This window comes from Nonomuraea mangrovi (assembly GCF_042681425.1).
Lineage (GTDB): Bacteria > Actinomycetota > Actinomycetes > Streptosporangiales > Streptosporangiaceae > Nonomuraea > Nonomuraea mangrovi.
In genome coordinates this window covers 1-56,803 of record NZ_JBHUFV010000077.1, presented here as the reverse complement: position 1 = coordinate 56,803, position 56,803 = coordinate 1, and the positions used below count along the sequence as shown (strand labels likewise).

Annotated in this window: 49 protein-coding genes and 2 pseudogenes (1 of these 51 cut by a window edge); 19 read left to right on the top strand and 32 right to left on the bottom strand. The window is 70.6% G+C overall.

The window, feature by feature from the left end; all coding sequences use genetic code 11:
• The 10 genes from yjfF to ACFSKW_RS46180 all read right to left on the bottom strand — a co-directional run.
• A protein-coding gene (gene yjfF, locus ACFSKW_RS46225; RefSeq protein WP_379580973.1) for a galactofuranose ABC transporter, permease protein YjfF crosses the window boundary here: on the bottom strand, positions 1-438 show its 5' portion. Its footprint begins 546 nt before the window's first position; the window shows 438 of its 984 coding nt (coding positions 1-438); the start codon lies at positions 436-438; its stop codon lies beyond the left edge, outside the window.
• Positions 435-1,448, bottom strand: coding sequence for an ABC transporter permease (locus tag ACFSKW_RS46220; RefSeq protein WP_379580972.1), 1,014 nt, complete (start codon positions 1,446-1,448; stop codon positions 435-437). The genes yjfF and ACFSKW_RS46220 overlap by 4 nt, the downstream gene beginning before the upstream one ends.
• On the bottom strand, positions 1,445-3,001 hold the full coding sequence (locus tag ACFSKW_RS46215) for a sugar ABC transporter ATP-binding protein (RefSeq protein WP_379580971.1): 1,557 nt from the start codon (positions 2,999-3,001) through the stop codon (positions 1,445-1,447). Before ACFSKW_RS46215 ends, ACFSKW_RS46220 begins: the two co-directional genes overlap by 4 nt.
• Positions 3,002-3,151: 150 nt before the next feature.
• Positions 3,152-4,117, bottom strand: coding sequence for an ABC transporter substrate-binding protein (locus ACFSKW_RS46210; RefSeq protein ID WP_379580970.1), 966 nt, complete (start codon positions 4,115-4,117; stop codon positions 3,152-3,154).
• A gap of 76 nt (positions 4,118-4,193) precedes the next feature.
• A complete protein-coding gene (locus ACFSKW_RS46205; protein WP_379580982.1) occupies positions 4,194-5,171 on the bottom strand; it encodes a LacI family DNA-binding transcriptional regulator in 978 nt (325 codons plus the stop codon).
• Between the two features lie 419 nt (positions 5,172-5,590).
• Positions 5,591-7,093 carry an arabinosylfuranosidase ArfA gene (arfA, locus tag ACFSKW_RS46200; RefSeq protein WP_379580969.1) on the bottom strand — a complete coding sequence of 501 codons (1,503 nt, stop codon included), beginning with the start codon at positions 7,091-7,093 and terminating at the stop codon, positions 5,591-5,593.
• 207 nt (positions 7,094-7,300) lie between these two features.
• On the bottom strand, positions 7,301-8,392 hold the full coding sequence (locus tag ACFSKW_RS46195; RefSeq protein WP_379580968.1) for a M20 family metallopeptidase: 1,092 nt from the start codon (positions 8,390-8,392) through the stop codon (positions 7,301-7,303).
• Positions 8,393-8,418: 26 nt separating this feature from the next.
• Positions 8,419-10,101 (bottom strand): ABC transporter family substrate-binding protein, encoded by a 1,683-nt coding sequence (locus tag ACFSKW_RS46190; RefSeq protein ID WP_379580967.1) that lies wholly within the window; start codon positions 10,099-10,101, stop codon positions 8,419-8,421.
• Positions 10,102-10,176: 75 nt separating this feature from the next.
• Complete coding sequence (locus tag ACFSKW_RS46185; protein WP_379580966.1) at positions 10,177-11,949, bottom strand: serine hydrolase; 1,773 nt, start codon at positions 11,947-11,949, stop codon at positions 10,177-10,179.
• 17 nt (positions 11,950-11,966) lie between these two features.
• On the bottom strand, positions 11,967-13,571 hold the full coding sequence (locus ACFSKW_RS46180; RefSeq protein WP_379580965.1) for an N-acyl-D-amino-acid deacylase family protein: 1,605 nt from the start codon (positions 13,569-13,571) through the stop codon (positions 11,967-11,969).
• 221 nt (positions 13,572-13,792) lie between these two features.
• Between ACFSKW_RS46180 and ACFSKW_RS46175 the strand changes: the two genes are divergently transcribed.
• The 3 genes and pseudogenes from ACFSKW_RS46175 to ACFSKW_RS46165 all read left to right on the top strand — a co-directional run bounded on the left by ACFSKW_RS46175 (position 13,793) and on the right by ACFSKW_RS46165 (position 17,739).
• Entirely contained in the window at positions 13,793-14,773 is a 981-nt protein-coding gene (locus tag ACFSKW_RS46175) for an ABC transporter permease (RefSeq protein ID WP_379580964.1), read from the top strand.
• The gene (locus ACFSKW_RS46170; RefSeq protein ID WP_379580963.1) at positions 14,766-15,680 is read left to right on the top strand and encodes an ABC transporter permease; all 915 of its coding nucleotides are present in this window, start codon (positions 14,766-14,768) and stop codon (positions 15,678-15,680) included. The genes ACFSKW_RS46175 and ACFSKW_RS46170 overlap by 8 nt, the downstream gene beginning before the upstream one ends.
• Positions 15,677-17,739, top strand: a pseudogene (locus tag ACFSKW_RS46165) (ABC transporter ATP-binding protein). The gene ACFSKW_RS46170 and the pseudogene ACFSKW_RS46165 overlap by 4 nt, the downstream one beginning before the upstream one ends.
• Positions 17,740-17,861: 122 nt before the next feature.
• On the opposite strand, the gene rplK reads toward ACFSKW_RS46165, so the two are convergent.
• The gene (rplK, locus tag ACFSKW_RS46160) at positions 17,862-18,290 is read right to left on the bottom strand and encodes a 50S ribosomal protein L11 (protein ID WP_379580962.1); all 429 of its coding nucleotides are present in this window, start codon (positions 18,288-18,290) and stop codon (positions 17,862-17,864) included.
• Between the two features lie 45 nt (positions 18,291-18,335).
• On the opposite strand from rplK, the gene ACFSKW_RS46155 reads away from it, so the two are divergent.
• Positions 18,336-19,277: a MerR family transcriptional regulator gene (locus ACFSKW_RS46155; RefSeq protein ID WP_379580961.1), complete on the top strand. Its 942-nt coding sequence runs from the start codon at positions 18,336-18,338 to the stop codon at positions 19,275-19,277.
• Between the two features lie 2 nt (positions 19,278-19,279).
• Here the strand turns inward: ACFSKW_RS46155 and ACFSKW_RS46150 are convergent, their stop codons facing one another.
• From ACFSKW_RS46150 to ACFSKW_RS46140, 3 genes are read right to left on the bottom strand one after another with little or no spacing between them, the layout of a single operon-like run.
• Positions 19,280-20,266: a nucleotidyl transferase AbiEii/AbiGii toxin family protein gene (locus ACFSKW_RS46150; protein WP_379580960.1), complete on the bottom strand. Its 987-nt coding sequence runs from the start codon at positions 20,264-20,266 to the stop codon at positions 19,280-19,282.
• On the bottom strand, positions 20,263-20,871 hold the full coding sequence (locus ACFSKW_RS46145; protein ID WP_379580959.1) for a hypothetical protein: 609 nt from the start codon (positions 20,869-20,871) through the stop codon (positions 20,263-20,265). Before ACFSKW_RS46145 ends, ACFSKW_RS46150 begins: the two co-directional genes overlap by 4 nt.
• Positions 20,868-22,415 carry a HEAT repeat domain-containing protein gene (locus tag ACFSKW_RS46140; RefSeq protein WP_379580981.1) on the bottom strand — a complete coding sequence of 516 codons (1,548 nt, stop codon included), beginning with the start codon at positions 22,413-22,415 and terminating at the stop codon, positions 20,868-20,870. Before ACFSKW_RS46140 ends, ACFSKW_RS46145 begins: the two co-directional genes overlap by 4 nt.
• Before the next feature lie 164 nt (positions 22,416-22,579).
• Here ACFSKW_RS46140 and ACFSKW_RS46135 point away from each other — a divergent pair, with 164 nt between their 5' ends.
• On the top strand, positions 22,580-23,476 hold the full coding sequence (locus ACFSKW_RS46135) for an aminoglycoside phosphotransferase family protein (RefSeq protein ID WP_379580980.1): 897 nt from the start codon (positions 22,580-22,582) through the stop codon (positions 23,474-23,476).
• A gap of 14 nt (positions 23,477-23,490) precedes the next feature.
• Here the strand turns inward: ACFSKW_RS46135 and ACFSKW_RS46130 are convergent, their stop codons facing one another.
• Positions 23,491-26,025 carry a helix-turn-helix transcriptional regulator gene (locus tag ACFSKW_RS46130; RefSeq protein WP_379580958.1) on the bottom strand — a complete coding sequence of 845 codons (2,535 nt, stop codon included), beginning with the start codon at positions 26,023-26,025 and terminating at the stop codon, positions 23,491-23,493.
• An 88-nt stretch (positions 26,026-26,113) separates the two neighbouring features.
• Between ACFSKW_RS46130 and ACFSKW_RS46125 the strand changes: the two genes are divergently transcribed.
• The 4 genes from ACFSKW_RS46125 (at position 26,114) to ACFSKW_RS46110 (ending at position 30,398) form a co-directional block, all read left to right on the top strand.
• On the top strand, positions 26,114-27,304 hold the full coding sequence (locus ACFSKW_RS46125) for an NAD(P)/FAD-dependent oxidoreductase (RefSeq protein ID WP_379580957.1): 1,191 nt from the start codon (positions 26,114-26,116) through the stop codon (positions 27,302-27,304).
• Between the two features lie 97 nt (positions 27,305-27,401).
• Complete coding sequence (locus ACFSKW_RS46120) at positions 27,402-27,794, top strand: hypothetical protein (RefSeq protein WP_379580956.1); 393 nt, start codon at positions 27,402-27,404, stop codon at positions 27,792-27,794.
• Position 27,795: 1 nt separating this feature from the next.
• Positions 27,796-30,210, top strand: coding sequence for a DUF4132 domain-containing protein (locus tag ACFSKW_RS46115; RefSeq protein WP_379580955.1), 2,415 nt, complete (start codon positions 27,796-27,798; stop codon positions 30,208-30,210).
• A 14-nt stretch (positions 30,211-30,224) separates the two neighbouring features.
• Entirely contained in the window at positions 30,225-30,398 is a 174-nt protein-coding gene (locus ACFSKW_RS46110; protein ID WP_379580954.1) for a hypothetical protein, read from the top strand.
• Positions 30,399-30,517: 119 nt separating this feature from the next.
• On the opposite strand, the gene ACFSKW_RS46105 is transcribed toward ACFSKW_RS46110, so the two are convergent.
• Entirely contained in the window at positions 30,518-30,733 is a 216-nt protein-coding gene (locus ACFSKW_RS46105) for a hypothetical protein (protein WP_379580953.1), read from the bottom strand.
• Positions 30,734-30,782: 49 nt separating this feature from the next.
• On the opposite strand from ACFSKW_RS46105, the gene ACFSKW_RS46100 reads away from it, so the two are divergent.
• A complete protein-coding gene (locus tag ACFSKW_RS46100) occupies positions 30,783-31,247 on the top strand; it encodes a luciferase domain-containing protein (RefSeq protein ID WP_379580952.1) in 465 nt (154 codons plus the stop codon).
• A gap of 52 nt (positions 31,248-31,299) precedes the next feature.
• Here the strand turns inward: ACFSKW_RS46100 and ACFSKW_RS46095 are convergent, their stop codons facing one another.
• The gene (locus tag ACFSKW_RS46095; RefSeq protein WP_379580951.1) at positions 31,300-31,473 is read right to left on the bottom strand and encodes a hypothetical protein; all 174 of its coding nucleotides are present in this window, start codon (positions 31,471-31,473) and stop codon (positions 31,300-31,302) included.
• Positions 31,474-31,661: 188 nt separating this feature from the next.
• On the opposite strand from ACFSKW_RS46095, the gene ACFSKW_RS46090 reads away from it, so the two are divergent.
• From ACFSKW_RS46090 to ACFSKW_RS46080, 3 genes are all read left to right on the top strand, one after another.
• Complete coding sequence (locus ACFSKW_RS46090; RefSeq protein ID WP_379580950.1) at positions 31,662-31,874, top strand: hypothetical protein; 213 nt, start codon at positions 31,662-31,664, stop codon at positions 31,872-31,874.
• Between the two features lie 731 nt (positions 31,875-32,605).
• Positions 32,606-32,947: a hypothetical protein gene (locus tag ACFSKW_RS46085; protein ID WP_379580949.1), complete on the top strand. Its 342-nt coding sequence runs from the start codon at positions 32,606-32,608 to the stop codon at positions 32,945-32,947.
• A 336-nt stretch (positions 32,948-33,283) separates the two neighbouring features.
• Complete coding sequence (locus ACFSKW_RS46080; RefSeq protein ID WP_379580948.1) at positions 33,284-34,150, top strand: alpha/beta fold hydrolase; 867 nt, start codon at positions 33,284-33,286, stop codon at positions 34,148-34,150.
• A 695-nt stretch (positions 34,151-34,845) separates the two neighbouring features.
• Here ACFSKW_RS46080 and ACFSKW_RS46075 read toward each other — a convergent pair.
• From ACFSKW_RS46075 to ACFSKW_RS46030, 10 genes and pseudogenes are all read right to left on the bottom strand, one after another.
• Entirely contained in the window at positions 34,846-35,349 is a 504-nt protein-coding gene (locus ACFSKW_RS46075) for a KOW domain-containing RNA-binding protein (RefSeq protein ID WP_379580947.1), read from the bottom strand.
• Between the two features lie 328 nt (positions 35,350-35,677).
• Positions 35,678-36,568, bottom strand: a complete 891-nt coding sequence (locus ACFSKW_RS46070; RefSeq protein WP_379580946.1) for a hypothetical protein — start codon at positions 36,566-36,568, stop codon at positions 35,678-35,680.
• A 2-nt stretch (positions 36,569-36,570) separates the two neighbouring features.
• Entirely contained in the window at positions 36,571-37,170 is a 600-nt protein-coding gene (locus tag ACFSKW_RS46065; RefSeq protein WP_379580945.1) for a hypothetical protein, read from the bottom strand.
• Between the two features lie 390 nt (positions 37,171-37,560).
• Entirely contained in the window at positions 37,561-38,010 is a 450-nt protein-coding gene (locus tag ACFSKW_RS46060; protein WP_379580944.1) for a Dps family protein, read from the bottom strand.
• Between the two features lie 50 nt (positions 38,011-38,060).
• Positions 38,061-38,852: an MBL fold metallo-hydrolase gene (locus ACFSKW_RS46055; protein ID WP_379580943.1), complete on the bottom strand. Its 792-nt coding sequence runs from the start codon at positions 38,850-38,852 to the stop codon at positions 38,061-38,063.
• Between the two features lie 5 nt (positions 38,853-38,857).
• Complete coding sequence (locus ACFSKW_RS46050; protein ID WP_379580942.1) at positions 38,858-39,109, bottom strand: hexameric tyrosine-coordinated heme protein; 252 nt, start codon at positions 39,107-39,109, stop codon at positions 38,858-38,860.
• Between the two features lie 169 nt (positions 39,110-39,278).
• Positions 39,279-40,073 carry an alpha/beta hydrolase gene (locus ACFSKW_RS46045; RefSeq protein WP_379580941.1) on the bottom strand — a complete coding sequence of 265 codons (795 nt, stop codon included), beginning with the start codon at positions 40,071-40,073 and terminating at the stop codon, positions 39,279-39,281.
• 13 nt (positions 40,074-40,086) lie between these two features.
• On the bottom strand, positions 40,087-40,917 hold the full coding sequence (locus ACFSKW_RS46040; RefSeq protein ID WP_379580940.1) for an alpha/beta fold hydrolase: 831 nt from the start codon (positions 40,915-40,917) through the stop codon (positions 40,087-40,089).
• 12 nt (positions 40,918-40,929) lie between these two features.
• Positions 40,930-41,193, bottom strand: coding sequence for an alpha/beta fold hydrolase (locus ACFSKW_RS46035; protein ID WP_379580939.1), 264 nt, complete (start codon positions 41,191-41,193; stop codon positions 40,930-40,932).
• Positions 41,126-41,683: pseudogene (locus ACFSKW_RS46030) on the bottom strand (alpha/beta fold hydrolase); the annotation flags it as partial. The gene ACFSKW_RS46035 and the pseudogene ACFSKW_RS46030, both read right to left, overlap by 68 nt.
• Before the next feature lie 193 nt (positions 41,684-41,876).
• Here ACFSKW_RS46030 and ACFSKW_RS46025 point away from each other — a divergent pair.
• A complete protein-coding gene (locus tag ACFSKW_RS46025) occupies positions 41,877-44,159 on the top strand; it encodes an ATP-binding protein (protein ID WP_379580938.1) in 2,283 nt (760 codons plus the stop codon).
• Between the two features lie 209 nt (positions 44,160-44,368).
• Here the strand turns inward: ACFSKW_RS46025 and ACFSKW_RS46020 are convergent, their stop codons facing one another.
• Positions 44,369-45,118: an alpha/beta fold hydrolase gene (locus ACFSKW_RS46020; protein ID WP_379580937.1), complete on the bottom strand. Its 750-nt coding sequence runs from the start codon at positions 45,116-45,118 to the stop codon at positions 44,369-44,371.
• A gap of 95 nt (positions 45,119-45,213) precedes the next feature.
• Between ACFSKW_RS46020 and ACFSKW_RS46015 the strand changes: the two genes are divergently transcribed.
• Together ACFSKW_RS46015 and ACFSKW_RS46010 are read left to right on the top strand one after the other, a co-directional pair.
• Entirely contained in the window at positions 45,214-47,841 is a 2,628-nt protein-coding gene (locus tag ACFSKW_RS46015) for a helix-turn-helix transcriptional regulator (RefSeq protein WP_379580936.1), read from the top strand.
• 325 nt (positions 47,842-48,166) lie between these two features.
• The gene (locus ACFSKW_RS46010; RefSeq protein ID WP_379580935.1) at positions 48,167-49,180 is read left to right on the top strand and encodes a nuclear transport factor 2 family protein; all 1,014 of its coding nucleotides are present in this window, start codon (positions 48,167-48,169) and stop codon (positions 49,178-49,180) included.
• Here ACFSKW_RS46010 and ACFSKW_RS46005 read toward each other — a convergent pair.
• On the bottom strand, positions 49,173-51,863 hold the full coding sequence (locus ACFSKW_RS46005; RefSeq protein WP_379580934.1) for a helix-turn-helix transcriptional regulator: 2,691 nt from the start codon (positions 51,861-51,863) through the stop codon (positions 49,173-49,175). The two genes, ACFSKW_RS46010 and ACFSKW_RS46005, sit on opposite strands and share 8 nt — an antisense overlap.
• A gap of 174 nt (positions 51,864-52,037) precedes the next feature.
• Here ACFSKW_RS46005 and ACFSKW_RS46000 point away from each other — a divergent pair, with 174 nt between their 5' ends.
• A complete protein-coding gene (locus tag ACFSKW_RS46000; RefSeq protein ID WP_379580933.1) occupies positions 52,038-52,313 on the top strand; it encodes a hypothetical protein in 276 nt (91 codons plus the stop codon).
• Between the two features lie 227 nt (positions 52,314-52,540).
• On the opposite strand, the gene ACFSKW_RS45995 is transcribed toward ACFSKW_RS46000, so the two are convergent.
• Positions 52,541-54,316, bottom strand: coding sequence for a flavin monoamine oxidase family protein (locus ACFSKW_RS45995; protein ID WP_379580932.1), 1,776 nt, complete (start codon positions 54,314-54,316; stop codon positions 52,541-52,543).
• Positions 54,317-54,422: 106 nt separating this feature from the next.
• On the bottom strand, positions 54,423-54,692 hold the full coding sequence (locus tag ACFSKW_RS45990; RefSeq protein WP_379580931.1) for a hypothetical protein: 270 nt from the start codon (positions 54,690-54,692) through the stop codon (positions 54,423-54,425).
• 137 nt (positions 54,693-54,829) lie between these two features.
• Here ACFSKW_RS45990 and ACFSKW_RS45985 point away from each other — a divergent pair, with 137 nt between their 5' ends.
• A complete protein-coding gene (locus ACFSKW_RS45985) occupies positions 54,830-55,915 on the top strand; it encodes an RICIN domain-containing protein (RefSeq protein ID WP_379580930.1) in 1,086 nt (361 codons plus the stop codon).
• A gap of 34 nt (positions 55,916-55,949) precedes the next feature.
• Here the strand turns inward: ACFSKW_RS45985 and ACFSKW_RS45980 are convergent, their stop codons facing one another.
• Positions 55,950-56,108, bottom strand: coding sequence for a hypothetical protein (locus ACFSKW_RS45980; protein ID WP_379580929.1), 159 nt, complete (start codon positions 56,106-56,108; stop codon positions 55,950-55,952).
• Between the two features lie 293 nt (positions 56,109-56,401).
• Between ACFSKW_RS45980 and ACFSKW_RS45975 the strand changes: the two genes are divergently transcribed.
• Positions 56,402-56,803, top strand: a 402-nt coding sequence (locus ACFSKW_RS45975) for a sulfurtransferase (protein WP_379580928.1), incomplete at its 3' end; no start/stop codon positions are given.

Below are 56,803 nucleotides of genomic sequence, written 5' to 3'. Positions count from 1 at the left end.
GGTGCCGATCGTGTAGCACAGGCCGCGGGCCAGGAACATCCCGGCGAGCGTGACGATGAACGGCTGGATGTCGAAGGCGTGGACGATGTACCCCATCACCGCCCCGAGCGTGGAGCCGATCAGCAGCACCAGGGGGATCACCAGATACGGCGGCCAGCCGGGCCCCGCCATCAGGCTCGCGGAGATCATCGTGGACAGCGCCACGACCGAGCCGACCGACAGGTCGATGCCGCCTGTGAGGATCACGAACGTCATGCCGACCGCCACCACCAGCAGGAAGGCGTTGTCGACGAAGACGTTCATGAGGACCTGCCCGCTGGCGAACCCGTCGTAGCGGATGCCTCCTGCGACGAACATCGCCACGAACAGGCAGCCGGTGACGAGCACGGGGACGTACTTGGCGGGCATGGAGCGAGCCGCGCTCACGAGCGTGGTCATACGATCACCTCTGCCTTCTCCTCGGCCCGCGGGGCCGGCGCGGTCGTGCGCGGCCGTCGGGTGAAGGCCTTCTGGCGGAACGCCGGAGACTGGATGAGGCACACCACGGTCACCACGAGCGCCTTGAACAGCAGCGTGGTCTCCGGCGGCACGCCGACGGAGTAGATGGTCGTGGTGAGCGTCTGGATGACGAGTGCGCCGAGCACGGTCCCGCCGAGCGAGAAGCGTCCGCCCGACAGCGACGTCCCGCCGATCACCACGGCGAGGATGGCGTCCAGCTCGATCCAGAGCCCGGCGTTGTTGCCGTCGGCGCTGGAGACGTTCGAGCTGATCATGAGCCCGGCGATGCCCGCGCAGAGGGCCGCGAAGGCGTAGACCACCACGATGATCCCGCGTGCCCTGATGCCGGCGAGCCTGCTGGCCTCGGCGTTGCCGCCGACGGACTCGATGAGCATGCCGAGGGCCAGCCGCCGCGTGAGGAAGGCGGTCACCGCCAGGACCGCCAGCACCAGCAGGATCCCGAAGGGCACGGTCAGCCAGTAGCCGCCGCCGATGAGCTTGTAGGAGGGGTTGTTGATCGTGATGATCTGCCCGTCGGTGATCAGCTGGGCCAGACCGCGGCCTGCCACCATGAGGATCAGGGTCGCGATGATCGGCTGGATACCGACGCCCGCCACCAGGAATCCGTTCCACGCGCCGAGCGCGACCGCCAGGGCCAGCGCCGACGCGACCGCGCCGAACACGCTCGCGTCCTGGCTGATCTGCAGGCAGGCAAGCGCTCCGGAGATCGCCACCACCGAGCCGACGGACAGGTCGATGCCGCCGGTCGCGATGACCAGCGTCATCCCGAGCGAGACCAGGATCAGCGGGGCGCCGAACCGCAGGATGTCGATCAGGCTGCCGTAGAGGTGGCCGTCGCGCAGCTGGATCGACAGGAAGCTCGGCGTGAAGAGCACGTTGACGATCAGCAACACGGCCAGGACGAGCAGCGGCCAGAGCAGGCGCCTCATCCCGCTCCTCCGTTCCGGTGGCCCGGCCCGCCGTGCCCGGCGGGCGCTCCTCCGGCTCCGCTCGCGATGGTCTCCATGAGGATCTCCGTGGTGAGGGCGTCGTCGTTGGGCAGTTCGGCCACGAGCCGCCGGTCGCGCAGAACGCCGACCTTGTGGCTGAGCCGCAGCACCTCCTCGAGTTCGGCGGAGATGAACAGCACCGCCATGCCGCCGTCGGACAGCTGCGCGACCAGGCGCTGGATCTCGGCCTTGGCTCCGACGTCGATGCCCCGGGTGGGCTCGTCGAGGATCAGCAGCCTGGGCTCCAGGATCAGCCACCTGGCCAGCACGACCTTCTGCTGGTTGCCGCCACTGAGGTTGCGCACCAGGTGCTCGGGGTTGGCCGGGCTGATCTTCAGGGCCTTGATGTACCCGCCCACGAGGTCGTCCTGCTGGTCGCGCGGAACAGGCCTGGCCCAGCCGCGGGTGGCCTGCAGGGCCAGGATGATGTTCTCCCTGACCGTGAGGTCGGGGATCAGCCCGTCGCGCTTGCGGTTCTCCGAGCAGAAGGCGATCTTGTGGCCCATCGCGGCGCGCGGCGTGCGCAGCGCGACCGTCGAGCCGCCGACCGAGACCTCGCCGGCGTCCGCGTGATCGGCGCCGAAGAGCAGCCGAGCGACCTCGGTACGGCCGGAGCCCAGCAGGCCGGCGAGCCCGACGACCTCGCCCTCGTGGATGGTCAGCGTGAACGGTTCGACGGCCCCGCCGCGGCCGAGCCCGCGCGCCTCGACGAGGGGCCGGTCGAAGACCTTGACCTCGCCGTGCAGCTTCTCGAGCTCAGCCAGCTCCTGCCCGATCATCTTTCCGACGAGTGCGACCTGGCTGAGCTCGCTGGTGAGGTACTCGCCGACACGTCTGCCGTTGCGAAGGATCGTCATCCGGTCCGAGATCTCGTAGATCTGGTCGAGGAAGTGGGAGACGAAGAGGATCGCGATGCCCTCGGCCTTGAGCCTGCGCATCACCCTGAACAGCTGCTCGACCTCGCCGGCGTCCAGGCTGGAGGTGGGCTCGTCGAGGATCAGCACGCGGGCGTCGATGTCGATCGCGCGGGCGATGGCCACCATCTGCTGGACGGCCAGGGAGAAGCGCGACAGCGGGGCCGACACCTCGAGGTCGAGTTCCAGCCCGGCCAGCAGCTCGCGGGCCCTGGCACGCATCCGCTTCCAGTCGATGCGCCCCCTGCGGCGCGGCTCGCGGCCGATGAAGACGTTCTCCGCGACCGAGAGGTTCGTGCAGAGGTTGACCTCCTGGTAGACCGTGCTGATCCCGGCCTGCTGCGCCTCCAGCGGGCCGGCGAAGGCGACGTCCTTCCCTGCCAGCTCGATGGTTCCCGTGTCGACGGGGTGGACCCCGGTCAGCACTTTGATCAGCGTGGACTTGCCCGCGCCGTTCTCGCCCATGAGGGCGTGCACCTCGCCCGGCAGCAGCCGGAAGTCGACGCCGTCCAGCGCCTTCACGCCGGGGAACTGCTTGCCGATCCCGCTCATCCGCAGGATCGGCGCGGATTCGGCCATCCTCTCCTCTTTCTCGACTCGGACCTGGCGTCGTGACTGCCGTCTGCCTCGCGCGCCGGCGTGGCATCGCCCTGGCGGGTCCCCACCCCGAGCGCGGAGTGGGGACCCGCGGCACGCCTTCGCGTCAGCGCCCGCACCGGGCGGACGGCGTCAGTACTTGCGGCTGGGCAGCGCGGTCTTGGCCTGCTCCTGGGTGAACGTCGTCTCCTCTGTCACCACGCGGGCCTCGACGCTCTCTCCCTTGACGACCTTCTTGGCCAGGTCCATCAGCTGCGGGCCGAGCAGCGGGGAGCATTCGACGATGTAGTTGATCTTCCCGTCCGCGAGCGCCTGCATCCCGTCCTTGACCGCGTCGACCGTAATGATCTTGATGTCCTTGCCGGGGACCTTGCCCGCGCCCTCGATCGCCTCGATGGCACCCAGGCCCATGTCGTCGTTGTGCGCGTACAGCACGTCGATGTCAGGGTTGGACTTCAGGAAGGCCTCCATGACCTCCTTGCCCTTGGCCCTGGTGAAGTCGCCCGTCTGCGAGGCGATCACCTTGAACTTGGGGTCGGCCCCGATGATCTCGGCGAAGCCCGCCTTGCGGTCGTTGGCCGGAGCCGAGCCGGTGGTGCCCTGCAGTTCGACGATGTTCACCGGGTCGGTGGCGGACTTGTACTCCTCCACCAGCCACGTGCCCGCCTTGCGGCCCTCCTCCACGAAGTCCGAGCCGAGGAAGGTCTTGTACAGGCTGGTGTCCTTGGAGTCCACCGACCTGTCGGTGAGAATGACCGGGATCTTGGCGTCCTTGGCCTCCTTGAGCACGGTGTCCCAGCCCGACTCGACCACCGGGGAGAAGGCGATGACGTCCACCTTCTGCTGGATGTAGGAGCGGATCGCCTTGATCTGGTTCTCCTGCTTCTGCTGCGCGTCGGAGAACTTCAGCGTGATGCCGGCCTCCTTGGCCGAGTCCTGGACGGACTTGGTGTTGGCCGTGCGCCAGCCGCTCTCCGCGCCGACCTGGGAGAAGCCCATCGTGATCGTGCCGTCGCCCGAACCGCCGCCGGAGCCGCACGAGGCGACCGACATCGCGACCAGCCCGGTGAGCACCAGCACCGAGATCCTCTTCAACACGTGAGGGGTGTCCTTTCTGATGTGAGCGCTAACGCTCGCGCTCGGCGAGCCGCGCCCTCCTGCCGATCCTGTACGGCTATCGCCGGGCCGCGCTGGCCCGGGAGATGAGCGAGGGCGGCACCACGAGCCGCTGGAGCTCGTCGGTGCCCTCGATCTGTCTCAGGAGCACCTCGATGCTGTGCCTGCCCACCGCGCCGAAGTCCTGCCTGATGGTGGTGAGCGGAGGCGAGAAGAACTCCGACTCGGGGATGTCGTCGAATCCGACGACGCTCACCTGCTCGGGCACCGTCACCCCCAGCTCTGTGAACGCCCGCAGCACGCCCAGCGCCATCTGATCGTTGGCGACGAACACCGCGGTGACATCGGTGATCGCCGCCAGGCTGCGTCCCGCCTCGTAACCGGAGCGGGGACTCCAGTCGCCGAGCAGAGGCTTGGGCGCATCGCGACCCTTTCGCTCCAGCGCGGCGCGCCACCCGGACACGCGGCCCTCCGCCTCCAGCCAGTCCGACGGCCCGCGAACGTGCCACACGGTCTCGTGACCGAGCGCGAGCAGGTGCTCGGTGGCGAGCCTGCCGCCCTCCACCTGGTCGACGCAGACGACGGAGAGCCCGTCGGCCTCGCCGCCCTCCACCGCCACCATGGGCAGGTCGAGCCGCAGATCGGAGAGCGCCTGGCTCGCCGTCCACTGCGGGGCGACCACGACGATGCCGTCGACGCCCTGGTCGGCCAGGTAGTCGAGCGCGTCGCGCATCCCCGATCTGTCGATCGACTTGAGGCTGACGATGCTGATGAAGTAGCCGGCGGCCCTGGCGGCCTGCTCGATGCCGTAGACCGTGCTGGCGGGGCCGTACAGCGTGGTGTCGAAGCTGACCACGCCCAACGTCCTGGAGTGCCTGGTGACCAGCGCGCGGGCGACGAGGTTGCGGCGGTAGCCGAGCTTGTCGATCGCTTCGAGGACCCGGGTTCTGGTCTCGCCGCGCACGTTGGGGTGGTCGTTGAGCACGCGTGAGACCGTCTGGTGGGACACTCCCGCCTCCTCGGCCACGTCGGCCATCACGGGCGGACTGCGTCCCTGAGTCGATGCCACAGCGTTGCTCCTTCCTCGCTTGGCACAGACTGTGAACGCTAACAATAGGTGTCGTCAAGGGGCTGCTCGATTACGGTCCGGTTACACGAAACCTGATGGAAACACCCCTTGACGCGACGACCGCCGAGAGCCTTAACTGGTCACCGGTCTTCGCTTGTTAGCGCTAACATTCTCGGGAGGCTGTGCGAAGCCGTCCGCAGGCGGACCGAGGCCGCGCCGGTGGAGCGGCGGGTGGAGAGCCCCTCCCCCGCCTTCACCCGCACGCCCGCGGGCGCTCCGGGCCGAGTGGGCCTATGAGGCCATGCCCTGCGGCGCCGTGGAGTCACGAATCACCAGGTGGCAGGGCATGCGGTGCACGCCGGGCGTCGCCCTCCCCTCGAGGGCGGCTATGCGCGGGTCAGGCGGATCACGTTCCACGAGACGGGCGGGAGGGTGAGCTCGAGGGCGCCGCCGTCCAGGCGGGCCTCGTCGTTGCGCCGCGGCCTGACGGTGTCGGGCGCGTCGGCGGTGTTGCGGGCGTAGGGGTCGGGACCGGACAGGACGGTGGCCTCGGCGATCCGTACCGGGCCGAGCGCGCGCAGGTCGGCCGTCAGCGTGAGCGGCCGGTCGACCGAGCGGTTGACGGCGAACAGCGTGGTGGACTCGCCGTCATGGGTGGCGACGGCGTCGAGCGTGGCGACCTCGCCGTAGCGCTCGGTCTCGTGCGTGGGCGAGGCGACCTCGACGCGCAGCACGTCTCCTGCGGCGTGGCGGGAGGCCTGGGCGAACGGGTGGAAGGTGGTCTGCCGCCACGCCCGTCCGCCGGGCTCGGTCATGATCGGAGCGATGACGTTGACCAGCTGGGCCAGGCATGCGGAGGTCACCCTGTCGCTGTGGCGCAGCAGCGAGATCAGCAGGCCGCCGAGGGTCACCGCGTCGGCCAGGTGGTAGTGGTCCTCCAGCAGGCGCGGCGCGACCGGCCAGTCCCGCGGCGGTTCCGCGTTCTGGTAGCGGGACAGGTACCAGACGTTCCATTCGTCGAAGGAGATGTTGATCTTCTTGGTGGACTTCAGCCTGGCGCCGACGCTGTCGGCGGTGGCCACCACCGAGTCGATGAAGTGGTCCATGTCGACCGCGGAGGCCAGGAAGCCGGCCAGGTCGCCGTCGTGCTCCTCGTAGTAGGCGTGGCAGGAGACGAAGTCCACCACGTCGTAGGTCTCCTCCAGCACGGTGGCCTCCCATGCGCCGAAGGTCGGCATGCTCGATGCCGAGCTTCCGCAGGCCACGAGCTCCAGCCCCGGATCGAGCATGCGCATGGCCCTGGCGGTGGCGGCCGCCAGGCGCCCGTACTCGCGCGCGTCCTTGTGGCCGATCTGCCAGTGGCCGTCCATCTCGTTGCCCAGGCACCACATGCGGATGTCGTACGGCTCCTTGGCACCGTTGGCGACACGCAGGTCGGACAGGTGGGTGCCGGAGCCGATCGTGCAGTACTCGAGCAGGTCCACCGCCTCGGCGATGCCGCGCGTGCCCAGGTTGACCGCCATCATCGGCTCGAGTTCCGCCTTGCGCGTCCAGCGGACGAACTCGTCCAGCCCGAACTCGTTGGTCTCCGTACTGTGCCAGGCCAGGTCGAGCCTGCGCGGCCGGTGCTCGCGCGGCCCGATGCCGTCCTCCCAGCGGTAGCCGGAGACGAAGTTCCCGCCTGGGTAGCGGGCCGTGGTGACGCCCAGCTCGCGGGTCAGCTCCAGCACGTCGCGCCGGAATCCGTCCTCGTCGGCGGTGGGGTGGCCGGGTTCGTACAGGCCGGTGTAGACGCACCGGCCCAGGTGCTCGACGAAGGTGCCGAACGTTCGCCGATGGACGGGCGCAAGGCGGAAGGCGGGGTCCAGCGTGACATGAGCGGTCAGCACGAACGTCTCCTCGCGTATGTTAGCGTTAACATCTTGCTCGCTTGGATGAGAGTGTCAGCACTCCGGCCGCCGCCGTCAAGCACGAGTTCCATCATGATCCGCTTTCCCTGGTCAGGGGCGTGCGGCCGTCGGCGGCACGCCCCTGACGACGGGACCGTCACGTACCGTGCGCGGGACCGTCCGCCGCGCGCCCCGTTGAGGACGCCGTCAACTGCGCGCTCCGGAGACGATCCTGTCGACCAGCCGCGACACCAGCCGCGTCCGTTCGACGAGCGCGGCGACGTCGGCCCACTCGTGCCTGGTGTGGGCGCCGTCGCCGACGGCTCCGAGTCCGTCGAGTGTGTCGACGCCGAGGCCCGCGGTGATGTTGCCGTCGGAGCCGCCGCCGACGTGAGCGCCTTCGAGGAGCGGCGACCCGAGCTCGACGGCCACCTGCCGCGCGAGGGCGAACAGCCGCGCCGACGCCTCCGGCTCCAGCGGCGGGCGGTTGATCCCGCCGCGCAGCTCGATGCCGACGCCGGGCACCGGGCTGGTCAGCGCCCGCATCGCCTTGTCGACGCGCTCCTGCTCCGCGATCGTCGCCGCCCGCACGTCGACCAGCAGCGAAGCCTGGTCGGGGACGGTGTTGGACGTCGTCCCCGCCGAGGCGACCGTCGGCGTGACGGTCGTCCCCGCGAGGGGGTCGGCGAGGTCCACGATCGCGAGCACGGCGTGGGCGAGCGCCACGCAGGCGTTGGCCCCCTTGTCCGGCTCCAGGCCCGCGTGGGCGGCGCGGCCGCTGAACAGCACGTGGTAGTCGGAGACTCCCTTGCGCGCGGTCTTGAGCCTGCCCTCGCTGCTCGCTTCGAGCACGAGCACCGCCCCGGTACGGCGCGCCGCCGCCTCGATGACCGGCCTGCTGTCGGGCGAGCCGAGCTCCTCGTCGGAGGTGACGAGCAGGGCGGCCCTGTCGCGGTGCTCGGCTCCCGCCATCGCGTGCAGCGCCTGCACCAGCCCGGCCTTCATGTCGAAGACGCCGGGCCCGTAGACCCGCCCGCCGGCCAGCCGGTACGGCACCTCGGCGAGCGTCCCGAGAGGGTGGACCGTGTCGAGGTGGCCCAGGAGCAGCACCGCGGGATCGTCGGTCCCGAACCACAGGACCGGTTTTCCACCGGCCTCGGAGCGGACCGGCGCCGCGCCCAGCCGCTCCGCGCCGATCTCGGCCAGCACGTCGGCGCACCGGTGCAGCGCGCTGACGTTCGAAGAGGGCGACTCGCAGCGGACCAGCCGCTCGAGATCCGCCAGCATCGGCTCGTCCATGGACGTCCTCCTTCCTCCGGTGTCCGTCACGACTCGCCGAGCAGTCCCCACTGCTCGGTGTTGTAGGTCGGGAAGCCCAGGCTGTTCTCGCGGATGTTGCCGAGCTTCGCGTCGTAGGCGAGAAAGGACCTGTTCTGGTAGAGCGGCAGGACCGCGTAGTCCGACGAGACGATCTTGTCGGCCTCCTGCAGCTTCTTCGTCGCCGTCTGCGTGCTCGTGGCCGACAGCGCCTCGTCGAGCAGCGTGTCGACCTGGGGGTTGCCGTAGTTGTTGAGGTTGAACCGGCAGAAGGTCACTCCTTCTTCGCAGCTCAGGTAGTACGGGATGTTGCTGGTCGCGGTGAAAGGCGACTGCGACACCGTGCCGACGGTCATGGCCCAGTTCCCCTCCTGCACGGCCTCGACCGTGTTGGACACGGTCGCGACCTGCACCTCGACACCCAGCGGCGCGAGTGCCGCCTTGACCAGTTGGGCCTCGCTGGCACGCAGCTTGTCACCGGCCTGGACCGCGAAGCGCAACGTGGGAACGGCCTTGCCGTCGGGCGCGACGAGCTTCGAGCCGACACCGGTGTAGCCGGCGTCCTCCAGCGTCTTCCTGGCCTTGCCCGCGTCGCCGATGCCGTACTCGAACTCGCTCACCGTGTCGGTGTAGCCGGGAGCACCGCTGAGGAACATGTGGCTGCGCAGCGGTTGCGCCGTGTCGTCGAACTGGCCGATCGTCTTGTCGATCAGATCCTGGACGCTCACCGCCTGGAAGATCGCTTTGCGCAACGCCACGTCCTTCAGCGCGGGTGCGTTGAGGTTCAGCCAGATTTGGTGGACCGAGGCGCTCGGCGACACCTGGTAGCGAACCGCGGGTAGCTCGTCGACCTGCTGGACGATGTCGACCTGCGGGTTGGGGTAGATGACGTCGACCTCCTCGTTCGCCAGCGACGTCGGCTGCTGCGAGACGTCCGTGATGAGGCGGAAGACCAGCTTGTCGAGATTCGGCGGCTTGCCGAACCACTTCTCGTTGCGGACCATCACCACCGAACCGTCGGCGGTGAACTCCTGGATCCTGAACGGCCCCGCGGAGAACTTCGGGACCGACGTGGCGAAGCCCTCGTTGAAGCTCTTCTCCAGACCGGCGGCGGTGTCGATCGGCCCGTAGGTCTTCGCGACGTGCGCCGGCAGGAACGGCGAGAACAACGCCCTCCAGTCCACGTACGGCCGGTCGAACACGACGGTGACGGTCCTGCCCTGGTCCGAGCCCGTGACCGAGGTGATCCGGTCGTAGCCGGCGGTGTTGCCGGCCTGGCACTTCTGGCACTGGCGCGGGTCGAGGGCCCGCCAGGTGTAGACGAAGTCGTCCGCCGAGATCGGCTGCCCGTCGGACCAGACCGCCTTCGGGTCGATCGTGTACTTGATCGTCTGCGGCGAGTCGGAGACCTTCTCCGCGCTCGTCACGAGCGTCTCGTTGCGGACGACCGAACCGTCCGGCCTGATCATGAAGACGCCCGGCAGCAGCACGCTGGAGATGTCGATCACCGAGTACGTCGCGCCGCCGGTGTTCAGGACGTTCCAGTTCGAGATCGGATAGGTGATCGTGTAGGTCACCGTCCCGCCGGTGCCGACCGTGGCGGTGTTCGCCGTGTTGACATCACCCGTGACGCGGCCGTCGCCGGTCGTCGTCGTGCCGCCACCGCCGCCCGCGCAGGCGGCGAGCAGCAATGCCAGGGCGCTTGTCGTCAGAGCCAGTGGTACGTCCTGCGAAAAGCCATGGTCGGCTCCCGGGGGTGAGGAGGATCAGGGGCGCTCGCCGCGCAGCTGCGCGACGGCTTCGGCGGCCGCCCACCCGATCAGGGCGTCGAGGTGCGGGGCGTTGGGGGTGGGGTCGTCGGTCCGGGTGAACACCCCCACGGCGTACCTGCCGCCGTCGGGGAACTCGACCACGCCGACCTCGTTGCGGACCAGCGGAAGGGTGCCGGTCTTGCCGCTGACCAGGATGTCGTCCGCGGGAAATCCGCTGGTCAGCCGGTGCGGCCAGATCTGGTCGCCCATCCAGCCGCGTACCAGGGCGCAGGCCTGCGGGTCGGCGGCCTCGTCACGCCAGATCGCGGCCAGCAGCCGGGTGATCTCCTCGGGTGTCGTCCGGCAGGTCTGCTCCGGCGCCAGCGCCCGCAGCGCCTGGAGGCGCTCCAGCGGCATCCCTTGCAGTTGACGTTCGTCGTCGATGTAGGAGATGCCGAGGTCCTCGTCGATACCGGCCAGGATCTCGGCGCAGTTCTGCGGCACGGCGGTGGCGGTGAGGCCAAGCCCCGCCAGCAGCGCAGCCACCCGGTCCTTGCCGACCCGGTCGATGACGAGGTCGGTGGCCACGTTGTCGCTGATGACCATCATCAGGTGGGCGAGGTCGCGGTAGGAGACGAGGACGGGGTCGCGGTGCGCGGCCAGACCGAACGGCGAGGGCACCGTGCCCTCGTCAGGAACAACGACCCGCTCGGTGAGGTCGACCTCGCCGCTCACGCACTGGCGGGCCAGCTCCAGCGCCACCGGCACCTTGAGCACCGAGGCGGTGACGACCGGTGTGCTCTCGCCGACGCCGACCGTCCTGCCGCTGCCGAGATCCCGCGCGTGCAGCCAGATGCCCGCGCCGAGTGAGCGCGCGTGGTCGCGGATCCGCTCGGGTGTCGCCGCTCTGGCGGTGGCCGGGGTCCGCAGGCGGGTCTCGGCCGAGCGCAGGTGGTCGACGGCCAGCCTGCCGAGCGTGCCCACGCACGCGTCGGCCGCGGGCCGGCGGTACTCGTGGTCGTCGCTCCGCACGAACACCGCGACCGCGTACCGCCTGCCGCCGTCCTCGACGACGCCGACCTCGTTGCGCCAGAAGCGGAGGGTGCCGGTCTTGGCGCTGACCTGCGCGCCGGGCTCGGTGAACCCGCTGCGCAGCCGGTGCGGCCAGGCCTGCAGGCCGAGGATGCGCCGCATCTCGGCGCACTGCTCGGGGCCGGCCGCCTCGTCGTTCCAGATGGCGGCGAGCAGCCGGGTGATCTCTCGGGGCGTGCCGGACTGCAGGGCACGTTCCGGGTCGACCGCTCGCGCGGCGCGCAGCGTCTCGGGATCGCCCTCGCCGCCCGGCACGTCCTCCTCCATCATCCGGTAGAGGTCGTCGCAGGTGCCGTCGACACGGGTCCCGGTCAGGCCCAGCTCGCGCAGGGTGGCGTTGATCGACTCGGTGCCCAGCAGGTTGACGAGGATGTCGGTGGCGGCGTTGTCGCTGACGCTCATCATCCAGTAGGCCAGGTCGCGCAGCGAGATCTCGATCGGGTCGGCCATCACCGACAGTCCGGTGGGACCGGCCGAGCGGCCCTCGACCGGGACGTCGACGCGCGCGCCGGGGTCGAGGCGCCCGTCGCCGAAGCGGCGGAACAGCTCGACCAGCACGGGGATCTTGAAGACGCCGGCCAGCACCACGAGCCCGTCCTCGCCGTAGCCGGCCTCCTTGCCGCTGTCCAGGTCGACGGCGTGCACCCAGGCTCGCGCGCCGACGGCGCCGAGGACCTGTTCCGCCTGCTGCTTCACGGGTGGCTCCTGTCGTCTCAGCGCCCGCGCCGCAGTGCGCGGCCGGGCAGAAGTCCGGTGGGCACGCCGTCGGCGAGCGCGGTCTGTCCGTTGACCACCACGTGCCGGACACCGGTCGCGTACTGGTGCGGCTCCTCGTACGTCGCCAGATCGGCGACCGTGCCGGGGTCGAACACGACGATGTCGGCGTAGTGGCCGGGGGCGAGCAGGCCGCGATCACGCAGGCCGAGGTTGCCTGCCGGCAGGCTGGTCATCCGGCGCACGGCCTCGCCCAGGGTGAGCAGCGACTGCTCGCGGACGTACCTGCCGAGGATGCGGGCGAACGTCCCGTAGGCCCGCGGATGGGTGGGGGCGTCGGCGTCCGGCGACTCGACCGCGAAGGTCGGGGCGTCGGAGCCGACCGAGACCCACGGGTTGCGCAGCGCTGTGCGCAGCGCCTCCTCATCCATCATGAAGTACATGGCGTGCAGCGCCGGCTCCTGCTCGACCAGCTTGAGCAGCATCTCCACCGGCTCGGTGCCGTCCGCGTCCGCCGCCTGCAGGAGGCTGAGCCCCCGGTACTCGGCCGCCGGCCCGTTCGGGTCGGGCAGCAGCATGACTCCGCTCGCGCCGCCCGTGGCCAGGTAGAGGTTCTCCCAGCGCTCCGACGGGGCCTCGACGGCCGCGCGGATGCGCGCCCGTTCGGCCGGGTCGGCCAACCTGGCAGCGAGTGCCTCGTGGCCGCCGTCATGGAAGTCCGGCGGGATCGACGCGGCGAGCTGCGTCTGCCCGGCGAGATAGGGGTAGATGTCGGCGGTCACGGGCCGGCCCGCCGCCCGGGCGGCCTCGACACGCTCGACGGCTCGCGCCATCTTCGGCCAGTTGCGCCGTCCTGCGGTCTTGAGGTGGTAGATCTCCGCGTGCAGCTCGGCCCGGCGGCCGATCTCGATCAGCTCGTCGACGGCGTCGAGGAAGTGGTCGCCCTCGCTGCGCATGTGCGAGATGTACATGCCGTCGTGCCGGGCGACCACCTCGCACAGTGCCACCAGCTCGTCGGTCGAGGCGAAACACCCCGGCGGGTAGATGAGCGCCGACCCCAGCCCCAGGGCGCCGTCGGCCATCTCCTCGTCGAGGATGCCCCGGACCCGCGAGAGCTCCGCCGCGGTCATCGGCCGGTCGTCCGCGCCTGCCCCGATCATGCGCAGGTTGTGCGCGCCGACGAAGCTCGCGACGTTCTGGACCACTCCCTTGCCCTCGAGGTGGGCGAGGAACTCCGACAGCCGTTCCCACACCAGCGGCGGATCGCCGGGCTCGACGAACGTCGCTTCGAGCTCGGCCCTGACGGCCGGCGTCAAGGGACCGATCGAGACGCCCTCGCCGAACACCTGCGTGGTCACGCCCTGGTACAGGTCGGACAGGCCGCGGCCGTCCTTCTCCAGGGTGAAGTAGGCGTGGCTCAGCACGTTCACGAAACCGGGCGCCACCACCAGACCGGTGGCGTCGAGCACGGGCGTGTCGTGCCCGCCCGCGCCGGGCTCGACGGCGACGATCCGGTCACCGTCGACGAGGACGTCGGCAACACGGCCTGGGCCGCCGTTGCCGTCATGGACTGTGCCACCGCGAATCACCAGCGTCGTCGACATGCGAGCATCCTGCGCCGACGGGGGGCTCCGGCAGTTCATTCGATCCGACGAACTCGTCGGAGATCTTACGTCGCTTTCGACGAAGTACCGGGCGGCCCGAACGGCTGCACTGGCTACGAGGTCCTGTACGGCGACGCGGAGGTCGACCATGGAGAGCACCCCCACCACACCAACGCCGCCCGGCGAGGTCGAGGGCGCGATGAGGAGCCGGTGATCCGATCGTGCTCGTCTACGCGTTGCGCCGCCTGCTGGTCGCCGTACCGGTGGTCGTGGCCTCGACCTTCGTCGTCTTCCTGCTCGTGACGCTGTCCGGCGACCCGCTCGCCAACCTCAAGGGCCGCAACCCTCCCCCGTCGCCGCAGGTGATAGCGGTCGAGGAGCAGCGGCTGCACCTGGACGAGCCGCCGCTGCTGCGGTACTGGACCTGGATCACCGGCGTGGTCCGCGGCGACTTCGGCCCATCAGTGCGGACCAACCTGGACATCGGCCACGAGATCGCCACCAGGTTCGGCGTCACCGTCCGGCTGATCGCCGTGGCCGTCGTCCTGGCCCTGGCCCTCGCCGTCGTGGTGGGCGTGCTCAGCGCGGTGAAGCAGTACTCGGGGCTCGACTACGGGTTCACCCTCGCCGCGTTCCTGTTCCTGTCCATGCCGTCGTTCTGGTTCGCCGTGCTGCTCAAACAGGGCGGCATCTCGCTCAACAAACTCGTCGGAGACCAGGTGGTGTACACGATCGGGGAGAGATCCGTCGTCGTCGACGGCGGGGCGTGGGCCCAGCTGGTCGACACGGCGGGCCACATGGTGCTGCCGACGATCTCGCTGGCGCTGATCTCGTTCGGCGCCTGGAGCCGGTTCCAGCGCGCGTCGATGCTCGACGTGCTGAACAGCGACTACGTCCTGTTCGCCAGGGCCAAGGGGCTCTCACGACGACGGGTGGTCGTCCGGCACGCGCTGCGGACGGCGCTCATCCCCATGACCACGGTCACCGCGCTCGACTTCGCCTCGCTGATCTCCGGCGCGGTCATCACCGAGACGGTCTTCCAGTGGCGGGGACTCGGGGACTTCCTCGTCACCTCGGTCGACCAGCGCGACGCCTACGCGGTGCTGGCGTGGCTGCTGGTGGTCGCGGTCGCCGTCATCGTGTTCAACCTGATCGCCGACCTGCTGTACGCCGTTCTCGACCCGCGGATCCGCTATGAATGACGACACCGAGGCCATGGTCGGCCACGCACCGAACCGGCCGGCGGCCGTCGTGGTACGGCAACGCGGCCAGGGTGAGCTGGTGCTGCGCCGGTTCCTCCGGCACAAGGCGGCGGTGATCAGCCTGGTGCTGTTCGTCGCCGTCGTCCTCCTGGCCTTCGTCGGCGGCGCGCTCTGGCGCTACGACTACGCCGACATCACCTCGGCGGCCTCGGTCCCGCCCTCGCTCGAGCACCCCTTCGGCACCGACAACCTCGGCCACGACACCTTCGCCCAGGTGCTGCGTGGCACCCAGCGCTCGATCGAGATCGCCCTGCTCATCGCGTTCCTGGCCGGGCTGGCGGGCACCCTGTGGGGCGCGTTCTCCGGCTACTACCGCGGTGTCGCCGACAGCGTGATGATGCGGTTCGCCGACCTGGTCCTCACGCTGCCGCTGCTGGCGGTCGCCGCCGTGCTGACCCGCGCGACCTCGGGCTCGTGGTGGTTCGTCGCCCTCGTCATCGCCGCCCTCCAGTGGGCGTACGTGTCCCGCGTCGTGCGCGGCGTCATGCTGTCACTGCGCGAGAAGGAGTACGTCGAGGCGAGCCGCGCGCTCGGCGCCACCGACCGCTGGATCATCTTCCGGCACCTGATCCCGAACGCGCTCGGGCCGATCATCGTCAACATCACGATCCTCGTGGCCGCCGCGATCCTGGTCGAGACGGCCCTGTCGTTCCTCGGCCTGGGCGTCCAGCCGCCCGACACCTCGCTCGGCCTGCTGGTCAGCGAGGCCGACACCGCGGTCAGCACCCGGCCGTGGCTGTTCTACTTCCCTGGCGCGTTCATCGTGGTGATCGCCCTGACCATCAACTTCATCGGCGACGGGCTGCGCGACGCCTTCGACCCGACCCAGCGGAAGGTGCGCGCATGACCGGCGGCGAGACCGTGCTCGAGGTCGAGGACCTCACCGTGGCGTTCCCGACCGACGACGGCCTGGTCCAGGCGGTCCGCGGGGTCGGTTACGGCCTGCGGCGGGGCGAGGTGCTCGGGATCGTCGGCGAGTCAGGCTCGGGCAAGTCGGTCACCTCCATGGCGGTGATGGGCCTGCTGCCGGCCTCGGCGAAGGTGGGCGGCTCGGTCAGGTTCCGCGGCAGGGAGCTGCTCGGCGCGCCCGACAAGGAGATGCGAGCCGTCCGCGGCGGCCGGATCGCGATGGTCTTCCAGGACCCGATGACCTCGCTCAACCCCGTCCACCCCGTGGGCGACCAGATCGCCGAGGCGGTCAGGGCACACAACGACGTCAGCGCCGCGGCGGCCCGTGAACGCGCCGTCGAGCTGCTGGGGATGATGCAGATCCCGCGTCCCAGGCAGCGTGCCCGCGACTATCCGCACGAGTTCTCCGGCGGCATGCGCCAGCGAGTGGTCATCGCCACGGCGATGGCCAACGACCCGGACGTCATCATCGCCGACGAGCCGACCACCGCGCTCGACGTCACCGTCCAGGCGCAGGTGCTGCGGGCGCTGGAGACCGCGCGGGCCGCGACCGGCGCCGCCATGGTGCTGATCACCCACGACCTCGGTGTCGTCGCGGGGACGGCCGACCGGGTCCTCGTCATGTACGCCGGCCGGCCGGTGGAGCTCGGGGACGTCGACGACATCTACTACCGGCCGCGCATGCCGTACACGCTCGGCCTGATCGGCAGCCTTCCCAGGCTCGACAGCGCCCGCAGGGGTGACCGGCTGGTCCCGATCACCGGGTCGCCGCCTTCGCTGCTCGAGCCACCGCCCGGATGCCCCTTCGCGCCCCGGTGCCCGATGCGGCAGGAGATCTGCGAGACGACCGAGCCCGAACTGCTCGCCGCCTCGGGCCCTGGCCACCTGGCCGCCTGCCACTTCTCCGCCGATCTGGAGGGCCGGCGGCCCGAGGACGTCTTCACTCTGACATCGGTCGACAACGCTGGAGGCGCACGATGAGCCCACGGCCGCTGCTGTCCGTGCGGGACCTGGTCAAGCACTATCCGGTGCGCGGCAAGGGTCTGCTCCGGCGGGCCACCGGCGACGTGCACGCCGTGTGCGGGGTGTCGTTCGACCTGCACAGGGGCGAGACCCTCGGCCTGGTCGGCGAGTCGGGCTGCGGCAAGTCGACCACCGGGCGGGCCGTACTCCACCTGCAGCGACCGACCTCCGGGCAGGTGCTGTTCGACGGTCAGGACCTCGGCGCGACCGGCGACACGGAAATGCGCCGGCTGCGGCAACGCATGCAGATCGTGTTCCAGGACCCGTACGCCTCCCTCGACCCGCGGATGACCGTCGGCAACGCGATCGCCGAGCCGCTGCGCATCCACGGCACCTACGGCCAGGGCGGGCCTGACCGGGTACGTGAACTGCTCGGCACCGTCGGGCTCGACCCCGAGCACGGCAACCGCTACCCGCACGAGTTCTCCGGCGGCCAGCGGCAGCGCGTGGGCATCGCCAGGGCGCTGGCGATGCGGCCCGAGCTGCTCGTGCTCGACGAACCGGTGTCGGCGCTCGACGTGTCGATCCAGGCGGGCGTCGTCAACCTGCTCGAGGACCTCCAGGAGCAGCTGGGTCTCGCCTATCTCTTCGTCGCCCACGACTTGTCCGTGGTCCGGCACATCGCGCACCGGGTCGCCGTGATGTACCTCGGCAGGGTCGTCGAGATCGGCGACAGGGACGAGCTGTTCGACCGGCCCGCCCACCCGTACACCCAGGCGCTGATCGCCGCCATCCCGCTGCCGGACCCGCGGCGCGAACGGATCAGGGCTCGCGAGCGGATCGTCATTCACGGGGACGTCCCCAACCCTGCCAGTCCGCCGAGCGGCTGCAGGTTCCGCACCCGCTGCCCGAAGTTCGCCCAGCTCACCGACGCCGAGCAGGCGGCCTGCGTCGAGCGGGCGCCGGAGCTGGTCGACCGCGGTCAGGGCCATCCGTCCGCCTGCCACTACGCCGAGGCCGTCGCCGTCGTCTGACCTGTCCGCCTCTCCGCCCGGCCGTACGACGCCTGGCGGCCGGAATGACTCGCCCGCCACGTCAGGCCGTACGCTGGCGGGCGGAATGATTCGCCCGCCACGTCAGGCCGACCCCGCCGCCTCTACTCATCGCGGACGGTGAGACCCATGGAGCGGGCCGTGCCCGCGACGATCTTCTCGGCCTGATCCAGGTCGGCGGTGTTGAGGTCGGGGAGCTTGGCCTGGGCGACCTCGCGGAGCTGGGCACGGGTGATCCAGCCGCCGCTCTGGTGGCCCGGACGCGGGCTGCCGCCGTCGAGCCCGGCGATGCGGCGGATCAGCGAGGCGGTGGTCGGCTGCTTGGTGACGACCTCGAACGACCTGTCCTCGTAGACGGTGATGACCGCGGGGATCACGAACCCGCGCCGGTCCTGCGTCTGCGCGTTGTACTGCCGGCAGAACTCCATGAGGTTGATACCGAGCGGGCCGAGGTCCTTGCCGACGTTCGCCGGGCCCGCCTCGCCGGCCTGAATGTGCAGGGTGACGACCCTGGCTACCTTCTTCTTCGCCATGCCGGTTACGCTAAAGTCTCCCGTTACTGGAGACTCAAGGGAATTATGAGCTACACGATCGGCCGCCTGGCGAAGCTGACCGGCCTGCCGGTGAAGACGATCCGCTTCTACTCGGACGCGGGCGTGCTGCCCGAGCGCGAACGCACTCCCTCCGGTTACCGCCTCTACGGCGACGAGGACCGGGCGCGGCTGGAACTGATCCGCACGCTCAGGGAGATCGGGGTCGACCTGGCCACGATCCGCTCGCTCGGCGACCGCCGGCTGAGGAGCGTGCTCGACCTTCACCTCAAGGCGGTCGAGACGCAGCTCAAGTCGCTCCAGCGGACCAGGGCGGTGCTCAGGGCGACGCTCGCCCGGGACGGCGATCCCGCTGAGGAGGATCTGCGCAGACTCCACGCGCTCGGGCGGCTCGGCGCGGCCGAGATGGCGATCCTGCTCGACGAGTTCGTCGACGAGGTCGGCGGCGACATCGAGGCTCGGCACGAGTGGCTGACCCACATGCGCGATTGCATGCTCCCCGAACTGCCAGAGGAGCCGACCACCGCACAGCTCGACGCATGGCTGGAGCTGGCCGAGCTGCTCGCCGACGAGGACTACCGCGACAGCCTGCGCCGGCAGAGCGGGGACTTCTGGACGGAGGAACGGGATTACGGCGCCTGGCACGAGATCAACATCCAGGTCATGCGGGAGGCGCTGACCGCTTCCCAGGCGGGCATCGAGCCCGGCTCGCCCGAGTCCGAGCAGGTTCTCGATCGGATCCTGGCGCTCATGGGACAAAGCCGCGAGGAGGCCCTGCGCGCGTTCGACGAGCACGACCCGCGCGCGGCCAGACTGTGGGAGCTGGTGTCGATCATCCAGGACACGCCCTGGCCGTCGGAGCCCACACTCGCGTACGGCTGGATCGAGGCCACGTTGCGTCGCGCGTCGAGCACCAGTCGCGTGTCGAGCACCAGTCGCGTGTCGAGTACCAGGGGAACGGCACCGTAGGGTCAGGCCGATGCGAACGACGGACCGAGCGCGCGGGCCAGCCGTTCCAGCCACGTCGTGGCGCTCCCCCGCACCTGGGGGTACTCGGCGTGGAACTCGGCCCAGTCGACCATCTCCAGTGACCGAACCGCGTCGGCGTCGAAAGCCGCCGCCTCGGCCTCGCCCAGCGCCTCGACCAGCATGGGCCGCAGCAGTCCCGGCGCGAGCGTGACCCGCTCGGCCAGCAGGACGGCGTCGTAGAGATCCTTGCCCTGCGGCCACATGTCGGCGGCCAACCACAGGATCTTCCAAGCCAGTGACAACTCCGGAGTCGCGGCCTGGACCAGCGTCGGCTCGGCCCCACCGGCCCGCGGGATCAACGCCGTCGTGGGGGCGACCGGCAGGCGTTCGGCGAAGACGAAGTCGAGCTGCACCGTTCCCGGCGGCAGTCCCTCGGCGCGCCAGGTGAACACCAGCCGCCGTCCTGGCGCACGCTCGTAGGTCCAGATGTCGTCGACCGCGATGTCATCCGCGTCCACGGTCACCTGGTCCTGTGTGTCGGGTGCCGCGGCGACGGCGCCGATGAGACCCCTGAACATCTGCACGGTCAGCGGGCTGGCCAGAGTGATCGTGTGCGGCACCACCACCCAGTCCATGTCGCCCGGCTCGCGCGCCTCCTCCCCGATCCACGCCTCCAGCAGGAGGCTGCCGCGCAGTAGCAGATGCTCGCTCCACGGCGAGCCGGCCACGATGCGCGCGAGGTGGTCGATCGCCGAACGGCGGGCCCGCCGCCACCTTCGCCCGGTTTCCTCGTCCTCGAACGCGGGCTCCCCCGCCCGGAACGCCCGGGCGAACTGCTTCACCGCGGGATCGAAGATCGGCGGCTGCCGGACTCCCTTCCCCTGCGCGACCGGCAGGTAGGTCGCGGGGAAGTCCGGCAGCCCGCGTCCGGCCACCCACTGCTGATCGGGCACGTTCATGCCCTTGTACCGCTCCCAGGACGATGTCATCGCTCCTCGATCCAACCGTGATCAATGCCGGGGTTGTCGTCGTACACCACGAACTCCTGCTCGGCCTCCAGTACGGCGAAGCCTGCCGACTCCAGCGCCTTCAGCAACGCGTCGAATCGCTGGCGGGCCGCAGGCAGCCCGACATCGCGGCAGCGCTGGGTGACAAACCGTTCGTGCACCCCGTCCCCGTGCCTTCGCCTGGCGTTGCGCGACACGTGCGCCGCGTGCGCCTGTGCCAGCTCCGCCAGGCCGATCAGGTCGTCGCGGACCAAGACCTTGACGTGGTGCTCGAAGTAGCGCCCGGGCGTCACCACGTCTTCCTGGGGCACGTCGGCGTTCCACGGCGCCGCCTCGATCTTCACGCGGACCACGGTGAACCCCTCCGCGCGCAGCCTCGCCGCGCAGACGGCCGCCGCGCCCCGCTGCTCGCTCAGTGTGCCGCGACCGGCCAGGGTCAGCATGGGCTGGGAGGGGGCCTCACCCCGCGCGAGCACGATGTGGGTGAACTTCACGCCGTTCGCCCGCGCCCAGCGAGCCAGCCGGACGGCGTCGTCGCCCGCGGCCACCGTCAGGTGGATGTCGAAGACGCCCGCGAAAGCGGTCATGCGCGCGTTCCGAGCACCCAGCGCAGCGTGTGGGCCGTGCCCTCACCCACGGCGTGCTCCGCCCGCGCCAGCAGGTCGAGCAGGTGCGCACGCAGCTCGTCGGGGCAGCGTTGATACGTGGTCGCCGCGTCCCGCGCGCACCAGACGGCCAGGTCGGCGCGGGCGCGCAGAACCAGCGCCTCGTCCCGGCCACCGGCCAGGACGAGGTCCGCCCGGATCCTGGTCCAGGCGTCACGCCCGGTGAGCAGCCGGTGCGCGGCCTGCCGCACGTGACGAGGACGGTCCTCGCCGAGCAACGCCCACAGCCGCTCGGCCGGCACGCCCGGCCCCGCGGCGCGTATCGCGTCGACCACGTTGCGGACCACCACCGGCGCGGGATCCTCCAGCAGATCCGCCAGATCCGCTCGTGCGCCCAGGCGGCGAAGCACGCGCACGGCCTCCGCCCGGACACGCGGTCTCGGGTCACGCAGGTAGGCAAGCGCCAGGTCGGCGTCGGAGCGCGTGCCGCAGTCACCGAGCCCGGCCAGCAGCCCACGCGCGCCCCGCCCGGCCGGCGGTGCCAGCCGCTGCCGGTAGAGCTCGGCCGGGTCGCCGCCCGCCCGCCTGACCGCCCACTGCGCGGTCAGCCGCATCAAGGATGCCTCGTCGGCCAGGAACCTCTCCCCCGCCGCGGTACGGCCGAGCCGCACCAGCGCGGTCAGCGCTTCGACGCGGACGCGCGCCGAACCGCTGTCAAGCAGTTCCTCCACCAGTTCCGGCCGGTCACCGGCCAGCGCCTGCGCGGCCAGCACCTCGGCGCAGCGGGTCCGGGAAACGATGTCGCGCTCCCCGAGCGCCGCCGCGGTGAGCTGCAGCCGGTCCATCCTCCCCGCCTCCAGCGACACCGTGTACGCGAACCGCCGCCCGCGCAGGTCCTCGCACCGCCGAACCGCGCTCAGCGTCTCGTCATCGGTCCGCAGCAGGGCCTGACGGACCAGCTCCGTGACGGAATCCCCACGCTGCCGATCCAGGAGTCTCACCGTCACCGGCACCAACGCCCGCAGCATCGCCGCGTCGGCGTGGATCAGAACCTCCGCCATGACCCGCAGGGCGTGGCGGCGCACGGCCGGCGCCCAGTCCACGGTCCGGATGGCCAGCACGGGCAGGAGCCGCACGTCCGTGCCCATGAGCGGATGCCTGAGCGCCGCCTCACGTTCCCGGCCGTCCCGGCTGCAGGCGGCCAGCGCGACCGCGAGCGCGTTGCTCAGCTGCGGTACGGCGGAAGCCGCGGCGACCCGCGAGTCGCGATAGCCGTACGCCCAGGGACGCAGCGCCGGGTCCAGCTCGATCCAGATCGTCGGCCCTGCAGTGGTCAGGACGTCGAGTGCCTCCTCGGCGAGCAACCCGTCGCAGACGACGCCGAACAACGCGCGCGCGAGGTCGTCACAGGCGTGGCGGTGACCCTGTGCGCTCGGCAGGACCAGCCGGCGAATCACATCCACGACCGGATCACCGGGCGTCTCCTCATGCCGGACGAACCGCTGCGACCACATCCTGACGCCCATCACGCGCACATCGTTCCACGCGGCCAACGACGCTTTCGATCGGATATTTCCCACCAGCGGACAGCAGAGGCAGGCTCGCCACGGCGGCATGGCGCGCAGCCGCCCACGCGGCCGAAAACGCGTTGCGGTAGCAGGCCGGCCCGCGCGACGATCCCGGCGTGAAGATGCACGACGACCAGCTGACGGTGGCGCCTGAGACGGTGCGCGCGCTGGTGGATGAGCAGTTTCCCGAGTGGCGGAGCCTGTCCGTCACGGGCGTCGCCGCCCACGGGACGGTCAACGCCATCTTCCGCATCGGCGACCGTTTCACGGCCCGGTTCCCCCTCCAGTCCGGGGGCGTCGACTCGACGCGACGCTGGCTGGAGTCCGAAGCGGAGGCGGCCCGCGAGCTGGCGGGCCGCACGCGGTTTCCCACGCCAGAGCCGGTCGCGATCGGTGAACCTGGGTCGGGGTACCCGCTGCCGTGGTCGGTGCAGACATGGCTGCCCGGCGCGGTTGCCACCGACGAGGACCCGGGCGCGTCAGTCGCGTTCGCCCACGACATGGCCGACCTCATCGGCGACCTGCGCGCCATCGACACGCGTGGCCGTACGTTCGCCGGCAAGGGCCGGGGAGGCGACCTCCACGCTCACGACGCGTGGATGGAGACCTGTTTCCAGCACAGCGAACGGCTTCTGGACGTTCGCCGGCTTCGCCGCAGGTGGGAAGCCCTGCGGAGCCTGCCGCGCGAGGCGGCCGACGTGATGACCCACAGCGATCTCATCCCCGGCAACGTGCTCGTGTCGGCCGGCCGGCTGGCCGGGATTCTCGACGTCGGCGGCTTCGGGCCGGCCGACCCCGCGCTGGATCTCGTGAGTGCCTGGCATCTGCTGGAGGCGGGGCCTCGGCGGGTGCTCCGTCTGGACCTCGCGTGCGACGACCTCGAATGGGAGCGGGGCAAGGCGTGGGCCTTCGCCCAGGCGATGGGGCTCGTCTGGTACTACCGCGAGACCAACCCCGCCATGAGCCGGATGGGCCGACGCACCCTGGAGCGCATCCTGGCCGACGAACCGCCCTCCTGAGCGCCAGGACGGCCTTACGGAGCGAGTATGCCGGGAAGCTGGCTCCGATGCTCGATGTTCAGCTTGCGATAGATCCGGTACAGGTGGCTGTGCACGGTCCGCACCGAAAGGTGCAGACGTTCGGCGATCTCCCGGTCAGAGAGCCCGCGCGACGCGAATCCGGCCACCTCGTACTCCCTGCGGGTGAGGATCGCGGGCGATGAGGACAGGCCCGGGGTTCGGGCGCGTTCGCACGCGGCGGACAGATCGTTGAGCCGGGTCGCTGACGCCGTCGCCGACCCGAGGCGGCCTTCGGCCCGGTGGATCAGGCTCGCGGTCGCCGCCGCCTCGGCGGCCCACAGCACGCAGCCGGCCGCCGCGGCCTCGCGGGAGACGTCGTCGAGAGCCGCCGCGTCCCGCCGGGACAGGGCGGCGGCGTTCCTGGCCATGAGCGCCTGCAGGGCACTCTGGCTGGACGAGGCCAGACGCTGAAGATCGTCGACGACCGCGACGGCGGCGCCCAGCCGCGCGGCGTCGTGCAACACCCAGGAGGCCATCAGCAGCGACCCGACCTGTTCCAGCTCCGCGCCCTGCCTGATGGCCAGGTTCACGGCGGCCGTCAGATCGCCCTCGGCGTAGGCGTGCCAGACGGAGCCGCTCCGGCGCGGGGCCGCGAGTCCTCCTGGAAGGGCGGCCCGCAGCCGTTCCATGGCCTTCCCCGCCCGGTGCGCGTCGCCGAGCAGCGACTCCGCCTCGCTCAGCGCGTCCAGGCCCCACATCTGCGGACTGGCCGCGATGCCGTGGATGGGCATCACGGCGAGCGCCTCCCGCAGCCAGCGCCGCGCGGTGGCCGGCCGGCCGGAGAGCAGGTACACCTGCCCGAGATCGTGAGCCCAGTAGGCACGCCACGTCGCGGCGGTCCCCGTCGCCTCTCCCTCCAGGGCAGAGCGACCAAGGTCGATCGCCTGCGCGATCTGGCCGTCGAGGGCCAGGGCCTGGAGGAGGGCCATGCGGGTGAGCTCGGCGCGCGGCCCGTCGATGATGTCCAGGGCGAAGCGGGCCAGTTCGATGGCGTCCCGGGTCCGTCCCGCGCACGCGAGGGCGCGTACCTGGGAGAAGGCGAGCACGGCGAGCACCTCGTGATCCGCCGGGTGCCTGCGGAGGATCCGGTCCGCGAGCTCCACCGACTCGTCGATGTGCCCGACCGCGAACGCCTGGGCGGCCCTGCCGATCTCCAGCCGCAGCCTGGCCCGCGGGTCGGCCGTCGTCAGCGCGGCCGACGCCAGTGTGTCTCTCGCCTCCCCGACCTGGCCGCGGATCAGGTGGACGCGCGCCCGCGCCGAGAGCGCCCTGGCGCGCGACGCGTCGTCCGGCGCGTCCGCCTCGAGTGCGCGGGCCAGGTCGAGGGCGCGCCCGGCCTCTCCGAGGTAGGGCAGCTCGGCGACGAGCGACAGTCGCGACTCGAACGATCCGTCGGCATCGACCGCGGCCTGGAGCAGGTGCCCGGCGAGCTGGTGGTCCAGCGCCTCCGACGCTTCCCTGGCCGCTTCGCGAAGCAGCGCGGGATCGGCGGCCACGCCCGCCTCGACGCGCCACACCGCGATCCTGACCCGGTCACGTCGCCTGCGCGCCCCCGCGGCCTCGACCGCGTCGGCGAGCCTCCTGCGGTGGTCGCGGGCCCGCAGCGGAGGAAGCGTCGCTCGCAACGCCTCGCCGTACAGGGGGTGGACGAGCGCCACGAGGTGTCGACGGCGGTCGGGAATCGCGGTCAGCAGCCGCTCGGACTCCAGTTCCGCGATCACCTCGGGGGCGAGGAGATGCTCCAGTATCGCCGCGCCGACCGGTTCGGCGAGTGCCACGAGCTCTGCCGCGGCCCGCACGGCAGGAGCGAGCCGGTCGAGACGGGCGGCGATGGCCGCGGGCAGGTTCGTGTCCGCGAAGACGGGCCGAAGGAGCCGCCAGACACCGTCCACCTCGGTGAAGGTCGCCGCCTCCACGAGCTCGCGAAGCAAGAGCGGGTTTCCACCGCTCAGTCGCAGCAGGTGGGCGGGCAGCGTCGACTCCACCTGGCCGCCGAGCGTCGTCGAGAGCAGCTCAGCCGTGTCGCCTTCAGTCAGCCCCTCCAGGGCCAGTCGCTCGAGGTCACGCCACCATTCGTCGGTCCCTTCGCCGCGTACGGCCAGCACGACGGGAACCATGGCGCCGGCGACGAGATGCCGTGCCAGTGCGGCCGACGCCGGATCGAGCAGGTGGGCGTCGTCGATCACCAGCGCGCCCCCGCCGGCGATGTGGGCGGCCGCCGCCGTCAGCGTACGTGTGAGCTCGCCGTCGACGGCCCGCGGAGGCAGCAGATGCGCGAAGGGCAGCAGCGGGATGCCGCCAGGCGTGGCGAAAGCCCAGCTCACCCCGACCCCACCGGCCTCGGCTCTCGATCTGGCCTCGGAGAGCAGCCGGCTCTTGCCGATCCCGGCCGGGCCGGTGACCACCAGACCGGACCCTGCGCGTCCGGTCATCACCGCCACCAGGCGTTCGAGCTCGCACTCGCGGCCCACCAGCGGCCAGGAATTCATAGCCGCAGGGTACTGCGCATGCCTGTGGCCGAGAATGCAGTAATCCACTACCGATGTGATGGCGCCGGGCGCGCCACACAGTGGTCCCATGACTTACGACGTTGTCATCGTGGGCGCCGGTGTGGCGGGGTGCACCGCCGCCATCCTGTACGGCAGAGCCGGCCTGCGCGTCGCGATCATCGAGAAGCACCGCACCATCTCGACACATAAGGTTCTGTGCGGGCACTTCGTGCTCGGCGGGACGCAGCCGATGTTGCGGCGTACCGGCCTCTGGGAGGCCATGGTCGACGCGGGCGCGGCCGTGGGCGACATCGCACGCTGGACCACGGCCGGGTGGTTCGTGCCCGAACCCGGTCTCCCCGAGTGCATCAGCCTGCGGAGGGAGAAACTGGACCCCCTCCTGCGGACGATCGCGGCCGGCACGCCCGGCGTCGATCTCGTGCTCGGCCGTACGGTGACCGGACTGCTGGAATCGGGCGGGCGGATCACCGGTGTGCGCGTCGGTGACGAGGAGATTCAGGCGCGGCTCGTCGTCGGCGCGGACGGGCACAGGTCGCCGGTGGCACAGCTCGCAGGAGTCCCCGAGGACGTGGCGCCCAACGAGCGCTTCGGACTGTGGGCGTACTACCGCGGCGTCGTCCCGCGCGGCCCCGCCGCGAGCCAGATCTGGTCACTCGACCCGGATGTCGGCATACTCGTCCGGACCGACCATGACCTGCACATGCTGGTGGCGTTCCCTGCCAAGGCCAGGCTCGCCGAATTCCAGGCCGATCGGGCCGGTGCGCTGGAGCGGTTCATGGCCTGCCTTCCCGACGCGCCTGACCTGTCCTCGGCGGAGCGGGTGTCCAAGGTGATCGGGACGAACGACTACCCCTGCGTGAGACGCGACCCGGCCCCGAGGCCCGGGCTCGTGCTGGTGGGGGATGCGGCCATCACCGGCGATCCCACACCGGCCGTCGGCTGCGGCTGGGCGTTCCGTGCCGCCGAATGGCTGGTGGAATCGACGGCTCCGGCGCTGCTCGACAGCGGGGACCTCGAAGCCGGCGTCGCGGCCTATCGTCAGGCGCTCGAATTCATCGTGGAGCATGACCGGATCGGCCGGCGGGACGCCCTGGCCCGGCCCGCCAACCCGGTGCAGAAACTGGTCACGAAAGCGGCTTACCGCGATCGCGAGCTCGCCCGCCGCGTCTACCTGTTCTCGATGCGCGCCATTCCCGCGGCCGGGTTGGTCAGCGCTCGGACTCTTCTCCGGGCCGTGTGGGGCGCGATCCGTCCGTAACGCGTCACCACCCCGTCGGACGGCATCACCGATTCTGTCGGCGCCCGCTGTTATGAATGACGCCATCAGATGATCTTTCGCGAGAACAGGGCGTTCGATGGCATCAGTAACGTTTCGCGATGAGACCGCGACGGGCCGGGCACTGGAGGAGTTCTCTCTCCCCGGCCTGCCCGAGCGGATCTCGGCCAGGGAACTGGTACGGCTGCGCGTGCGCGAGGAGGTGGCCCGCCACAACGCCGCCCCCTCCCACCACTTCCGCGGCCTGGTCAGACCGACCGACGCCGAGGCCGAGCTGAACGGCTACCGGATGCGGACCGCCCGCAGGCTGGACTGGGAGAGGCAGGCCGACGCCGCCGAGGCCGCGTTCGCCCGCAACGGCTTCCTGCTGCTGGTCGGCGACCGGCAGATCGAGGATCTGGACACCGAGATCGACCTGGCCGCCGACCCCGTGGTGTCCTTCGTCAAGCTCGTCCCTTTGGTCGGGGGCTGACATGGACTGGGAACTGCTCGCCGACTCTCCGCTGCGCAACCACTACGACTTCGTGTACCTGGCCAACGACCACAAGGAGACCTTCGACCGGTTTGACGCGACCTTCGCCGCGCACGGGGCTTTCGAGGTCGAGACGTACGACGACAGCCGGCTCCGTCTCTTCGCCCTGTGGGCGCAGATGCGGCTCAGCCTCGGTTGGGACGGCGGCGGCGACCACGAGGACCGACGGCTGGCCGTCATCCGCGACGTGATCGACCGTCTTCCGGCGTTGTCCGAGGCGACGGTCACCCAGCTGTGGTCGGCGGCCAACGGACTGATGACCTGGCAGCACACCAACTACGCCGAGCTGTACCGGCTGCCGCTCGCCGCCACCGCCCTGCTTTCCTTTCCCGAGCGGCGTGCCGTACTGAACCACCTGCCCAAGTGGTTCGCCCGGCACTGGAAGCCCGCGTGGAAGGTCCTGCGCGAACCGGTCGAGGCGCTGCTCACCGAACCGGAGACCGACGATCCCGGCGCGAGAGTCCGCAACATCATGTGGGAGGACGACGCGTTCGCCACCCAGATGATCAACGACTACGCGGCCCGGCTCGCCTGCCCCGAGGTCCTGCCCCTGCTGCGGCACTGGAACACCGCCACCGCGTCAGGCCCCAGCCCCAGGTGGGCCCTGCGCGCCACCGACCTGCTGACCCCGGAGGCCGCCGGCCTGGTCAGAGACATCCTCGGCCGGGTCCTCGCCCACCGCGAGGTCACGCACCGGCACCCCACCCCTCACGGCGAGTGGACAGAGACCGTCTTCCTGCGCGAGCGCACCGCCGTACCGCTCCGGGGCATGGTCTGGACCTGCGAGCTGATCGACGAGCCGTGGGTGACCGCGCTGCTGGGCGACCTCGCGGTGGCCACCGGCACCGGCATCGGCGGCTCGGGTGCCAACGCGCGCAGCGAGATGCTGGCGAACGCCGCCATCGGGGTCCTGTCCCGGCGTGGCGGGCTGGATGTGGTCGCCCAGCTGGCCCGGGTGCAGGCCAAGGTCCGCAAGAAGACCATCCTGGCCCGCGTGGGCCGCACCCTGGACGCGGTGGCCGTACAGACCGGGTTGTCGACCGAGCAGTTGCTGGAACGCACCGTCCCTGCCTTCGGACTGGGCTTCGACGGCACGCGCACGGAACACGGCCTGCGGCTGGGCCTTGACAGCTTCGTGGGCTACGTCGGCGCCGACGGCAAGGTCCGCAAGACCGTCCCCCAAGCGGTCCGCGAGGAGCACAAGGAGGTCCTGACCGAGTTCAGGGCCACGGCCAAGGAGCTGAAGAAGGCGCTGCCCGCCGAGCGTTTCCGGATCGAGCGCGCCCTGGCCACCGAACGCATCTGGCGCTGGCGCGACGTGTGCGAGTTCTACCTCGACCACCCGGTCACCGGTTCGTTCGCCCGGAGCCTGATCTGGGAGATCCTCCAGGGCCCGGCCGGGCTTCCCGTCCGCGTCGACGGGACCTGGGAGCTGACCGACCCGGCCGGACGCCGGATCCAGCCCCGCCCTGACACGCCCGTCCTCCTCTGGCATCCGATCTCCCACTCGACGGACGAGGTCCGCGCCTGGCGCGACCATCTCATGGAGCACGGCCTGCGCCAGCCGTTCAAGCAGGCCTTCCGCGAGGTCTACCTGCTCACGCCCGCCGAGGAGGAGACCCGCGACCACTCCCGCCGCTTCTCCGGCCACCTGCTCCGGTACGGCCAGGCCAAGGCACTGCTCACCGAGCGCGGCTGGACCGGCATGTCGCTTGGCCACTGGGACGCGGCCGGAGGGTCGGACTGGTGCGACGCCACCAAAGACCTGCCCGGCGGCCTCACCGCCACCTGGGACTTCCACCTGGACGAGCACTCCTTCGAACGTGACGGCTACGGCACCACCGCCTCCATCTGCGTCAGCGGCGACCTCCGTTTCCTCGCCGGCCCCTCACCGGTCCCGCTGGCCGAGGTTCCCCCGCTCATCCTGTCGGAGGCGCTGCGAGACGCGGACCTGGCCGTCGGCGTCACCTCCACCGGCCTGGACCCGACAGGCAGCGGCGAGTACTGGCAGTCCTACGGCTTCGGCGACCTCACCGAGACCGCCCGGATCCGCCGCGACGCCCTGTCCCGGCTCGTGCCCCGCCTGGCCATCGCCGACCGCTGCACCCTGGAGGACCGCTTCCTGCGCGTCCGCGGCGACCTGCGCGCCTACAGAATCCACCTCGGCTCGGGCAACATCCTGATGGAGCCCAACGACGCCTACCTGTGCATCGTCCCCCGCGGCTCAGGCGACCCCGTCTTCCTGCCCTTCGAGCAGGACGGCGGCATGCTGTCGATCATCCTGTCCAAGGCGTTCCTGTTGGCCGCCGACACCACGATCACCGACCCGTCCATCACCCGCCAGATCCACGGCTGACCGGATCCCCTCGCATGCGGCCTTCTCCTCAGGACCGGCGAGAAGGGCCGGCTCCCCCAGCGCCGGGGACGCGGCGCCTGCCTCCCGCGGGCAGCCCCACGTCCTCGGGCATCGCCACGCTGCTCAGCGACGAGGGCCGCTGGATCACCGCGCAGAACATCGAGGTCTCCGGCGGCTACGACCTCTAGCCGGTCGTTTCACCATGAGGTCCGGAGACAGCTCTGGCAGATGACGCCGCACGCTGGACCAAGCGGCCCCGATGGAGATCAGCGCGCAGCCGTTTGAACTGACGCGGCAAGGCCAGGGTTCACTCAACCACCCGCCGGATGCCGTCCGGCCCGGAACCGTGCTGGACGCCGCGTCGGGCGATGACCGGTGTGATCCCGCGCTCGCAGGTGGCGGCGGATGAGATGGTCGCGGCCGCGATCGGCGTACAGACGCCGGGGTCCTCGGAGACGCGCACATCGGTGTGCCGTGGGCAGGTCAAAGTGCCTTCTTCCGTCATGACGGCATCGTGGATCAAGCTCTCCCTGCGCACAAAAGATAACCAGCACACAGAAGGTGCGGTACTCATGTTTGATCCCCCGAACAGAGCCGGGGTCCGCCCGGTCACCACCCGCCGCGAGATCCCGCACGACCAGCTTGACCAGTTCTCCCCGGCGCCTGTCCGGGACGCGCTGGTCGAGCAGGCCCGTGCCCTCCCCGGAGTTTTCACCGGGCCGAGCCAGGTCTCCGAGCCCGCCTCGCTTGCGCTGCGCCTGCACCGGCCGACCGGGCCGTGGGAGGCGTTCCTGCACCCCAGCCGGGACGAGTTCGCCCATATCCACCAGGCCGGCTTCATGCACCTCACCGTCCCCAAGCCGATGGTCGCACCGCTGGTGGAGGCGGGCTGGGCCGAACTGCACCCGATCAGCCTGCGGCCGCAGTGGCCGGACACGATCGTCATGTTCTACGCCCCACGCGACGAGGCCGAGCTGTCCGTCGCCGTCGATGTCCTGCGCGCCTCCTGGCAGCAGGCGTCCCTGGAGAAGGAGTAACCGGTCATGCGCTCGACCCGCTCCGCCGCGGCGGCGCGGGCCTGCTCCCCCGTCACCGACCGTGGTTCGGCTCGGCCTGGTCCGGCTCGTAGATCGGCAGCACCGACCGGCGCAGGATCACATTCAAGGCCTCCTGCTCCGGCGAGGCCGGCCCGTACGCCTCGATCGCCGTCTTCGGTAACCACACCGACATCGACAGCCCATTGGCCGGCCGGATGAGCGCCATCCGCCCCGCCTCGATCCGGCCGCCGAGTCACGCGCTACGGCCCGCTCCTTCAGCTCCGGCGGGGGTCGACGGCGACCTCGGGGCAATCACGGCAGGGCGCCATGGTCCGACCCAACCCGACACCCCTACGCTGAAGATCCACACAGCTGCGAGAAGAGGGGGCGATGATGTTCGACACAGTGATGCCAGTGGCATTCGTGGCCGTGCTTGTGCTCTTCGTCATCGGGGGCGTCCTGGCGATGATCGGCGGAGGTTCCTCCTCGCGGAGCGGGTCACATCACCAGCGCTCCTTGTTCTCCGGCGACGCGTCTTCTTCGGACGACAGGAACGACAGCGATTCCCCCGGCAGCGATTCCTCCGGCAGCGGCTCCTCCGACGGCGGCGGGGGTGGCGGCGACTGATACCGCGATCTCGCGGTGATCAGGTGCCCGACCGGCGAGGCGCCGCTTACGCCGACCCCGCTGCGCTGGAGGGGCCGCGGACGCTCCCCGAGCATCCTCCGACGTCCTCATCCCCCTTGGACAACCTGCTGTGGGACAGGAAGCGGGTCCACCGTCTCTTCGCGTTCGAGCACACTTTTGAGATCTACATTCCGGCCGAGCGGCGCTTTGGCGGGAGCGGGGCTCAGGAAGATCTCGGGAGCCGACCTTCGCGGGAACGGCCGTCAACGGGCCCCTACGGCGTACCCGCAACCGACCTGGATCGCCGGATCTTCGCCCTGACGGCCCATGTCCCGGATCTCGAAGACCTCAGCCTGCACGACGACGTTTCCGAGGCCCTTGCGGCGGGGTTGGCCCTATGGACCACGCAGGGGTGTCCCGTCCGTGAGCTCAAGGTCGCCTCGTGGTCACAGGCAGGCTCTTCCCCCTCCAGTCGTGGATCTGGAGATCCTCAGCCCGGGACGAGCTGCCACAAGTCTCGTAAGTACGGCGATCCGCCACACCCCCATCGGTGCACGGCTCTACTGATCAGGGAGCATCCCACTCCCGCAAGCAGCCATCGCTGGGAGGGCGCAGGCGGAGAGTGCGGGCGCGGTCAGGGTGTTTTCGCCGCGAGGAAGGGGTTCCCACACCCCATTATCGGTTACAAAGAGTAATGACTATTCTACTCTGAGCAACGAAAGGTTGCGTGCATGAAGGCACCGGCACTGGCAGTTCTGGTCGCGGCGGGCCTCCTCGCGGCAGTTCCCTCCGGCCCGGCGGCGGCCGCCCCCGCACCTGGCGACATCATCACCTGCCCTTTGATCGCAAAGGTCCCCGTAAACCCCGATCGCAACGTATACAGCGGATATGGCCATTGCCACGACGCCGACGGAGACTTCGTCGGGATCAGTTCGGGTGGGGCGGGCGAACGGTGGCTCATCAGTCGTGGCACGGACGGCCTGAGACTACGCTGCTACGGCCCTTACTCGACCGGCGGCGGCTCGGCGGGGCAGCCGACCGTGACCATGTGGGACTGCAAGCCGCTGGGCTGATCACTGCCCTGCGTCCCGCGGCGTGCGACGAGTGCGGCGCCATCGGGGGGCGGGCGGCTGCTCGGGCCGCGTGCTCCCCGGGGCGCGGTCGGACGGAGCCTGCGCCTCGGGCCGATGGGCCGTCCGGCGGGCGCTCACCGCGGCAGCGGCTCGCTCTCGCCGTGCTCACCCTGTCGTCACTGCTGGTGTCCGTGGACGCGTCGGGGCGCCGTCAACCACCATGGCACCAGCCGCCGTATAGGCCCTGAACCAGGGAATCAGCTTCCCACTTCCAGCCCGGCGAGTGCCCGTTGAGGGATCGTCTCATCGGACCCCGACCGCATTACACTCACGTCCATGATCGCGACCATGATCGAGCTGGATGACGGTGCACAGCTACGTACTTGGACTGTGGGCTCGGTGATTCCGCAGAGATTTCCCGTGGTCATGCTGCACGGCGGTCCAGGAGTCCCCGACTATCTCGCCCCGGTCGCCGGCATCATCGACGACCTGTGCCTGGTCCACCGCTACGACCAGCGTGGCACCGGCGGATCACCCTGGGAGGGCGAGCACACGATCAGCCGCCACGTTCGCGACTTGGCGTCGTTGCTCGACGCGTGGGGACACGACCGGGTTGTTCTGTTGGGGCATTCGTTCGGAACCAATATGGCCGGCTACTTCCTGCTGGCCCATCCCGAACGCGTGGCCGGACTGATTCAGATCGCCGGCCCCTTCCTCGATCCATGGCGGGAAGCCAACCGAACAACACAGCGAGCACGACGCACCGACGAGCAACAGACCAGGCTCGATGAACTCGATGCGATCGAATCGCGTACAGACGCCGAGGAGATCGACTACCTCACGCTGTCGTGGTTCACTGACCACGCCGACCAAACGCGGGCATGGGATTGGGCGCTGGCATCAGCCCGTACGCTGCGGCCCATCAACTACGCGATGAACACCCAGCTCAACGCAGCGAAGAAGGCCGACCCGCTCGAATCACACGTCGACGAACTTCGCGAGCACCTGCCGCCCGGCGCGGTGATCATCGGCGGGGCCGGCGACAGCCGCCCAGCGGATGCCCTGCGACGTCTCGGAACCCGCCTCGACTGCGAGGTCGTCATCGTCCCGAACGCGGGGCACAATCCATGGCTGGAAGCACCAGACCAGTTCGGTGCGGCGCTCCGAACTGCGGTGGAGAGGCAGACCCGAAGGGCCGGCTGACGGGTCGACGATCCCCTATGACGGACACGGGCCGAGGCTCAGCGCAGGCGAACACGGGCTTTCCAGGCGATCCACGACGTCGCGGACCGAGCGGTTCGCGCCTGGACTCGGCACGGCCACGTTCCCAAAAGGGTAAGCAACGTGGCACCGGCCACCATAGAGGCCCTGGCCGGGAATCAGCTTCCCGCTTCCAACTCGGCTCGCGCCGCTGACTGTTGGACGGCAGCGCGACCGGTCGCACATTCGGGGACGTACTTGTCGATGGCGACCGGCTGCCGCCGAGTAGGCGGGCGATGGATGAGACAGTGTTCTCCGGCCGGGTGAGCAGGTCGCGGGCGTGCCGGACCTGTTCGGGGTCATAGCCGGCGGGCATCCCAGGCGCCGGCGGGCATCCCAGGCGCCGGCCGCGGACGCGGGCGGCGGCCAGGACCGGGACGCCTTCCTGGCCCCCGCCGGTCGCCACGACATCAGCGACATCGTCCACCTCGCCGGAAGCATCCCCGACGAGGACCCGGTCGCCTTCTTCCGCACGGAGACGAGCGGCCTGCTCAACGCGCTGGACGCCGCCCGCACCTGGGGCGTGCGCAGGTTCGCCGTCGCCGGCAGCCTCGGCGTCTACATCGGCCGGACCGAGACCCGCTGGCACGAGGATCTCGCGCTCCCCACCACGAACCTGCCGCACCTGATCATCGCCTTCAAGAAGGCGGTCGAGCCGCTGGCCACGCACAGTCGCCGGGGCGTGCGCCGTTCCAGTCGACGCGATGGCCGTCGCGCAGAAGAGTCTCTTCCACGTCTGCCCAGTCCTCCGCGTACTCCGCGATGCAGTCGATCTCCATGCCGGGATCGACGGCGATGCGGATCATGACACCTGTCGCAGCGTCCTGCGATGTCTCGGCCAGGTCCGTCAACCTGTCGACCCGGATGTACATCCCCGCCCGAGTGCCGGATGTGATCCGACCGACGACGTTGTAGAACCGGGCCGCTCCTGCATGTCTCTCGATCACCTCCGAGCGATCGACGACCGCGTTCACGCTCGATTCGGTGTCGGCGGACAGTACGACTCGCACGGACCTTCCGAAGAGCTCGATCGTTCCCTTGGCCGTGGTCGGGGTCTCACCCAACGCGTCGATCGTCGCCTCGAGCGTCATGAACGGTCCATCCGTGACGACGACCCGGTGACCAATCTGGAATTCGACCATGCGCCCGATATTTCCACATCGCCCGCGGCCTCCTCGTCGTGCACCACCGAGAAAGTTCGGCTGGCACCGCGAGCGGGCCCTCCAGGAACAACCCGATCTACCCCACGGTCGTCAGCTGCAGCGCGAACCCCAGCAGCTGCGACGTTGTACGGCGCAGCGCGATCAGGTCCCGTCCGTGTCGTCCAGATAGAAGAACCGTCGCCGTCGTGCCGCCCGCCCGGGCGCCGCTGGATCTGCGCGAACCCGTGCTGCGCGTATCCGCGCCGCCCGGCACGTCCCTGGAGACCCACCCTGCACGCGCCGGCGCGCGTGCTCGCCTCATGAGGTCCTAGCAGGAGGAGGAGTCCAGCGCCGTTCCCTCGGCGCAGGCCGCGGCGACCAGCGTCGTGCGCAGGGCCGTCAGCGTCGGCGGCGTGGTGTTGGCCGGCTCGGTGCCGCCCGCCGGAACCGAGGTCGCCGTCGCCGAGGGCTTGCTCGTCGGCGTGTAGCAAGGGTCGAAGTCGTCGCAGGTAGGAGAGGGAGCCGGCTCCGCCTCGTGGTCCTCGGAGACGTAGGTGTACCCCAGCAGCTGTGCCGCGCGCTGGCCGTCCATGAGCGGTGCGATGACCGGGATGCCCGCCGTCTCCTCGACGAACAGGCCCTCGCCGATCGGTGCGTAGACGGACCGGGCGTAGGCCAGCCGGGTCGCGTCGGTGATCGGGCGGCCGACGAGCTGCTGCCGTTCCGCGAGGTTGTGCACGAACATCAGGCCGGTGCCCGCCGTACCGATGGACTCCTTGAGCTCGGCGAGCGTGCTGGTGGCCGGGTGCTCGACCTGGAGCCGGATCTTGCCGTCGGCGTAACCCTCGCCGAGCCGTCCGGCCAGCACTGTGTCGACGCGCACCACCAGGCTGGCGTAACGCATCGCGGCGTCGGCGCTGTCGTAGGCCACGACGGCCGAGCCGCTCGGCGCGTCGTCGGAGGCGAAGGCGATGCCCGGCTCGATGCCCACGATGGACCCCTGGACCAGCGCCCCAGCAGCCTTGAACGCGCCGGAGTCGGCGGCTCCCGGGGTGATGTCGGCCACCGAGTCGAACAGGTACTCGCCGTCGTTCGCACTGCCGCCGTTACGGAGCTGGGCCCAGAAGGAGGGCTCGGGGCTGTTCAGGAGGCTGCCCGCACCGACCCCGGTGATCACGGCGGCGGCGACGGTGAGGACGACCAGGAGACGGTTCTTCATGGTCACCACTCCCCGTTGACGTGCGAGCGGTCGTGGCTGCTGTAGGTCGGGGTGGTGGACGAGCCCTGCTTCATGCAGGAGGTCAGGTTGGTGTGCCCGAGCCCGATGGCGTGTCCGATCTCGTGACAGGCCGTCTTCTTGCGGATGGTCGAGCTGGTCATGTCGGCCAGGTCGAAGCGGAGCTCCGCGCGGTCGCACGTGTACTCGCCGCCGATCTGGGCGAGCACCCTGACGCACTTGGTCGAGGCGGTGATGTTCACGCCCGTGCTCGAGCCGTCCCAGTCCTTGCCCCAGTAGTCGACGTAGTAGGCGTCGAACATCACCAGGTCGGTGTGCGTGCCCGCACTGCTGTCGTACCCGCCGATCCTCAGGTCGGTCTGGTAGTCGAGGTTGGCCATGCCGTAGTCGGCCGCGGTGATCATGTTGCTGGTGAGGGTGGACGCGTTCCAGTAGACATCCCGGTTGTCGGTCTTGGGACAGCACCAGGTGGGGTGGTAGGCGTAGAAACCGAACGTGTTCGCGCCCGCGGGTGCGGCGGCCGTGAGCCCGGCGGAAAGTGTCGCCGTGATGGCGAACACCAGAGCGAGTGCTGACTTGCGCATGGCTGATCAATCTAGGTCCGGGCACGGGTCGCAAAAAGATCGGGAAGGCGAAGCCCGCGCCAACAGATGGTGTACGCGGCTGGACGACCTTCTCGGTGCCCTCCAGGGTGGCGCGCCACCGGCGGGTCTCGATCGAGTACGACCCAGCCGTGGCCGAGCGCACGAGGAAGGCGAGCGGATCAGGTTCAACCTGAGCCCTGCACCGACACGTCCAGCGCCGAAGTGATCTCATCGGCGATGAGCAGGTCCGGTCGCCTCCCGTCTGGCGATCGCGCTGGCGCCGGCCGCCGGAGAGCTCGCGGGGGTAGCGTCCGGCGAGCCCGGCTGGCAACGATACGAGGTCCGGCAGGCGGCGGGGCTCATCGGGCGCAGGTTGGCCATGGCGGTTGTTCATTGCTGGGCACGGGCGAGCCACTGCTGGTTCTGGACGTCTCGACAGAGGCTCGCGAGGTGATCGGCGGTCACCTGGTCGACCGCCGGATTCCGCAACCACGCCGCGGCCACCGCGGCGACGCGCCCCAGACCGGTGTCCATGGCGGTGAGCGCCTGACCTGTGGTGAGCGCGCCGAACGGCAGGGACTCCAGGGTGTTGCGTTCGCTCAGCGTCTCGCTGCAGGCGTCCGGCCAGCCGCCCAGTCCGGCGATGCGCTCGGCCAGCGTGTCAGTGTGGGCCCGCAGGGTTTGTGCCAGTTCGTCCAGCCATCGGTGCACGGGGAGGAACGCGGCGCCGCGGACGTTCCAGTGCGCCTGCTGGGCCTGGGACGCCAGCTCTGCGACGTTGACGAGCACGTCCTGCAACGCGGCGATGGCCAGGTTGTCGAGCTGAGTGGCGGTGGTCATGGCGCTTTCGTCCTTTTCGGTGTGTGAGGGGTCGTCGGCGAGGTCGTGGTCTAGAGCTGCACCTGTTCCGGCGTTCCCAGGGGAAGCCAGCGGAACAGGCCGGTGATGCGCTCCGGTGCACGCCGCAGGTCCTGCTCGATGCCGTCGCGGCCCTGCCTGAAGTGCTGCCAGCCCTCGTAGTGGATCGGCAGGACGGTGCGCGGGGCGATGGCCGCGCACAGCCGTACGGCCTGACGTGCGGTCATGGTGTAGCGCAGCGGCCCGGTGCCGGGGAAGCCGACGCCGCCCAGGTGCAGGAGGACCGTGCCTGGCCGGATCGCGGCGGCGGCCCGGCGCAGCGCGCGGTGGTGGACGGTGTCGCCGGTGATCCACAGGGGTCCGTGCTCCTGGCCGGGCCAGGTGAGCGCGAAGCCGATGACCTCGCCCACGATCGGCCTGCTCAGCGGGGGTCCGTGCCGGCAGGGGGTGGCGGTGATGTCGATGGGCGGGCGGCTGGGCGCTTCCAGGCGGGTCGTCTGCCCCGCCTCCAGGCCCCGGGCCGGGTACGGCAGGGAGCGGGCGCCGGAGGAGGTTGTGACGATGGTGCCGGCGGCCGGCAGCAGAGCGCGTCCGGCGTCGTCGAGGTTGTCTCCGTGGTGGACGTGCGAGAGCAGGACGGCGTCGACGGGCGGCAGGCAGGCGGGGTCCACGGCGGGGCCGGTCAGCTTGCGGGAGGAGGTCCCCCAGCCGAAGGAGTAGGTGCGGCCTGGGGGATCGAAGGTCGGATCGGTGAGCAGCCGCCAGCCGCCGAACTCGATGAGGACCGTGGGACCGCCGATGTGGGTGAACCGGGCCTTCGTCATGGGGGTCAGCGCCAGTAGTCGTTGGCCGCGGCGATGGTGGCGAACTCCAACGCCACTACCTGGGCGGCGGCGATCAGTCCCATCGGGTCTCCGCCGTACCGGGCGCGCCCGGCCCGCAGGGTCTCCAGGTCGGGCTGGATGGTGTGGACGGTGTGGCGGGCGAGGGTGATGGCCAGGGCCCGGCCTTCTTCGGGGGTGGCGGTGATGAGGGTGTCGCCGGGGACGAGGAGCATGCCTTCGTCGGGAACGCGGGTCATGAGGATTTCGGCCTTTCAACTGATGTGCGCTGTCGCGCGGGTGTGGGTGCTCCGGGCGGCTCGCAGGCGGTGCTCCTCGCGGGCGACGCCGCCCCCATGCCGTCCGCTTCGACGGTGGCCGGCGCCCATCGGCTTCCGCAGCCTGCGCTGCGGAAGCCGACCCCCGATGTCAGGAGTGGTCCAGGGCCCAGGTGAGGGCGTGGTCGGCGATCTTCTCCCAGCCGTCCTCGGCGGGCATCAGGTGCGAGCGGCCGGCGTACTCGACCACTTCGGTGATGGTTCTGGGCGACTTGTAGTGCGCGGCGTTCGAGCGCTGGATCTTGGGCGGCATGAGGTTGTCGTTCTCGCCGGAGACGAACAGCAGCGGCTTGCGCTCGTCGTTGTGGTAGTCCACCCAGTTGTCGTCCTTGCCGGGGTGGATGTTGGCCAGAGCGCTGCCCCAGAAGATGTTGCCGGAGGCGGGGATGTGGTAGCGCTCGTAGGTTGCGCGGGCTTGGTCCTCGGGGAAGGTGTTGGTGAAGGCGTAGCGCCACTGCTCGTAGGTGAAGCCGACCGCCTTGTGCCGGTTGGCGGGGTTCTTCAGCACCGGGAAGGTGGCCTTCAGCTGTGACAGCGGGATGACCTTCACCCCTTCGGTGGGGGCGGAGTTGATCGCCACGCCGGCGGCGCCGTAGCCGTGGTCGAGCAGGATCTGGGTGAACACGCCGCCGGCCGAATGGCCCATGATGATCGGCGGCTTGTCCAGGCCACGGACCAGTGCCTCCAGCGACTCGATGATCTGCGGGACGGTGACCTGCTCGATGGGAGTCGGGTCGGCGTTGAGCGCCTCCACCTCGACCTCGAAGCCGGGGTAGGCGGGGGCGAGGACCTTGAAGCCCTGGGCCTGGTAGTGGGTGATCCAGTGCTCCCAGCTACGGGGCGTGACCCAGAAGCCGTGGATGAGAACGATGGTGTCGGGTCTCATGGAAGGTTCCTCCTTATCGGGTGGCGTGGTAGGCGGACAGCACGACCGCGGTCGCGGCGGCCGGGTGGGAGGTCATGACGACGTGGGACGAACGGATCTCGCGGACCTTGCTGCCGGCGCGCTCGGCCATGAACCGCTGCGCGGCGGGCGGGATGACCTTGTCCTGGGTGGGGATCAGGTACCAGGACGGGATGGTCTTCCAGGCCGGCTCGCCGCTGCCGCCGCTCAGGCCGTCGACGCTGCCGGGCCGTTGGGTGGCCGCCATGAGCCGGGTCGTGGCCGGGGGCAGGTCGGCGGCGAACACCTCGCGGAACTTCTCGGCCACGATGTAGCCGTCGGTGCCGCCGCGCGTGCCGTCGGGCAGCTTGTAGTCGCGGGCCAGCAGCGCGTGACCGAGCTCGCTGCCGGGGAACTGGTCGGCCAGCTTCAGAGCGCTCTCGCCCTTGTCGGGTGCGAAGGCGCCCAGGTAGACGAGGGCTTTGACGTTGGCGTGACCGCGGGCGGCGTTGGTGATGACGATGCCGCCGTAGGAGTGCCCGACGAGGATGATCGGGCCGGTGATGGTGTCCAGGACGCTGGAGACGTACGCGGCGTCAGCTGCCACGTCACGCAGCGGGTTGGCCGGGGCGATCACCGGGAACCCGGCCCGCTGCAGCAGGTCGATCATGTCGTTGAAGCCGGAGGCGTCGGCGAAGGCACCGTGGACGAGCACCACGGTCGGCTTCACACTGCCGGCTACGGTGCCGGCTACGGTGCTGGTCGCGGTCGCGGGGGCGGTGGTCAGGCCGAGCGTCAGAAGACAGCCGGCGGCGAGGACGCCCAGCAGGCGGCGGAAAGAGGTCATGGCGATGCTCCTTCAGGAGTTCAGGAAGGCGAGCAGGTCGGCGTTGAAGTCGCGCTCGAAGGCGCCGGCCAGGCCGTGCGGGGCGCCCTCGTAGATCTTCAGGGTGGCGTCCTTGACCAGCCTGGCCGTCTCCAGCGCCGAAGCGGCGACGGGCACGATCTGGTCGTCGTCGCCGTGCGCGATCAGGACGGGCACGTCGATGCGCTTGAGGTCCTCGGTGAAGTCGGTCTCGGAGAAGGCGCGGACGCAGTCGAGTGCCAGGACGGTTGAAGCCATAGAAGGGGACGGCCAGTTCCTTGTAGAACTGCGATCGGTCGGCCGCGACCCCGGCCCTGATGCCGTCGAACACCTCGACAGGCAGCCCCAGCGGGTTGGCGTCGGTCTTGAGCATCAACGGCGGCACCGCGCCGAGCAGCACGGCCTTGGCCACCCGGGAGGTGCCGTGCCTTCCGAGGTAGCGGGCGACCTCACCGCCACCGGTGGAATGCCCGACCAGCACGACGTCGCGCAGGTCGAGCGTGTCCAGCAGGGCGGCCAGGTCGTCGGCGTAGGTGTCCATGTCGTTGCCCTGCCACGGCTGGCCGGAGCGGCCGTGGCCGCGCCGGTCGTGGGCGATGGCGCGAAAGCCGTGGGAGGCGACCAGGTGCAGTTGGCTGTCCCAAGCATCGGCGTTCAGCGGCCAGCCATGGCTGAACACGACGGGCTGACCGCCGCCCCAGTCCTTGTAGAAGATCTGTGTGCCGTCGGCGGCGCTCACGTGGGGCATGTCAGGTCCCTTTCGGGTCGGTGTCGATGGGCTCGACGCTAGATCCGCGGCCCTCGGCGGCAATCGGTCAGATGACTGCACCGCGGCGGGAAGTCGGCGGTACTTAGGTGCGGCGACGGCGCCCGCGATGTGAGACGGCCAGGCCCGGCCGGCCGTCGTCGTGTGATGATCATGTCCTCGTCGGATCACCATCGTGGGGGCAGGCGGAGTGGCTGAGCGGGAGTTCGGTTCCCTGTTGCGGGAGTTGCGCGCCGATGCGCGGATGACGATCGAGGAGCTGTCGGAGTCCTCAGGGGTGAGCGTGCGGGCGATCGGCGATATGGAGCGGGGCAGGGTGAGCTCGCCGCAGCGTCGCACGGCCGAGGCGCTGGCTGACGGCCTGGAACTGGGCGACCAGGATCGGGCGAGGCTGCTCGCCACGGTCAAGACGCGCCCGCGGGCGGGGGCTCTGGCCCAGCTTCCGGCTGATCTGCCGGTGTTCACCGGCCGCCGCGCCGAACTCCGGCAGGCCCTGGCGTTCCTGGACCAAGAAGGGCAGGGAACACCGGCCATAGTGATTGGCGCCATCGGCGGGATGGCCGGCGTCGGTAAGACGGCGCTGGCCCTGCACTGGGCGCACGGGATCGCCGGTTCCTATCCCGACGGGCAGTTGTGGGTAGACCTGCGGGGTTTCGACCGCAGTGGCCAGGTGCTCGACCCCGGACAGGCGCTAGGCGGGTTCCTGCGCGCGCTGGGCGTCTCCGAAGGCCGCATCCCGGTCGGCACCGACGACCGGGCCGCGCTGTTCCGCAGCAAGCTGGCCGGCCGCCGGGTGCTGGTCGTACTGGACAACGCCCGCGACAGCGAGCAGGTCCGTCCGCTGCTGCCCGCCGCACCGGGGTGCCTGGCGATCGTGACCAGCCGCAACCAGCTCACCGGTCTGACCGCCACGCATGGCGCGCGCGTGCTCACGTTGGACGTGTGGACTCCCGCGGAGGCGAGAGAAGCCCTGGCCCGCAGGCTCGGTGAGACGCGGGTGGGGGCCGAGCCGGAGGCGGTGGCGCAGATTCTGCAGCTGTGCGGGCATCTGCCGCTGGCGGTGGCGGTCGTGGCCGCACGGGCCGCCGCGCGGCTGTCCTTCACGCTCGCGGACATCGCGGCCGAGTTACGGGAGGCGCACGGCACCCTGGACGCCTTCCACACCTCCGACGGGGTCGATCCGCGCGCGGCCTTCTCCTGGTCCTATCGGGCTCTCAGCCCGGCGGCCGCTCGGCTGTTCCGGTTCTTGGGGCTGCATCCTGGCCCGGACGTCTCCCTGCCGGCCGCCGCCTCCCTCGTCGCCCTGCCCACGCGCCGGGTTCGTGCCTTGCTGGAGGAGTGCTGCGCCGCCCACCTGGTCACCGAGCACGCGCCTGGCCGCTGGCGGCTGCACGACCTGCTGCGCGCCTACGCCGCCGAGATCGCTGAGGAACACGACGGGCCCGCCGGGTGCCGGCAGGCTTTCCACCGCCTTCTAGATCATCTGTTGCACACCGCGCACGCCGCCGATCAGGTCATCTACCCCGTCGTCTCCACGCCCATCGAGCTGGCGCCCGCGCAGCCGGGCACGGTCGTCGACGGCTTCGGCGACCGTGAGCAGGCGGTGGCGTGGGCCGCCCGCGAGCTACAGGTGGTGTGGGCGGCTCAGCGACAGGCGGAGGTCCTGGGCGGGTTCGACACCCATGTGTGGCAGCTCGCCTGGACCGTCGTGGACGCCTTCCTCGATCATGTGTGGATTCTCGGCCAGGAATCACTCGCCTTCCTCACCCGCGCCGCCGAAGCCGTGCACCGCGATCCCGCCGGAGAAAGGTACGCCGGCGCTGTCGTGGGCTGGCTGGCCAGGCAGGAGCATCGGCTCGGCCACTCGGAGGCGGCCAAGAAGCGTCTTCTGGCCCTGCTGCGATCGCCGGGCACGATCGCCCGGCCGCTGGATCAAGCCAGGGTCCACCACGATCTGGGCTGGCTGCACGGCGATCTCGGTGAATACGAGGATGCCCTGCACCACGCCCTCGCGGCTCTCGGCCGCTACCGCGAGGCCGGCAACGTGCCCGGCCACGCCAACGAGCTGGCCTCCGTCGCCTGGTACCACGCCATGCTCGGCCACTACGACGAAGCCATCGCCTGCAGCGAGCAGGCCATCACATACCTGGCCGAGCAGAAGATGGCGCTCAACGAGGCCACGGCGTGGGACACGTTGGGTTACGCCCACCACCACCTCGGCGACCACCACCGGGCGATCGCCTGTTACCGGCGCTCTCTCGACCTCTACCGCGACACCGGCCGGTCCCACCTCGAGGCCGAAGTCCTGGAGCACCTCGGCGACACCTACCGCGCCCTGGGCGAGGCCGACGCCGCCGGCGCCGCCTGGCAGCAGGCACTCGACCTCCTCGTCCCGCTCGATCACTCGAGCACCGGCCGTCTGCGCGTGAAGCTCTCCGACCCTCCGGCAGCCGGTTGATCCGGCAGCGGCACTCCGTCGCGGCTTGAGAGCGATCGAGGCCGGCGCGGGCGCGCTGGAGTTTTCTGCCTCCAAGGTGCCTGGAAAGCGGCGCGGTCCGCTGCTTGGCTGATCATCGGCCGCGGCGACGTCGCCGGTTCACTCCGGCCGAAAGGAGAGCCCCGTTGACCAGGTCGGCATGCCCCTGGCATGACCTCGCGAGACGTTTCTCACCCGGCGAGGAACTCCAGCACGAGCTGGTTCCACTGCTCGTGGTGTGTGAGCGGCGCGGCGTGCGGCGCGGCGGGAATGGTGGTGAGCACGCTGCCCGCCACAGCGCGTGCGACGCGCCGACCGCCGTCCTCGGGCGGCACGAATGCGTCGGCCTCGCCCTGGACGATCAGGGTGGGTACGGCGATCCGCGCCAGGTCGAGGCCCGGGTCCGCGGCCTCCCAGACCGCCAGGGACTCGGCGGTGGCCCGGGGAGAGGCGTCGGCGGCCAGCCGCAGCTGGTACAGCCGCGTCTGCTCGTCCAGGGCGCTGTGGCCGTCGACGGCGAAGAACCTCAGCAAGACGTCGTCCAGCATGTGAACGCGATGCCCAGCCGCGGCCGTCCTGAGCTCGTGCGCGAGCGGGTCCGGGTACACCACGGGGCTGGCCAGCACCAGCCTGCTCACCCGGTCCGATCCGGCGGTGTAACTGGCGGCTTCGGCGCAGCCGGTGGAGAAGCCCACCAACGCCACCCCGGTCAGCCCGAGGGCGTCCACCACCGCGGCAAGGTCCCCTGTGAAGGTGTCGTGGTCGTAGCCGTCCCAGGGTTGCGAGGAACGACCGAAGCCGCGCCGGTCGTAGGAGACCACACGCCGGCCCGCCGCGACGAACGCGCCGACCTGCGCCTCCCAGAAGCGCTGCGACAGCGGCCAGCCGTGCACCAGCACGACCGGCTCGCCTTCGCCGAAGTCCTCATAGAAGAGGGTCACTTCTCTTTCCACCTGTAAGAGCGGCATCCGCACAGCATGCCGTGGGCGCGTTCGCGCGCCATCGGTCAAATGACTGCACGTGAGGAGATCAACGCATGGACATCATCGGACGGGAGCGGGAGCTGGCCGCGCTGCGGCAGGCGATCGACCGCGCGCCCGGCGTGCTGCCGAACGTCGTGCTGCACGGCGACCCGGGCGTCGGCAAGTCCGTGCTGCTGCAGGCCGGCATCGCCTACGCCGGGCAGCGGGGAATGCGGGTGGTGGGCGGCAGCGGTTTCGAGAGCGAGGCGCAGCTCGCCTTCGCCGGGCTGTATCAGTTGTTCGGGCCGGTGATGGAGTATGTCGACCGGGTGGAGCCCTATCACCGGGACGTGCTGCGCCGGGTGCTGGGCATGCAGGACGGGCCGACGCCTGACCGGCTGGCGATCTCGGTGGCCTCCCTGGCGGTGCTGGCCACGGTGGCGCAGGACGGGCCGGTGCTGATCGCCGTGGAGGACGCGCACTGGGTCGATCACCCCACGCGCGAGGTGATGATGTTCATCCTGATGCGGCTGAAGCCGTATGACCTGAGGGCGATCTTCGCGCGGCGGCCGCTGACGGCCGGCGAACGTGTCACCCCGGGCATCAACACGCTGGAGGTCGGGCCGCTCGACGAGCAGGCGGCCGGGGAACTCCTGGATCTGCTCCACCCAGGACTGCCCGAGTCGGTACGCCTGCGGGTGCTGAGTGACGCCGCGGGCAACCCCCTCGCGCTCACCGAGCTGGCGCGGACCTCCGTCGGGGTGGAGATGCTGCCCACCGGCGCGCCGTTGCGCACCCGGCTGGAGACCGCGTTCGCCGGCCGGGTGCTGTCACTGCCGCCGGAGATCCGTACCACCTTGCTGGTGACCGCGCTGGACGGTGACCGGCTCGAGCACCAAGCCGAGCTGTCGCCGCACGACCTCCTGAAGGTCGAGCGGCTGAGCCTGGTCACGCGCGACTCCACGCCGTCCGGGATGCGATTCCGGCATCCGCTGGTCAGGTCGGCGATCATCAACACGGCCGCACCCGACGAGCTGCGGCAGGCGCACGCGGTCCTGGCCGAGCAGCACCGGGCCGACCCGGAACGCCGGATGTGGCACCTCGCGGCGGCCACGGTCGAACCGGACGAGCGCGTGGCCGCCGACATGGAGGACGCCGCCCGCGCGGTGAGCCTGCGCGGCGGCAGCGGCCTGGCGGTCAAGGCGCTGCAGCGGGCGGCCGACCTCACCCCGGACCCGGCGGCCCGTGCCGCCCGGCTGGAGCACGCCGCCGAGCTGGCCGGCGAGTCCGGGCAGCTCGACCTGGCGCAGGAACTGCTGGACCAGGCGCGCCGCCACCTGAACGACCCGGCCAGGGCACTGGCCGTCAAGGCACAGATTCTCCTGCTGCGCGACGGCGACCTGGACGCCGCGCGCCGCCTGCTGCGCGGCACGCCCGGGGCCGGCCCGCTGATCAGGGTGATGGCCGCCTCCTATGCCCAGGATCCCCAGGAGTGGGCGGAGGTCACCGACGTGGTCGCCGGCTGCGACGACGAGCACGTACGCCTGCTGTACGACGTCTTCCTGGGCACCGGCACGGCCGAGCGCGTGCGCACGGCGCTGGACGAGCTGCCGGGTGACGCCCCGCCGGGACGGGTGGCCGCACTGTGCAGGGCGGCGACCTGGATGGACCTGCTGCCCGACTACCGCACCCGCATCCGCGCCCTGATCGACGGCGAGGTCGGCCGGGGCGCGGTGACGCACGCCGCCAGCGGCTACTGGCTGGCCGCCCACGACCACTTCCTGGCCGGCCAGTGGGAGGCCGCCGAGAGCTCGGCCAACGCCGGGCTGGACCTGTGCGTCCGGCACGACCTGGAGCTGCTGGCCCACGACCTGCGCTGCAGCCTGGGCTGGATCGCGGCCGCACGAGGCGACGCCGACAGCGCCAGGGAGTACAGCAGGACCGTCCAGCAGTGGGCCGCCCCGCGCGGCAGCGCGCTGCACCTGACACTGGCCGCCCGCAACCTCGCGCTGGCCGCGACCGCGCACGGCGACTACGAGACGGCCTACGCGCATTGGACGAGCATCAGCCCGCCGGGAGTCATCCCTGCGCACGTGGCGTTCGCGCCGTGGGCGGTCTTCGAGCTGGTGGAGTCGGCGGTGCGCACCGGCAGGACGGCCGAGGCCCAGGCGCACGCCGCCGCCGCTGCCGGGCTGGCAGACCGGGCGCCCCGGCTGCGCCTGCATGTCATGGCCGCCCAGGCGCTGGTGGCGCCGGAGGAGGAGGCGGTGCCGCTGTTCAAGGCCGCGCTCGCGCTGCCCAGGACCGAGCGCTGGCCCTTCGACCACGCCCGGGTCCGGCTCGCGCTCGGCGAGCTGCAGCGCCGCCGGCTGCAGCCCGGCGAGGCGCGGCCCGAGCTGCGCAGGGCGGCCGACCTGTTCGCCGGGATCGGCGCGACCGCCTGGCAGCAGCGGGCCGAGCAGGAACTACGGGCCACCGGCGTGGCGGTCGCCCAGCGCGCCAACGCCGCCCACAGCCTGACCGCCCAGCAGCTGGAGGTGGCCCGTCTGGCCGCCTCAGGGCTGAGCAACAAGGAGATCGGCGAGCGGCTGTTCCTGTCGTCGCGGACCGTCAGCGCCCACCTGTACCGGATCTTCCCCAAGCTCGGCATCACCTCCCGCGCCGCCTTACGCGACGCCCTGGAGGGCCATGCGGTCAACTGACCGATTCGCGCCCATCCGACGGCGGCCGATGCTCGTGCCGTGGCCAACGCCGTACCGGCACGACCTTCGAGGAGAGAGTGATCGCAGGCCAGCGGGCCTTTCGCCTGGGTGCGCAGGAACGCCCGCCTGGAAATGTCGATGTTGCGGGGAGCCGGGCGGTGCCAGGCCGGATCGGCAGCCGCAGAGTGACTTCAGCCAGAACCGCTGGCCCTTCTCGTGGCCTACCTGGTGCGGCGAGCCTGACTACCGTCGCGCTGACAGATTCGCCGCGGACAAGATCAGCCTAATTTCGGTGTCACCAGAAAGAACATCGAAAGGGGAGGTCATGAAGGTGACTCCGGTGGCGGCGATGGGACTCGCAGCTGGGGCCGTACTCGCGCTGTGCACGTTCGCGAGCCCGGTGCAGGCGGCCAAGGGAGGCTGGGACCGAGAGGGCTGCGCGGAGGCGCGGCCGGAGGTCACCTCCATCAGCGGCTGGGTGTCGCCCGGCGCGTGCGCGTTCATCAAGCGGCAGATCACGTTCGGCAAGGTCATCACCCCCGACCGGGTGGGCGCCTACGTCGACATCTGGTCCAAGGACGCAACGTTGTGGGAGCCTGCGAAGGCGGGCAGGCCGCCGGTCCAGGGCCTGGACGCCATCAGGACGGCGATCAGCGGCACGCTCGCGCTGGTGCCCGACTTCCGCTTCCGCGGCACGCGCATCGCCGTGAACGGCCCTGCCGTGATGTTCGAGGCGCACAACGAGGCCACGCTCAAGGGCCGCGAGGTCGCCTACTCCGCGGTCTACCGGGTCCTGCTGACCGACGACGGCAAGGTCATCCAGGGCCGCCGCTACTACGACCGGCACTCCTGGTTCAAGCCGCTCGACCCCAGCCTGCCCGACCTGTTCGCGAACGTCACCGACGGCGGCGCGCCTGACCAGGGCCGCCGGCCAGTCCTCGGCTCCGACGAGCTCGTCGAGCGCGTGGAGGCGTGGAACAACGAGGACGCCGAGGCGCTCGCGGGACGGCTCACCGGCGCGCCGCTGTCCGCCCCGGGACTGAACGGCGGCACGCTCCGCACCACGCAGGGCAAGCTCGCCTACCTGAAGACGTTCTTCGACCAGGTCAGCGACGTCCAGCTGCAGCCGGGCCAGGCCGTCAAGGTCAACGGCGCGACGTACCTGGAATGGCACGGCACGGTCCTGCCCAAGGGCCAGACCGACCCGGTCAGCTTCGGCATCATCGAGCGCATCGGCGACACCAGGGGCGTCTCGAGCGACTGGAGCCTGACCTTCGACCAGCTGCCGCTCGTCGCCGACGAAGCCAAGATCATCGAGCTGTACGGCAAGCTCAGGTAGTGATCGCGGCCAGCTCCGCCCGCGAGGAGATCCCCAGCTTGGGGAAGGCCTTGTAGAGGTGGTAGCCGACCGTGCGCGGGCTGAGATACAGCTGGGCCGCGATGTCGCGGTTGGACGCGCCCGTGGCTGCCAGCCGTACCACCTGCCTCTCCTGCGCGGTGAGCACGCTGAGCGGGTCGTCCGCCTGGCGCGGGGCGGCCGGGACGTCGCCCGTTGCGCGCAGCTCCGCGCGCGCCCGCTCGGCCCACAGCGCCATGCCGAGCCGGTCGAAGGTCTCCAGGGCGCCACGCAGCTGGGCGCGGGCGGCGGCGCGCTTACGCGCCCGCCGCAGCCACTCGCCGTAGAGCAGCTGCGTGCGTGCCCGCTCGTGCGGCTGCTCGCCCTGCTCGTGCACCCGCACGGCCTCATCGTAAAGTCCCTCGTCGTCCTCGACGAGGGCACGGCAGCGCAGCGCGACCGCGTCGGAGGACGGCAGACCGACACGGGCCGCCCAGTCCAGGTAGTACGCCAGGGGCTCGCGTGCCCGCTCGGGCTCCCTGGCCCTGACCGCGGCCTCGATCTGGTCGGGGGCGAAGAAGACGGACACCGGCGCGTTGGCCTCGGCCGGAATGCTTTCCAGGATTCCCAGCGACGCCTCCGGACTGCCCAGCGCGAGCTCCAGCCGCCCGAGCCCGGCCACCGCGATCGCCTCGGCCATGCGGAGCCCGCGCGCTCCGGCCTGCTCGAAGACGGCCGCGGCCGCCGCCCTGCAGCCCTCCTCGTCGCCCAGCTCACCGCGCGCCAGGGCTAGCAGCGCGGTGAGCGTGGCCGCACTGTTCCACTGCCCCAGGTCGCCGACCATGGGGATGATCTCCTCCAGCATGGCCGCCGCCTCGCGATACCTGCCGAGCAGCGTCCGCGCGTGCAGCAGGGTCTCCGTGGCGATGGCCAGCCAGCCGCCCATGTCGTGAGCCCTGCACTCGGCCTCCACGCGCGCTGCGGCGGCCTCGCCCTGACCGTACCGCCCGATCGGCACGCACAGCTGGGCCACGAAGAGCAGGCCCGGCACCTGGAACGCGGACTGATCCGGTTCGAGCACCAGCTCCTGGATCAGCGTGACCGCGTTCTCCAGATCGCCGTCGAGCAGCGCGGCCAGCCCCAACGCGCCGCTCACAAGCGGGGAGCCGATCTCAGGCAATGCCCTGAGCCGCTTCGCCGCCCGCCCTGACAGCTCGGGGTCACCGGCAAACCATCCGCAGCGCACCGCCTCCACCAACAGGTAGCCCGCCCGCTCGGCGTCCAGCGGCGCCACCCGCTCCGCGCCGCCGATGACAAGCTCGCCGGCCGCGGCCGGGGTGCCCTGCTCGAACTCCCGATGTGCCCGCACCTGAACGAGATGGGCGAGGGCCAGCGGATCCTGGATCTCCTCGCTGGCCCGGTCGGCCAGCGCGCCCGCGCGGGTCGGCTGGCCCGCGTCGCTGGCCGCCACAGCCGCCGCGGCCAGCCGTATCGACCGCTTGGCGGTGTCAGGTGTGAGCTCGGCGGCCCGCTCGTACGCCGCGGCCATGGCCGCATAGCCGGAACGGGTGCGCGCCCGCTCCGCGGCAAGCTCCAGCTCGCGCGCCACCTCCTCGTCGGGCGTGGTCGTCGCGGCGGCCAGATGCCAGGCCCTGCGGTCGGCGTGCTCGCCCCCGACGAGCACCTCGGCAAGCGCGCGCCGTACGGCCAGCCGCGACGTCAACGGAACGTTCTGGTAGGCGGCGCCCCTGATGAGCGGATGGCGGAAGGCCACCGCCGACCCGTTCACCGTGACAAGCCTGGCCTGCTCCGCCGCCTCCAAGTCCACGAGCCTGGCGGAGAAGGATTCCGCAGCGCGCAGCACGATGCCAAGGTCGCCCGTGTCATCGGCGGCGAGCACTGCGAGCAGCGACTGAGCGGTGCAGGGCAACGCCCTGATCTGCCGCTGGAAAGCCTCCTGGACCCGGCTGGCGACCGGGATGGTGGCGAACGGATTCAGCTGGCCGGCCCGCTCCTCCGCGGTGAGCGCGGACGGCAGCTCCATGAGCGCGAGCGGATTTCCGCCGGCTTCGTCCAGGATGCGGTCACGCACCGAGGGCGCCAGATCCGCTGCCCCCTTGGCCAGCAGCGCGACGGCGGCGTCACGGTCCACGCCGTCCAGCCACAGCTCGGGCAGCCCCTGCGGCCTGAACTCCTCCCTGCCGGCGAACACGAGCGCGACGCCTTCGGCGTCCAGCCGCCGCGCCACGAACACCAGCGCGTCAATGGATGCCTGGTCGAGCCACTGCGCGTCATCGATCAGGCAGAGCAGCGCCCCCTCTCCCGCGACCTCGGCCAGGAGGCTGAGCACGGCCAGCCCGACGAGATACCTGTTCTCCGGCGCGGCCGCACCGAGCCCCAGCGCTCCCTGGAGCGCCGCTGACTGGGCCGCCGGCAGCGCGTCGATGCGGTCGAGCTCGGCACGCAGGAGCAGATGCAGGGCGGCATACGGCAGCTCGGCCTCGGACTCGATACCGACCCCGCGAAGCACCCGCACCCCCGCGGCCCGCTCCGTCATGTGGCCGAGCAACGCGGACTTGCCCATGCCCGGCTGCCCGCGCACCACCAGCACACCGCTGTGCCCGGACCGTGCGTCCTCCAGCAGCCGATCGACCTGAGACTGCTCCACGGCCCGCCCATACAACATGGCCGAAATCTAGCGGAACGCTGACAAAGCTTCGGACTCGAGGCCGGACCGAAGGCCCAGGCGGCATCCCTGCCCGGACCTTCGGCCCGGGAGCCTGCCTGGACGCCACAGGACGCCATCGGGTCGGGTGCCAACGGGCTCGTCCACCTGGCCGCCGCCGCGGTCTTCGGCTCGATGTTCGGCCTGCCCACGGCCGTCCTGGTGCCGACCGGGGTCTTCTTGGTGGCCTTCGCCGGGTTCCTGCTGCACCTCGCCTCGCGGCACGTGGTGAACCGGCCGGCGGTGATCACGGTGATGGCGGTCAACGTGGCCTGGGTGATCGCCAGCGCGGAGGCGCTGATCGCCGCGTGGTTCCCGCTCACCACACTGGGCCTCGCCTTGGTGATCGCCCAGGCGGTGGTGGTCGCGGGCTTCACCGGCCTTCAGTTCGCCGGCCTCCGCAAGCTCTGACGGCGGCCCCGGATCGCCTCAGATCGGGCAACGGGGTGGTGTCTGGGGGGGGGCCGGCGTGCACGTAGGCCAACGATTTGGGGGTGTTCTTCCGAACGCAGGGACCGGCGAAGCGCGAAAGCCGTGGGAGGCGACCGACCGCACCCACCGCTCCATGTCCGCCGCGATGCGGGTAGGGCGACACGCGCTCCGGTGTCGGCACGTGACTCCTTCGCCGCATGGCCGGCCTACGGGCCGAGGTAGACGTCCGGCGAGAGCCATGCCGGACGCGGCAGGTCGAAGTGCTCCTCGAGCATCAGCTCGGCCTGGGTGAGCGCGCCGTAGACCCAGCCCTGCCCGGTCGACCACGCCGATCCACAGACGTAGACGTTGGCGTCGCGGATCGGACGGCGCATCCGTGGCATGATCTCCCAGCTCTTCGCCCCCACTTGCCAGAAGTGGTAGGCCGCGCCGTACGGGTCCTGCACCCAGTTCTGGAAGTAGGCCGCTGTCGGGTCGGGGATGCGGGCGCGGGGGCCGTGCAGCTCGCGCAGCTGGCGCTGCGCCTCGTCGACCAGTGCCCCCGGCGCCGAGGCGTCCATCGGCCGCGGCGGCCGGGTCACCGCCACCGGGGCGAGGCGTTTCGGCCGCGTCAGCAGCTCGTTCCAGAACTCGACGTCGCTGAGGTCGTTGTAGGAGGCCAGCAGCAGGGCGTTGCGGTTGGCGCGGTCGGCCCCGGGCTGGTTCCCCTCGACGCCCCAGTAGTAGGTCTGACGCAGCGGGAGGTCGCTCACCGAGCGGCCGGCGTCCAGGCCGAGATCCTCCCACCATGGCCGGTCGTAGGCGAGGAAGAGCTTCGAGGCCGGCCTCGTGACGATCGAGCCGAGGTCGGACAGGAGCTGGCTGCTGGAGAAGAGGAAGGTGTCCGGGTCCAGCAGCTCGATCGAGCGCTGGGGCATCGCCAGGATGACGTGGCGCGCCAGCACCTTGAGCGGCTGGCCCCCGGGCCACACGGTGAGGGCAAGGGCCAGCACCTCCTCGCCGTCAACCGTCTCCCGGTCGATCCGGCGCACCTGGTGGTGGAGGTGGACGCTCCCGCCCTCAGCCACGAACCGCCGGACGAGTTCCTCGGGCATCGTCTGGTAGCCGTCGCGCAGGAGCAGGTACTGCGGCGGCGGGGAGCCGACGAAGTCCGCCACCGACGCCTCCATCGCCTCGACGCTGTTGACGTTGGACACCACCGACCCGTAGCCGAAGCCGTCGCGGAGGAACGACCATCCCTCTTGCCCGATCGCATCGAGCAGCAGGTTCCAGAACCCGATGTCGTACAGGCGCCGGCCCCCGACCGACGCCGTCGGCTTGATCCTGTCCCACGCCTGGTGGTTCATCTGGGCGGCGTTGGAGACGAAGCGCTGGATGACCGACAGGAGCGCGTCGTCCGGCGTCATGCCCCGGATCTCGGCCGGCAGGTCGTAGGGCACGACCCTCGGGTCAGTGAACTGCTTCATGGTGAAGCGGCGCTGACGCAGGTAGACGAGGTTCTGCGGCTCGTCGACCGGGAAGGGGGCCGTCGGCAACCGAAGATGTCTCACCAGGTCGGCCACGACCGGCTGGTTGCTCAGGTAACGCATCCCGCCGAGCTCGGCGTGCAGATGTGGCATGCCGGGCGGCGTCACCGAGAAGAGACGGCCGCCGACGCGCTCGCTGCTCTCGAACAGGCGCACCACGAGCCGGCCGCCGCGACGCCGCCGGAGCCTTGTCAGCACGCCGCTGCTCCTGGCTTCCGGTCCGAGCAGCCGCCAGCCCGCGTACGCCCCGGACACCCCGGCGCCGATGACGGCGACGTCGATCACGCCGTCCGTGGTCGGTGCCGAGGCGGCCCACGCCGTGGCACCCAGCGATCCCTCGACGATGGCGGCGGTACCGACCGCCGCGCCCCCCTTGAGTAGATCGCGCCGCGTGGGTCCGCCCCTCGCCGACGGCTTCCCGGTTTGGATGTCCTTGCTGTGGCTGTGGACGCTCACGTCACTCCCCCGGCGTGCTTGCACCTGTTTCCGCAAGTGGGGGACGTGGCGATGTTCCATCCGGCGGCCGTACTTGTCGAGGCGACACCCCGGCCGGGTCGCTTTGTCATACGGGTGGCATGGATCGGTGGAAGTATCCAGCCTGCTCCACAGCCTGTCCGCCGGCGGCGAAGACGGCGAGCAGTCCCTCCAGGATCACGCCGACGCCGGCCACGAGTTCGCCGACGGGTAGGTCGCGTGCGTCCATGACGCCGGCATCAGCGCCGGGCGGGCGAGTGGTCTCGGGAACGGCGCTTTGCCCACGCCGAATTGCGAGCCCATGTTCGCTTCGGTTGGGACGCGGCGCGCGGAGGATCTCCGCCAGGGTGGTGAACACGGCCTCGTCCTTGGACTGCGGATAGACGTTGTGTCGACTTCGCGGACCTGCTCGCCTATCACGGAGTAATCAGCTGTCAAGGCGAATCTTGTGGACTCTCCGGCGAGAAAGATCCCGTTCTCGAGGAGTGGACACAAGTGAAACGAAGCATCGCCGGCGCGCTCGTCGGCATCATCGTGGGCGCGAGCCTGGTATTCGGAGCCGCGGGTACGGCACAGGCCGCCACGGCCCAGGTCAATGCCGGAGTTCAGCAGCGCATCCTGCCGGTTGTCGTGGCCAAGATCGGCCGCCGACTGGCCAAAGAGCTCATCAAGGCCATCGTGCGGCACTTCAAGAACGAGGCCCAGAAGGCGAATGATCGCCGGGATTACATGCGGGCGGTCCTTGACGACGTCTGGAACAACGACAGTCCAGGGGCCGACGACCAGCTCCCGTTCGGATACCACGTGCTCATCGCCGACGACAGCCGAGTCGACCTGAGCAAGCTGCGGTGCGACGACTGCCCCGACGGCAGGCCGATCCTCGAGCAGGAAACGGTCGACCTCGGCGCGGACGGCACCCAGCAGACGTTCTCCTACAGCATCGCCATCTTCGAGAAGGGCGAAGCCACGCTCAAGGGGCGTAAGGGCCAGCGCGACCGGATCCAGTGGATCGAGCCGGAGACGGCCAACCGCGCCGACGACGGCGTCCAGGTCAGAGAGGACGACTATCTCGGGTCCTGCGGCGCCGGCGGCTGCAACGACTGGCAGACCAGTGTGACATTCGCCCCCTACGGCGTCGAGAACAAGCCGGACTGCGGGGATGAGGACCTGGAGGACGGATGCCAGGGCGGCGACGGCTCCAAGCCCGTCCCGGGTAACCGTCTCGAGCACGGCAAGCAGCTGACCATCACCGCACAAGGCGGCTTCTCCCTCGGCAGACGCACCGTGTGGGACAAGGGCGACGGCACCTGGGAAATCGAGGTCCCCGCCACCGGCAACGTCCTGGAAGTCATCCCGAACAACTGGCGGGTCGAGGACAAACGCGTCCACCACGGCCCCACCCAGCTGTGGCGTTTCATCGACCCCGAAGGAGACGGCTGGTACAGCATCAAGAACGTCTACAACATGACCCATGGCTACCCGCAAGGCGGCTGCCTGACCGTCGACGACAACGGCGGCAGGCCCATCTGGGCGATCGACTGCAACAAGCCGGGCAACCAACAGCTGTGGAAGCTGTCCTGACCTGACCGTCGGGTGGGCGCCGGCCCCCGGGCGCTCACCCGACGGTCAGCCGGGCGCGCACCTCGTCAGCCTTCGGCACGCCGACGCCCTCGAATGCGTCAAGCGCCGCCGACCACGAGGTGCGCGCCCTTTCCGGCTGACCAAGCGTGAGCGTGGTCAAGCATCGCGACCGCTCTGGCCAGTCGAGTTCCATGCCGTGGCCGACCTGGCCGGTTCGACGGATGACCAGGCGGCCTCCGCCCTGTCGGCGGTGGCCGGCATGGAATCCCGCGTGACGAGTCGCCGCTGGTCGGCAGGCCGTACTCGATGGCGTGCCGGCCCGCGTTCCGCAGTCCGCCCGAACGTGGTTGACCCCTGGTCCTGCAGTCACGAACTTGACGATTGATTGACGGCCTCCGAGATCCGTTCATCGGCCCCTGTCATCCGGCGTCAATCGGCCCGCTTCACGCTGGACCCAGCAAATGTCCGGATAGAGAGGGCTTTCCAATGAGCAGGGACACAGCGCTGGTGGACGCTGACTGGGCGCAGGCGCATCTGAGCGACCCCCGGGTGGTCTTCGTCGAAGTGGACGAGGACACCTCCGCCTACGACAGAGGTCATCTGCCGGGAGCGGTTCGCCTGACTTGGACCACGGACCTGCAGGATCCCGTCCGGAGGGACTTCGTCGACAAGGCCGGGTTCGAAAGGCTGATGGCCAGAAAAGGCATCTCCAATGATCACACGGTGGTGCTCTACGGGGGCAACAGCAACTGGTTCGCGGCCTACGCCTACTGGTACTTCACGATCTACGGCCACGCGGACGTCCGGCTGCTCGATGGCGGACGTAAGAAGTGGGAGCTCGACGGCAGGACGCTCACTCTCGATGAGCCTGCCCGCCGGCCTACGGTC

Coding starts and splice junctions, on each gene's coding strand:
- ACFSKW_RS46220 (WP_379580972.1), bottom strand. CDS start 1,448: ATGAGGCGCCTGCTCTGGCCGCTGCTCGTCCTGGCCGTGTTGCTGATC.
- ACFSKW_RS46215 (WP_379580971.1), bottom strand. CDS start 3,001: ATGGCCGAATCCGCGCCGATCCTGCGGATGAGCGGGATCGGCAAGCAG.
- ACFSKW_RS46205 (WP_379580982.1), bottom strand. CDS start 5,171: ATGGCCGACGTGGCCGAGGAGGCGGGAGTGTCCCACCAGACGGTCTCA.
- ACFSKW_RS46195 (WP_379580968.1), bottom strand. CDS start 8,392: ATGGACGAGCCGATGCTGGCGGATCTCGAGCGGCTGGTCCGCTGCGAG.
- ACFSKW_RS46180 (WP_379580965.1), bottom strand. CDS start 13,571: ATGTCGACGACGCTGGTGATTCGCGGTGGCACAGTCCATGACGGCAAC.
- ACFSKW_RS46170 (WP_379580963.1), top strand. CDS start 14,766: ATGAATGACGACACCGAGGCCATGGTCGGCCACGCACCGAACCGGCCG.
- rplK (WP_379580962.1), bottom strand. CDS start 18,290: ATGGCGAAGAAGAAGGTAGCCAGGGTCGTCACCCTGCACATTCAGGCC.
- ACFSKW_RS46155 (WP_379580961.1), top strand. CDS start 18,336: ATGAGCTACACGATCGGCCGCCTGGCGAAGCTGACCGGCCTGCCGGTG.
- ACFSKW_RS46150 (WP_379580960.1), bottom strand. CDS start 20,266: ATGACATCGTCCTGGGAGCGGTACAAGGGCATGAACGTGCCCGATCAG.
- ACFSKW_RS46145 (WP_379580959.1), bottom strand. CDS start 20,871: ATGACCGCTTTCGCGGGCGTCTTCGACATCCACCTGACGGTGGCCGCG.
- ACFSKW_RS46140 (WP_379580981.1), bottom strand. CDS start 22,415: ATGGGCGTCAGGATGTGGTCGCAGCGGTTCGTCCGGCATGAGGAGACG.
- ACFSKW_RS46135 (WP_379580980.1), top strand. CDS start 22,580: ATGCACGACGACCAGCTGACGGTGGCGCCTGAGACGGTGCGCGCGCTG.
- ACFSKW_RS46130 (WP_379580958.1), bottom strand. CDS start 26,025: ATGAATTCCTGGCCGCTGGTGGGCCGCGAGTGCGAGCTCGAACGCCTG.
- ACFSKW_RS46125 (WP_379580957.1), top strand. CDS start 26,114: ATGACTTACGACGTTGTCATCGTGGGCGCCGGTGTGGCGGGGTGCACC.
- ACFSKW_RS46120 (WP_379580956.1), top strand. CDS start 27,402: ATGGCATCAGTAACGTTTCGCGATGAGACCGCGACGGGCCGGGCACTG.
- ACFSKW_RS46115 (WP_379580955.1), top strand. CDS start 27,796: ATGGACTGGGAACTGCTCGCCGACTCTCCGCTGCGCAACCACTACGAC.
- ACFSKW_RS46110 (WP_379580954.1), top strand. CDS start 30,225: ATGCGGCCTTCTCCTCAGGACCGGCGAGAAGGGCCGGCTCCCCCAGCG.
- ACFSKW_RS46100 (WP_379580952.1), top strand. CDS start 30,783: ATGTTTGATCCCCCGAACAGAGCCGGGGTCCGCCCGGTCACCACCCGC.
- ACFSKW_RS46095 (WP_379580951.1), bottom strand. CDS start 31,473: ATGGCGCTCATCCGGCCGGCCAATGGGCTGTCGATGTCGGTGTGGTTA.
- ACFSKW_RS46085 (WP_379580949.1), top strand. CDS start 32,606: ATGAAGGCACCGGCACTGGCAGTTCTGGTCGCGGCGGGCCTCCTCGCG.
- ACFSKW_RS46080 (WP_379580948.1), top strand. CDS start 33,284: ATGATCGCGACCATGATCGAGCTGGATGACGGTGCACAGCTACGTACT.
- ACFSKW_RS46075 (WP_379580947.1), bottom strand. CDS start 35,349: ATGGTCGAATTCCAGATTGGTCACCGGGTCGTCGTCACGGATGGACCG.
- ACFSKW_RS46070 (WP_379580946.1), bottom strand. CDS start 36,568: ATGAAGAACCGTCTCCTGGTCGTCCTCACCGTCGCCGCCGCCGTGATC.
- ACFSKW_RS46065 (WP_379580945.1), bottom strand. CDS start 37,170: ATGCGCAAGTCAGCACTCGCTCTGGTGTTCGCCATCACGGCGACACTT.
- ACFSKW_RS46060 (WP_379580944.1), bottom strand. CDS start 38,010: ATGACCACCGCCACTCAGCTCGACAACCTGGCCATCGCCGCGTTGCAG.
- ACFSKW_RS46055 (WP_379580943.1), bottom strand. CDS start 38,852: ATGACGAAGGCCCGGTTCACCCACATCGGCGGTCCCACGGTCCTCATC.
- ACFSKW_RS46050 (WP_379580942.1), bottom strand. CDS start 39,109: ATGACCCGCGTTCCCGACGAAGGCATGCTCCTCGTCCCCGGCGACACC.
- ACFSKW_RS46045 (WP_379580941.1), bottom strand. CDS start 40,073: ATGAGACCCGACACCATCGTTCTCATCCACGGCTTCTGGGTCACGCCC.
- ACFSKW_RS46040 (WP_379580940.1), bottom strand. CDS start 40,917: ATGACCTCTTTCCGCCGCCTGCTGGGCGTCCTCGCCGCCGGCTGTCTT.
- ACFSKW_RS46035 (WP_379580939.1), bottom strand. CDS start 41,193: ATGGCTTCAACCGTCCTGGCACTCGACTGCGTCCGCGCCTTCTCCGAG.
- ACFSKW_RS46015 (WP_379580936.1), top strand. CDS start 45,214: ATGGACATCATCGGACGGGAGCGGGAGCTGGCCGCGCTGCGGCAGGCG.
- ACFSKW_RS46010 (WP_379580935.1), top strand. CDS start 48,167: ATGAAGGTGACTCCGGTGGCGGCGATGGGACTCGCAGCTGGGGCCGTA.
- ACFSKW_RS46005 (WP_379580934.1), bottom strand. CDS start 51,863: ATGTTGTATGGGCGGGCCGTGGAGCAGTCTCAGGTCGATCGGCTGCTG.
- ACFSKW_RS46000 (WP_379580933.1), top strand. CDS start 52,038: ATGTTCGGCCTGCCCACGGCCGTCCTGGTGCCGACCGGGGTCTTCTTG.
- ACFSKW_RS45980 (WP_379580929.1), bottom strand. CDS start 56,108: ATGGAACTCGACTGGCCAGAGCGGTCGCGATGCTTGACCACGCTCACG.